The sequence below is a fragment of the Curtobacterium pusillum genome (assembly GCF_007673235.1).
GTDB classification, from domain to species: domain Bacteria; phylum Actinomycetota; class Actinomycetes; order Actinomycetales; family Microbacteriaceae; genus Curtobacterium; species Curtobacterium pusillum_C.
Genome location: NZ_VDZH01000001.1, coordinates 45,162 through 102,832 on the forward strand (window position 1 = coordinate 45,162; position 57,671 = coordinate 102,832).

Here is a 57,671-nt window from a genome sequence, read left to right on the forward strand (position 1 = left end):
CTTTCCCATCGCACGCGCAGTAGGAAGCCGATCCGCGCGTTGGAGGCAGGAAGATCCCGCCTCCAATGCGCGGAACGACCTCCTACGCGCGGAACGGGCACACGGGTGCGACGCACCCAGGTCCGGACGGGAGGCGCGGGGCGGGCTGGCACCGCGCCTCCCGTCCGCCTGTGGGCTCGTCGCGACGTTCTTTCCCATCGCACGCGCAGTAGGAAGCCGATCCGCGCGTTGGAGGCAGGAAGATCCCGCCTCCTATGCGCGGAACGACCTCCTACGCGCGGAACGGCCCACCCGCCGGCGGGTCAGAGGGACTCGCGGAACTCCGTCACCAGGTGCCGGACCACCGCGCGGAGGTCCCCGCCGTTCTCCTGCGCCACCTTGAGCTGCCGCTGGTACGACGCGCCCCGCTCGATCATCGTGTCGAGGTGGTGCAGCTCCTGCTGGCAACCGAGGCGCTCGGCGATCGGGTCGAGCCGTCCGATCAGGTCGTGCACCTCGTCGGTCACGAGCCGTTCGTCGCCGGCGGCGTTCGTGATGATCTCCGCCTCCATGCCGTAGCGGGCGGCGCGCCACTTGTTCTCCCGGACGAACCAGGGCTGCATGGTCGGCAGGGCCTCGCCGGCGTCGAGCCGGTCCGACAACGCCGTGACGAGACACTGGACGAGGGCGGTGACGGCCCCGACCTCGTGCAGGGTCGAGATGCCGTCGGACACGCGGTTCTCGAGCGTGCCCCAGCCCGGCGACGGGCGGATGTCCCAGCGGAGGTCCTTGAAGCCCTCGATGACACCGGTGCGGGCGAGGTCGTCGACGACCTCCTCGAAGTTCGCCCACGCGCCGAGCTGCGGCGGCAGGCCACCCGTGGGGAGCTGCTGGAACATCAGGGCTCGGTTCGACGCGTAGCCCGTGTCGATGCCCGCCCAGAACGGGCTCGAGGCGGTGAACGCCTGCAGGTGCGGCACGTAGGGGAGCATCGCGCCGAGGATCGGGAGCGCCTTGTCGCGGTCGTCGATGCCGACGTGGACATGGACGCCCCAGATGAGCATCTGCCGTCCCCACCAGCGGGTCCGGTCGATGAGGGTCGTGTAGTGCTCGCTGTCCGGCGTGATCTCCTGCTGGTCCCAGACGGCGAAGGGGTGGGTGCCGGCGCACATGACCTGCGCGTCCAGCGGTTCGGCTGCGTCGATGACCTCGCCGATGATCCCGGACAGCTCGCTCGTCGCGTCCTGCACCCGCGAGTGCACGCCGGTGACGACCTCCACGGTGTTGGTGAGGAGCTCCTCGGTCACCCGGTCGCGGTCGCCGAGGCGCTGCTGCACGGCGGAGATGACCGCGGGGGCGCGCGGGGTGAGGTCGCCGGTGTCCCGGTCGACCAGGGGGAGCTCCCACTCGACGCCGATGGTCGACGGGCGGGACTCGGTGAAGCGGATGTCCATGCTGAACATCCTGCCCGGAACCTTGTCGGACACGCACAAGGAACGGCGGCTCCGGTCGTGCGGATCCGATTCACAGTAGTTCCACACCGGGCGTACCGTAGAAGCGCTCAACAGGGAAGAGGTACGCATGCAGTTGGTCGTGCGCGGTACGTCCGCACCGCTCGTCGGAGAACTCGACATCCCGGTCTCGAAGTACCACGCGCACCGCGCGCTGGTGCTCGCGTCGCTGGCGAAGGGGACGAGCATCGTCTCCGGGATCAGTGCCACCCGGCAGGTCGAGTGGACCGTGGGCACGCTCCGTGCGCTCGGCGTCGACGTCAAGCGCCGTGGCAACGAGTACCAAGTCACCGGCCTCGGCGGGCGCTACGAAGCGACCGACGTCGTCGACCACGGATCCCGGGGTGCCGACGGCATCCTGAACATGGGGTCCTCCGGCACCACCCTGTACTTCATGACGGGACTGGCGTCCCTGGCCGACAAGCCGATGACGCTCTCGGGCATGAAGTACTTCCAGCGCCGCCCGATCAAGGCGCTGCTCACCTCGCTCCAGCAGATGGGCGTCGAGCTCGAGGCGACGAACGACTGCCCGCCGGTCACCGTCCAGCCGAAGCGTCCGCGCGGTGGCGACGTCTCGATCGCCGGCACCCTGTCGCAGTGGATCTCCGGACTGCTCCTCGTGGCGCCGTTCGCCGAGCAGGAGACCCGCATCCACATCACCGGCGGGCGGCTCAACGAGCAGCCCTACGTCGAGTTGACCGTCCGGATGATGCGCCAGTTCGGGCTCGCCGTCGAGGTGTCCGACGACTGGCTCGAGTACCGGATCCCCGCGAACCAGCAGGCCACGCCGCACGACTACGTCATCCCGCCGGACATCGGCTCGGCCGCGTTCGGGATCGCCGCCGCGGGCATCCGCGAGTCGAACCTGCTGCTCCGGGGCATGACGGCCTTCACCACCGCCGAGACCGACCACCCGGAGAGCGAGTTCCTCGACCTCGCCACGGCCATGGGCGTCCCGATGCGGATCGACGAGGAGACCGGCTTCGTGCGCATCGAGCACGACGGCTCACCTCTGAAGCCCCTCGACATCGACTGCCAGCCGATCCCGGACCTGCTCCCGATCCTGTCCACCATGGCCACCTTCGCCGAGGGCACGACCCGCCTCTGGAACGTGGCGCACATCCGGCTGAAGGAGTCCGACCGCGTGGCGGCGATGCTCCAGCTGAACCGGATGGGCGGCCGGGCCGAGCAGGGCGCCGACGAACTGCGCGTGACGGGCGTCGGTGCGGGCGAGCTGCACGGCTCCCCGATGTCGTCGTTCAACGACCACCGCGTGCTGATGTCCCTCGCCGTCGCCGCGTCGAAGGCCGAGGGCACGTCGGCACTGACCTACCCGCGGGCGTACCGGATCTCGTACCCGACCTTCCTCGAGGCGATGAACTCCGTCGGCCTCGACATGGAGGTCGGCGACGGCCTCGCCGCACAGATCGCCCGCGACGACCGGGCCGACGCCGCCGAGGCAGCCGCGGACCGCCCGGAGCTTGCGGCGCAGCGCACCGACCTCGGCGATTCCGACGAGACCGATTCCCACGAGACGACGAACCGGATGCCCGAACTGACCGGCGTGGACGCCGACCCGCTCGTCCTGAGCGAGAAGGTCCGCTCCCTGTCGCAGACCGACCCCGACGGCCTCGCGGTCATCGAGGTCGGCGGTCCGGAGCCGGTCAACACGACGTGGAAGGAACTGCAGGACGAGGCCGACAAGGTCTCCGCGCTGCTCCTCGAACTCGGCGTCCGCACGGGTGAGTCCGTCGCGATGCAGCTGCCGAACTGGCGCGAGTTCGTCTCGATCACCCTCGGCGCGATCCAGATCGGTGCCGTCGCGACGCCGATCATGCCGGTGTTCGGTCCGCGCGAGACGACCATGACCCTCGCCCGTTCCCGTGCCCGGGTCGTGTTCCTGCCGAACCTGTTCCGGAAGCGTCGTCCGGCGCTCGAGATGCTCGACGTCATCGACGAGGCGAAGGCGCAGAAGCGTCGGCTGTCGGTCGAGCACGTCGTGGTCCTGCGCTCCGAGGCACGCGGCCAGGGGGACACCCCGACGAACCAGCCGCCGCTGCCGTCGGACGCGATGGACCGTGTGAGCGCGAGCGAGTGGAACTGGCGCTACTTCGACACCGCGCTCGAGTCCGTGCAGGTCGACCTCGACCAGATCGCCGCGCACGCCCCCGGTCCGGACGACGTCTGCCAGCTCCTGTTCACGAGCGGCACCACGGGGGAGCCGAAGGGCGTGCAGCACCCGCACCGCACCCTCGGGCTCGCGACCGCGATGCACGTGGCGCAGTCCGGCCTGACGAGCGAGGACCGGATCTACATCCCGTCGCCGCTCGCCCACCAGACCGGCTTCCTGTACGGCATGCTCCTGGCGTTCCGCCTCGGCGCCCCGCAGGTCATCCAGCCCGTCTGGGACGGCACCGTCGCCCTCGAGCAGGCGTTCGGCGCCGCGGGAGCCACGTTCGTGCAGTGCGCGACGCCGTTCCTCACCGACCTCGTCGACCTCGTCGAGGCGGGGGCACCGGCTCCGGAGAGCCTGCGCATCTTCGTCCCGACCGGTGCCGCGGTGCCCCGCGCGCTCGCACAGCGGGCGAGCACGGTCCTCGGCAGCGCCATCCTCGGCGCGTTCGGCACGAGCGAGACCTGCCTCGGTGCCCTGTCGAGCCCGGGCGACGACCCCGCGGACGCCTACGGGCACGACGGCCGGGCGCTGCCCGGGATCACGATCCGCATCGTCGACGACGAGGGCCACGAGCTCCCGGCGGACACCGAGGGCAACTTCGAGCTGTTCTCGCCGACCATGTTCGACGGGTACCTCGACCGCCCCGACCTGACGGACGACGTCTTCACCGAGGACGGCTGGTACCGCACCGGCGACCTGGCGAAGGTGTCCGAGAAGGGCTTCCTCTCGATCACCGGCCGCATCAAGGACGTCATCAACCGCGGTGGCGAGAAGATCCCGGTGGTGGAGATCGAGAACCTGCTCTACCAGCACCCGCTCGTCACCGACGTCGCGATCGTCGCGATGCCGGACGTCCGCCTGGGTGAACGTGCCTGCGCGTTCATCGTCCCGGCCGCCGGGTCGGAACGGCTCGACTTCGCGGGGATGCAGCGCGCGCTCGACAAGGCCGGCGTGAGCAAGTACTACTGGCCGGAGCGGCTCGAGTACATCGACGAACTGCCGCGCAACGCCGTCGGCAAGGTCCAGAAGAACGTCCTGCGCGAGCAGGCAGCCGCGCTCGTCGCGACGAAGGAGAACTGAACGATGACGATGGTCATGGAGCCCCAGACCGAAGCCGCCTTCCAGCAGCTCAAGGCCGAGGTGACCGAGTGGGTCCGCGGCCGCGGCGAGGAGTGGGCCGAGGAGATCGAGCGCACCGGCCAGGTGTCGCCCGAGCTCTTCCAGGAGCTCAAGGACAAGGGCTGGCTCAGCCTTGCCGCCCCGGCGGAGCTCGGCGGGCGGGGCATCCCGTTCTCGCGGTACCTCGAGATCATGGAGATCGTCTCCCGCTCGCACGCGTCGATCCGGATGCTCGTGCACGTCATCAACGGCACGTGGCGCGCCATGGAGCCGTACGCGACGCCGGAGCAGCTCGAGCAGGTCGTCAAGCCGAGCGTCGCCGGCGACAAGCTCGTCGCGTTCACGCTGACCGAGGCCACTGCCGGCACCGGCGCGGACATCCGCACCACCGTTCGTCGCGAGGGCGACACCTACGTGATGAACGGTGAGAAGCACCTCATCACGTTCGGCGTCAAGGCCGACTACTGGCTCATCGCCGCGCGCCTCGAGGGCACCACGGGCCAGGACGGCACGGTCGCGTTCCTCATGCCGAACACCGGGCTCCCCGGCGCCGAGGTGATCGACGACTCCGACACCATGGGCATCCGCGGCACCGACCACGCGATCCTCCGCTTCACCGACGTGCCCGTGCCCGCCAGCGCGCTGCTCGGTGCCGAGGGCCAGGGGCTCGAGGTCGCCCTCGGCGGCTTCCTCCTGCCGAGCCGGGTGTCCGTCGCGATGAGCGCCGTCGGCCTCGCCGAACGCGCGAACGAGCTCGCCGTCGAGTACGCGAACAAGCGCGAGACGTTCGGCAAGCAGCTCTCCAGCCGGCAGGCGATCCAGTTCTACCTGGCCGAGAACTACGCCGACATCGCCGCCGCCCGCGCCCTGGTGCTCGAGGCTGCGCGCGCCTACGAAGAAGGCCGTCCGGACGCCGGCACGCTGTCCAGCGCCTCGAAGATGGTCGCGGTCGACATGCTGGCCCGCGTCACCGACAAGGCCCTGCAGGTGCACGGCGGCCAGGGCTACTGGAAGCGCAACGCGATCGAGCGCGTCTACCGCGACGCGCGCGCGCAGCGCTTCGAGGAGGGCACCAACGAGATCCAGAAGCTGGTCGTCGGCCGCGCCGTCGTGACCGGCCAGGCCGGGTTCTAGACCGCAACCCACCAGCGGACTGGAGGCGCGGTGCGGGCCCGCCCCGCGCCTCCCGTCCGTCTCCACGCACGCACGCAAAGGACTGAAGTGACCGATTCCACCACCGCACCCATCGCACTCATCACGGGAGCCTCGCGCGGCATCGGCCGCCTGCTCGCGCAGAAGCTCGGCCAGCGCGGCGTGACCGTCGTCGTGACGTACAAGGGCAACGCCGACCTGGCCGAGGAGTCGCTCGCCGACGTCAAGGCCGCCGGCGGCGACGGGATCACGGCGCAGGTCGACATCGAGCAGCCGGAGTCGATCGACGCGCTGTTCGACCTGGTGCGAGACACCTACGGTCGCCTCGACTACTTCGTCGCGAACGCGGCGGCCAGCGCCTTCAAGCCCGTCGCGGACCTGAAGCTGCACCACCTCGACCGCAGCTACGCCACGAACGCCCGCTCGTTCGTGCTCGGTGCGCAGCGCGCCGCGCAGCTCATGGACGAGGGCGGCCGCATCGTGGTGGTCACCTCGTACGGGTCGCTCCGCGCCTTCCCGACGTACGCCGCGCTCGGCGCCGCGAAGGCCATGAGCGAGTCCTACATGAAGTACATGGCGGTCGAGTTCGGGCCGCGGCAGATCACCGTGAACGCGGTCAACGGCGGGCTCATCGACACCGACTCGCTCGAGTACTTCTACACGAAGGTCCCCGGCCAGGCGCCCATCGAGTCCGTGTTCGAGAAGCTCCCGCTGCAACGCCCCGGCACCGCCGACGACATGGCCGACGCGGTCGACTTCCTGCTCTCCGACAAGGCCGGCTACATCACCGGCCAGGTGCTGTCGGTCGACGGCGGCCTGACCGTGATCGCGCCGCCGTTCTGGGCGGACACGACGTCGCCGCTGCGCGACGCGGTCCTGCCGCCTGCAGCCGACGCGGCGTCCGACACGGCAGAGTAGGCGCATGAGCACCGTCGCCATGCCCGACCTCGCCGTCGTCTCCTCGCCGTGGACGCTCGGCCCCCTGCACCTGTCGAACCGGGTGGTCATGGGGTCGATGCACACCGGGCTCGAGGTGCACGACGACGGCGGTGCCGGCATGGCGGCGTTCTACCGTGAGCGCGCCGCTGGTGGTGCCGCGTGCATCATCACCGGGGGCATCGCGGTGAACGACGAGGCCCGTGGTGGCCCGGACTTCGCGGTGTTCGGCGTCGGGGGAGCGGACGAGCGGTTCCGCACGGCGGTCGACGCCGTGCACGAGGAGGGCTCGACGATCCTCGCGCAGCTGTTCCACGCCGGTCGGTACGCCCTCGCATCGGGCATGGTCGACCGGCACGGGGAGCCCCAGCGGGTCCTGGCGCCGTCGGCGCTGCCGTGGGCGGCCGCCCGCGGCGTCGTGCCCGCGGAGATGACCGCCGACGACATCGAGCGGACCATCGAGGACTTCGCCGCCGCCGCCCGGAGCGCCCGCGACATCGGGTTCGACGGCGTCGAGATCATGGCGTCCGAGGGCTACCTCATCAACCAGTTCCAGTCGCCGCTGACGAACCTGCGCGACGACGAGTGGGGCGGTGACGCGGAGCGCCGACGCCGGTTCACCGTGGAGGTCGTGCGGGCCGTGCGCGCCGCGGTGCCGGACCTCGCCGTGACGATCCGACTCTCCGGGGCCGACCTGATGCCCGGGTCCTCCACCGACGCGGACGTCGACGCCCTCGTCCACGATCTGCTGCCGCTCGGTCTCGACGGGATCTCGGTCGGGATCGGCTGGCACGAGTCCCGGACGCCGACCGTGCAGGCCGCCGTGCCGCACGGTGCGTGGTTGTCCTACGCTTCGCGCATCGCCGGCGTCGTGCGCGACTCGGCACACCCGGACGTGAAGGTCATCGCGTCGAACCGGATGACCGACCTCCGGGACGGCGAGACGGTGCTGCAGGACGGGCTCCTCGACGCCGTCGCCCTCGCCCGCCCGTTCCTCGCCGACCCGGCGATCGTGAACCGGTCGCTCGCCGGCGCGTTCGACCTCGTCAACACCTGCATCGGCTGCAACCAGGCCTGCCTCGACCGGTCGATCATCGGCCAGCCGGTGTCGTGCCTGGTCAACCCGCGTGCCGCCCGCGAGGTCGCGTTCCCAGCACGGCCCACGGCGTCGCCGAAGCGGGTCGACGTCGTCGGCGGCGGGCCGGCCGGACTCGCAGCCGCGGTCGACGCCGCACGGCGCGGGCACACCGTGACGCTGTGGGAGGCCTCCGACGAGCTCGGCGGCCAGTTCGGCCTCGCCGCGCTCGTGCCCGGCAAGGAGGACTACGCCGCCACCGTCCGGTCCGCTCGAGCCGAGCTCGACCAGCGCGGTGCGACGATCAACCTCGGCCGTCCCGCGACCGCCGACGACCTGACCGGCAGCGACGCCGTGGTACTCGCGCCCGGGGTCGTCCCACGTGCCGTCGACATCCCGGGAGCCGCGCTGCCCCACGTCCGGTCATACGAGCGGGCCCTGCGGGAGGGTGTCCCCGCCGGCACCGTCGCGATCATCGGCGGCGGGGGCATCGGTGTCGACACCGCTGCCTTCCTCGTCGAGTCGCCCGACGAGGCCCACCGTGCCACCGAGTTCGCCGCCCGCTGGGACCTCGACGTGTCCGAGGCCGTCGTCGGGGACGTGCCACAGCGCCTCCCCGCGGCGACCCGCACGCTCCGCCCCGGCACCGACGTCACCGTGCTCCGCCGTTCCGGCAAGTTCGGGCAGGGCGTCGGGATCACCTCGCGGTGGGTCGCGATCGGGCGGCTGCGGGACGCCGGCGTGCACATGGTCGGGGGCGTGCAGGAGTACCTCCGCATCGAACCCGGCGTGCTCTGGATCCGCGACGAGGTCGGCGAGGAGCACGCGATCCCGGCGGACAACGTCGTGGTCTGCGCCGGGCAGGAACGCGCGATCGACACCGAGGGTGACGCGCCTGACGGACTCGTCACGCGCCTCCAGGACGCCGGTGTGCCCTTCGCCGTCGTCGGCGGCGCGCGCGACGCACGGAGCGTGGACGCGGTCCGCGCGACGTCCGAAGCGCTCGAAGCCGTCCGGCGACTCGCCCCCTAGCGCGTCGACTCGCATCCCGGCCGGGAATCTGTAAGAATGAACGGTCGAATCGCGCCTGCTCGACCCTCTATCCAGCTGTGCGCGACTCATTCCGAGCTTCCACCGTGTGTGCCCCCACGCCCGCGGTTCCGGTTCAACCACAACAACACGCAACAGGAGTAATTGTGGCTGTCAAGATCCGTCTCAAGCGCCTCGGCAAGATCCGTGCGCCGTACTACCGCATCGTCGTCGCCGACTCGCGCACCAAGCGCGACGGTCGTGTGATCGAGGAGATCGGTCAGTACCACCCGACCGAGGAGCCCTCGGTCATCAAGATCGAGTCCGAGCGTGCGCTCTACTGGCTCGGCGTCGGCGCGCAGCCGACCGAGCAGGTCGCCGCGCTGCTGAAGCTCACCGGTGACTGGGCCAAGTTCAAGGGCGAGAAGGACACCGCGTCCAAGGTCAAGGTCGCCGAGCCGAAGCAGCCGTTCACGGTCGACGCTTCCAAGAAGGCCGTCCTCAAGCCGAAGTCGGAGAAGAAGGCCCCGGCCGCTGCTCCGGAGACGGCTGACGAGACCGCAGAGACGACCGAGGCGTAATTCCTTGCTCGAATCCGCGCTGACGCACCTCGTCAAGGGGATCGTCGATCACCCTGACGACGTGCGCGTCGCCAGTTCCACCTCCGCGCGGGGCGAGGTCCTCGAGGTGCGCGTGCACCCCGAGGACCTCGGCCGCGTGATCGGTCGCGCCGGACGGACCGCAAAGGCGCTGCGCACCCTCGTCACGGCTCTGGCCGATGGCAAGCGGGTGCGTGTCGACGTGGTCGACACCGATTCCTAGGGAGACGACCCAGCTCCGGGTGGGTCGAATCACGAAGGCGCACGGGCTCAAGGGCGGCATCAAGCTCGAGCTCTACACCGACGACCCGGACCGTCGGTTCACGCGCGGAGCGGTCTTCACGCTCCAGGTCCCCGACGACTCGCCGTGGGCCGGCAAGACCATCGCGCTCGACGAGCTGCGCTGGTACAACGGCCACCCGGTCGCCTTCTTCGAGGGCATCGGGGACCGCACGGCTGCTGAGACCCTCGCCCGTGCGATCCTCTGGGTCGAGCAGGACGCCGACGCCGAGACCGGCGAGGACGACGCCTGGTACGACCACCAGTTGGTCGGCCTGAAGGTCCTCCGCGACGGCGTCGAGGTCGGCACCGTCGCCCGGGTCGACCACCTGCCGGCGCAGGACCTGCTCGCGATCGACACGCCCGACCGTGGCGAGGTCCTCGTGCCGTTCGTCTCGGCGATCGTCCCCGCGGTCGACATCGCCGCGGGCACCGTCACCGTGACGCCGCCGACCGGCCTCTTCGAGGACCCGGAGGACACGTCGCGTCCCGAGACCGTGACGGACTAGCGCGCGTGCGCATCGACATCGTCACGATCTTTCCGGAGTTCTTCTCCGTGCTCGACGTGTCCCTGCTCGGCAAGGCCCGCACCGACGGGCTGCTCGACGTGCACGTGCACGACCTCCGCTCGTGGACGACCGACCGGCACCGGACCGTGGACGACACCCCGTACGGCGGGGGAGCGGGCATGGTCATGAAGCCCGAGCCGTGGGCGCAGGCGCTCGAGTCGATCCTGCGGCCCGACGGGTCGTCGACGCTCGTCGTCCCCACCCCGGCCGGTACCCCGTTCAAGCAGTCGCTCGCACGGTCGCTGGCCGTCGAACCCCACCTGGTGTTCGCCTGCGGGCGCTACGAGGGCATCGACGCCCGCGTGTTCGAGTGGGCGGCGTCGCGCTGCTCGGTCGTCGAACTGTCGCTCGGGGACTACGTGCTGAACGGTGGCGAGGTCGCGGCGATGGCCGTGATCGAGGCCGTCGGACGCCTCGTGCCCGGCGTCGTCGGCAACCCGGAGTCACTCGTCGAGGAGTCCCACGAGGACGGCCTGCTCGAGTACCCGTCGTACACCAAGCCCGCGTCCTGGCGGGACATCGACGTGCCGGAGGTCCTGCTCAGCGGGCACCACGGCCGCGTCGCCGCGTGGCGGCACGAGCAGCAGGTGGAGCGGACGCGGCGCGTCCGGCCGGACCTGCTGCCGCCGTCCGCGTAGCGGGGGCCTTTGGCGCCGTTCTGCGCGTAGGAGGCTGTTTCGCGCGTAGGAGGTCGTTTCTTTCGACTCCCTACGCGCGTTTCCGCTTTCCAGGTCACGTGCAATGGGCCGGACCGCTCGACGGACTGGAGGCGCGGGGCGGGCCCGCACCGCGCCTCCAGTCCGTCAGTCGCTCGAGCCGGCGCGCTGGGCGCGACGCAGGGTGAGCACCTCCGGACCGGCCTCCGTCACCGCGACGGTGTGCTCGACGTGCGCCGCACGCGAGCCGTCGACGCTCTTGAGCGTCCAGCCGTCCTCGTCCTGGTAGAGCTCGTCGGTGCCCTGCATGAGCCACGGCTCGATCGCGACGACGAGCCCCTTCTGGAGCTTGAGGCCGCGGCCGGGCCGGCCGTCGTTCGGGACGTGCGGATCGCCGTGCATCGTCCGGCCCACGCCGTGCCCACCGAACTGCAGGTTCACGTCGTAGCCGGCGTCCTTCGCGACGCGGCCGATCGCGTACGACACGTCCCCGAGCTTGTTGCCGGTCCGGAACTGCGCGATGCCGGCGGCGAGTCCGCGCTCGACGGTCTCGATGAGGCGCTGGTCGTCCTCCCGCGGCGTGCCGACCTGGACCGTGACGGCGGAGTCCGCGACCCAACCGTCGACGCTCGCGGCGAAGTCCAGGCTCACCAGGTCACCGTCGACGAGCGTCCGGTCGTGGGGCAGGCCGTGCAACGCGGCGTCGTTGACCGACGTGCAGAGGTTCCTGCCGAACGGCGACCTGCCGAACGACGGGTGGTAGTCGACGTAGCAGCTGACGGCACCACGGTCGGCGATCATCCGCGCGGCCACCCGGTCGAGGTCGAGCAGGTTCACACCGACGTCGACCGTCTCGAGGAGCTCGTCGAGGACGTCGGCCACGAACCGCCCGGCCACGCGGAGGCCGTCCAGTTCAGCGGGGGTGCGGAGTTCGATCATGCGTCCATCCTCGCGTGTTTTCCGGTGTGCGTTTTGCGCGGCTGGTCTGCTGTGGCAAGATGGGTAGCCGTGCCCTGGCTGGGCTCTGCCACGGGGGAGTCGCCGACACCGGGCACACCACCCTTCTTACCGAATTCGATCCGCGGCGACCCGTGTGCGTCCGCAGAGAGTGACCCAATCATGAGCCAGCTCCTCGACCACGTCGACGCAGCATCGCTGCGCACCGACGTCCCGGACTTCCGTCCCGGCGACACCATCAAGGTGCACGTCAACATCATCGAAGGCACGCGCTCGCGTGTCCAGGTGTTCCAGGGCGTCGTCATCGGCCGCCAGGGCCACGGCCTCGGCGAGACCTTCAAGGTCCGCAAGGTGAGCTTCCAGGTCGGCGTCGAGCGCTGGTTCCCGGTGCACTCGCCGATCATCGACCACATCGAGATCGTCACCAAGGGTGACGTGCGTCGCGCGAAGCTCTACTACCTCCGCGAACTCCGTGGCAAGGCGGCCCGCCGCAAGATCAAGGAGAAGCGCGACTCCTGATCGCCTTCACAGTGAGCGTCCGCGAGCCGGACGCCGCTGCTCGCCCCTCGCCGATGTACGGTTGTGCATCGACGGGGGGCTTTCCTTTGTGCTGGCTCCCTCCCGGTCGTGGCGTGCGGACCCGGGTGTGCGAACGAGAGTGGAAATGACGGACACGACTGACGAAACCGGGCGCCGGCCCCGTGTCGAGAAGAAGCGGAACGGCGTCCTCACGTTCATCCGGGACCTCGTCATCATCTTCATCGCGGCGCTGCTCGTCTCGTTCCTCGTCAAGACGTTCCTGATCCGCTCGTTCTACATCCCGTCGGCGTCGATGGAGAACACGCTGCAGATCAACGACCGGGTGATCGTCAACGAGCTCGTCCCGGGGATGGTGGCACTCAAGCGTGGCGACGTCGTCGTGTTCAAGGATCCGGGCGGCTGGCTCACCGGGTCGGAAGTGCCGAACGTCACGCCGGACACGCAGCCCGCGAAGTCGATCGACTGGCTCCTCACCCAGGTCGGGCTCGGCACCGGGGACAGCGACGACCACCTCATCAAGCGTGTGATCGGTCTGCCCGGCGACAAGGTGTCGTGCTGCAACGACCTCGGACAGATGTCCGTCAACGGTGTGCCCATCAAGGAGCCCTACCTGAAGCTGCCGACGGGGGAGACCCGCGCATCCGGGACCGACTTCTCGGTGACCGTGCCGAAGGGCACGATCTGGGTGATGGGTGACAACCGGTACGACTCGAAGGACTCCCGCTACAACGGCGACACCCCGTCGAAGGGCTTCGTCCCGATGTCCGACGTCACCGGCCGGGCGTTCGTGATCTCCTGGCCGACGAGCCGGTGGACCTGGCTCGACGACTACCCCGACGTGTTCGCCGGCGTGGAGGAGCGGGACGAGTGACCGCGATCCGTCCGTCGCTCCGGGTCGAGAAGAAGCTCCTGGGTGCCGGACGCGTGACCGTGATCGGCATGGACGAGGTCGGTCGCGGTGCGATCGCCGGTCCCGTGGCCGTCGGGGTCGCTGCCGTCACGATCGACATCGGTCGGGTGCCTGAGGGACTCGCGGACTCGAAGCTGCTCAGCGCCGCACGGCGTGAGGCGCTCGACCCGGTCGTCCGACAGTGGACCCGGACCGCTGTCGGGATGGCGTCCGCCGACGTCGTCGACCAGCAGGGCATCGTCCCGGCCCTCGGTCAGGCCGGGGCCGCCGCCATCAGCACGCTCGTCGACGACGGGCTTTCGCTCGACGGGGCCGTCGTCGTGCTCGACGGGTCGTTCGACTGGCTCACCCGGGCCGTGCCGGCGTCCCTGCGGCTGCCGTCCGACCCGCTCGAGGTCGTCGTGCGGGTCAAGGCCGACCGGGACTGTGCATCGGTGGCTGCTGCGTCGGTGGTGGCGAAGGTCGCTCGGGACGCCCTGATGACGGCGGCGCACGACGAGGCGCCGCACTACGCGTGGGCGTCGAACAAGGGCTACGGGTCGACCGCGCACTACGACGCCATCCGATCGGTCGGTGCCCACGCGCTGCACCGGAAGAGCTGGCTGCACCAGGCGTCGAGTATGTCGCTGGACGGGTTCGAGGAACTGGACGCGCTGGCGGGCTGACGCGGGTGGTCCCTCGTGGGTCCTCGCGCGTCGGGCCGTGTGTCCGGTCGGGTGTTGTGCCGTGGGTGCTCCGGTCGCCGTAGACTGGGGGAGCGATGGATGACGACGAATTCGACGACTACGACCGCGAGGTCGAACTTGCCCTGTACCGCGAGTACCGCGACGTCGTGTCGCAGTTCCGGTACGTGGTCGAGACCGAGCGGCGTTTCTACCTGGCGAACGAGGTCGAACTCGCCCGCCGGGACACCGAGCACGACTTCTACTTCGAATTGACGATGAGCGACGTCTGGGTGTGGGACGTCTACCGTTCCGACCGGTTCGTGAAATCCGTCCGGGTACTCACGTTCAAGGACGTGAACGTCGAGGAACTCACGTCGCGTGAACTCGAGCTCCCGAAGGAACTCGCACTCGACGAGTGATCTTCAACTTGTAATGCAATTGCTGAGAAACACCGCGGCAATTCGACTCCGGTGATTTCTTCGCGCTAATGTGATGGGGAATTCACGTCCCCGATTGCAGGAGCGCGCCATGGCACAGAAGGTCACAGTCCAGCTCGTCGACGACCTCGACGACTCGCCCATCACCCCGGGTTCGGGTCGTACCCTCGAATTCGCATTCGACGGATCGTCGTACGAGATCGACCTGACGGACGACAACGTCGACAAGTTCCGCGAAGCGATCTCCGACTACGTCGCCGCTGCGCGCAAGGTCTCCGGTCGTCGTACCGGCGGTTCCGCTCCGAAGGCGGCCCCGAAGCGCGGAAACTCCGAAGAACTCGCGAAGATCCGCGAGTGGGCGAAGGAGAACGGGTACGAGGTCTCGACCCGCGGCCGTATCTCCACCCAGGTGCAGGAAGCGTACGCAGCCGCGCACTGATAGCGATCGCACAGAACCCGGACGACCTCGGTCGTCCGGGTTCTTGCTTTGTCCTCCACAGTCGCGCGTTCGCCATCGTTCTCCACTGATCGTCCGAGGAGTCGCTCGGGCGACGGCGTTCTCCGCGATGGTCGACGCGGAGGCAACGACATGGAGCAAACACCGCTGCGGAACAGCAGTCTCGGACGATTCGGTGAAGACCGGGCCGCGGAATGGTTGGAAGACCACGGATTCCGTCTGGTCGAACGCAATTGGCGCTGCGCGCGGGGCGAGGTCGACATCATCGCGTGGCAGTCGTGCACGCTCGTGTTCATCGAGGTCAAGACACGCGCTGGCAACTCGACCGGGCACCCGTTCGAGGCGATCACGGCATCGAAGGTCAGCCGGTTGCGGCGACTGGTACCCGCGTGGTTCGAGGACCACCCGGACGTGTCCGCCCGGGCGATCCGGATCGACGCGCTCGCGGTGCACGTCGACGGCGACCGGGTCGGGATCGAACACGTCGCCGGTGTGCTGTGACGACCGGGATCGGACGGGCTTCGGCCATCGCGCTCATCGGGGTGGCCGGCCGTCGGATCGAGGTCGAGGCGCACCTGACCAGCCAGCTGCCCGCGTTCAGCATCATCGGCCTGCCGGACACGTCCTTGGGCGAGGCGCGTGAGCGTGTCCGAGCGGCTGCGGCCAACGCGGGGTGCCCCTTGCCGGCCCGGCGGATCACCGTCAACCTGACGCCGGCCGCGATCCCGAAGCGCGGGTCCGGGTTCGACCTCGCGATCGCGATGGCCGTGCTGGCCGGGGCCGGGATCGCTCCCGCGGTGTCCGAGCGGGTCGTGTACATCGGCGAGCTGGGGCTGGACGGGCGGGTGCGCCCGGTCGTCGGGGTCATCCCGATGCTCCTCGCCGCCCGCGACGCCGGGGTGGCTCGGGTCGTCCTCCCGGTCGGCAACCTCGCCGAGGCACAGGTCGTCGGGGGCGTGGAGGTCCGCGGGGTGGACTCGCTCCGCGCCGCGGCGATCGACGCCGGTGCGCTCCTGCCCGCCGTCGACGTCGAGCCGGTCCTGCCGATCGCGGCACCGGCGGATCCCCGTCCCACCGCGGAACTGGCGGACGTGATCGGGAACCCGATCGGTGTGCGTGCGGTCATCGCCGCTGCAGTCGGCGGACACCACGCCCTGCTGCTCGGGCCACCCGGGGCCGGCAAGACGATGCTCGCCGAGCGACTGCCCGGCCTGCTGCCCGACCTCGACGGTGCGGCAGCGCTCGAGGTCGCCTCGGTCCGTTCCGTCGCGGGACACGGCTCGGCGTCCTGGACCGAGCGACCGCCGTGGGAAGCTCCGCACCACTCGGCGTCGGCGGTCGCGCTCATCGGAGGGGGATCAGGCATCCTCCGACCCGGGGCGGTCTCCCGCGCCACCCGCGGCGTGCTCTTCCTGGACGAGGCGCCCGAGTTCCCCCGTGCGGTGCTCGACGCGCTCCGGCAGCCGCTCGAGTCCGGTCGGATCACCGTGCACCGGGCTGCCGGGGCCGCCGAGTTCCCCGCGCGGTGCCAGGTGCTGCTGGCCGCGAACCCGTGCCCGTGCGGCAACGCGGGCGACAGCCGCCAGCCCTGCGAGTGCAGCCCCGCGACGGTCCGGCGGTACCTCGGGCGGATCTCCGGGCCGCTGCTCGACCGGCTGGACATCCGCGTCCGCGTGCCCCGGGTGACGACGGGCAGCATCCGAGCCGGCGACGGTGCGACACCGACGACCGCCGAGACCCGCCGCGTCGTCGCGGACGCCCGCAGCCGGATGGCCGAGCGGCTCCGCGGGACCGACTGGTCGCGGAACGCCGAGGTCGCCGGGACGTGGCTCCGGGCCGAGGGACGGGCCGAGCCGGGCGCGACCGCACCGCTCGACAAGGCGCTCGACCTCGGCACCCTGACGATGCGCGGCTGGGACCGGACGATGCGGTTGGCGTGGACCCTCGCGGACCTGCAGGGCGTGGAACGGCCGGCGAGTCGCCAGGTGCTCGACGCCCTCGCGCTCCGGAGTGCCCTGTGACCACCAGCGGCGACCTGCTCGGCGCGGTGTGGTCTGCGCTCGGCGTCGGCGCGGGCGAGGTCGATCTCGTCGAGACCGCCTCGCGGATCGCGTGGTCGACGATCGCGGAACCGGGAGACGCCGTGGCCGGGGAGCTCGTCACCGGGCTCGGACCGGAACGTGCGCTCGGAGCGGTGCTCGAGGCGGCTGACGCCGGCGACGTCGGCGACCTGCTCGGTCGCTGTGTCGAGTCGGGGGTCGCGGGCTCCGAGGACACCGTCGCGTTCGGAGCCGTGCTCATCGCCGCGGTCGAGCGGTGGACGCCACGGCTCGGCCGCACGGACGTCGGGGACGTGCTCACGGCCGCCCGGACAGTCGGGGCCACCCTCATCGTCCCGGGCACGTCGGCATGGCCGTGCGCCGTCGACGACCTCGGCCCGCACGCACCCCTCGTCCTCTGGACCCGGTCGGCCGCGGCCACACCGCGACCGGGTCTCGCCGTCGTCGGATCGCGCGCGAACACGGTCGCCGGTGCGGAGGCCGCGGCCGAGATCGCCTCGACGGCTGCGGACGCCGGGTGCTCGATCATCAGTGGCGGCGCGTACGGCATCGACGCCGTCGCGCACCGGGTGGCCATCGCCGCCGGAGCACCGACCACCGCGGTCCTCGCGGGTGGCATCGACCAGCTCTACCCGGCCGGCAACGTCGAACTGCTCCGGAACGTCGCGCGGCAGGGCACGCTGCTCGCCGAGTCCCCGCCGGGCACCCGACCGACGCGGTGGCGGTTCCTGGCCCGGAACCGTCTCATCGCCGCCCTCGCCGACGTCACGGTCGTCGTCGAGGCCGGTGCGCGGTCCGGCGCGCTGAACACCGCGCACCACGCCGCCCAGCTCGGGCGGCCGGTGTTCGCGGTGCCGGGGGCGTTCTCGTCCTCGGCGTCGGTCGGGTGCCACCGGCTCGTGGCACAGGGGAGGGCGCAGCTCGTCGTCCACCCGAGGGACCCCGTCGACGCGGCGCTGGCGTCGAGCGGGCCGCTCACGGCCGACCAGCCGGACGAGCCGCTCGCGGGTGCCCGTCAGGACCCCGAGGTGCTCCGCGTGCTCGATGCCCTGGGGCGACGGGCGATGCCGGAGCACGAGGTCGCCGGGCGGTCCGGGATGTCCGTCGCCGCGGTCGCCGACGCGCTGGCGCTCGCACAGCTGCAGGGGCTCGTCGTGCACGGGTCCGGCGGGTGGGCGCGGGCCTGACGGTGGCCGGACCTACCCTGGTGCCGTGGCGGACCGGACGGACGACGAACTCGCGGGGATCGTGGACGTGTTCCTCGACCACTCCCGGCATGCCCGCGGGCTCAGCGAGCAGACCGTCCGTGCGTACGCGAACGACCTCGGGCAGCTCGTGGCCTTCGCCTCCGGGCGTGGGGTCGACCGCGTCGGCGGACTCGGGCTCGAGCTGCTGCGCGACTGGCTGTGGGACGCCGACCACCGTGGGCTCGCGAGGTCGACGATCGCCCGACGGTCGTCGTCCGTGCGGGCCTTCACCCGGTGGGCGAGCGAGTCCGGCGTGCTCGCCGTCGACCCGGGTGCGCGGCTCCGGGCGCCGAAGGGGGCTGCACACCTTCCCCGGGTGGTGTCGTCCGACCAGGTGCGCATCATCCTCGACGGGCTGGCGGCACGTGCGGCGACCGACGACCCCGCGGCGTTGCGGGACGTGGCGGTCGTGGAGCTCCTCTACGCCGCGGCCATCCGGGTGAGCGAACTGGTCGGCATCGACGTGCTCGATCTCGACCGCGAGCGTCTGACCGTCCGTGTCCTCGGCAAGGGTGGCCGTGAGCGGGTCGTGCCGTTCGGTGTGCCGGCCCGCGACGCCGTGGAGACCTGGCTCGAACGTGGTCGACCGGTCCTCGCCGCGCGGTCCGACCTCGTGGACCCCGGTGCGCTGTTCCTCGGCGACCGGGGCGCGCGTCTCGGGGTGCGCGGTGCCTACCGGATCGTCGCGCGCGTGCTGCAGGATCTGCCCGGCGAGGGCCCGAGCGGGCCGCACACCTTCCGGCACACCGCCGCGACGCACCTGCTCGACGGGGGAGCAGACCTCCGTGCGGTACAGGAACTGCTCGGGCACGCGAGCCTCGGCACGACGCAGATCTACACGCACGTGTCGTCCGCTCGGCTCCGTGAGGTCTACCGGACGGCGCACCCCCGGGCGTGACCGTCGCCACCCGGTACTGCCGCGCCCGTCACCCGGCCCAGGCGTCCTCGGGCAGGAGCACCGGCCACTCGGCGGCGGGCAGGAACCGTGTCGGGTCGACGTAGCGGTCGTCGAGCCGAGCGCCGAGGTGCAGGCACGGGTCCGATGCCGGGCAGTGTCCGACCGCGACGTGCCCCACGGTGTCGCCCTGCGTGACGGTGTCCCCGGCGGTGACGGCCGGCGTCACGGAGTCGAGCGTGCTGCGGAGTCCTCCGCCGTGGTCGATCGTCACCACGCTCCGACCGGCGACCGGGCCGGCGAAGGTCACGGCGCCGTCGTCGACCGCGACCGCCGCGGCACCGATCACCGCGGAGACGTCGAGCCCGCGGTGCCCCGCTGCGTAGTCGTCGGGCGGCGCCTCCCACGGTCGGCTCACCACCCGGGTCCCGGTCGGCCAGACCCACGGTGCACGCGACTCCGCAGCGGCGACCCCGGCCCCGCGGACGGCCTCGCGCCCGTGTGTCGGAGTCGCGGCACCGGCCGTCAGCTCCGCGCCGAGGGGCACCGCGCCGACCGACACCGCGCCGACCGCAACCGCGACCGCGACCGCGACCGCACAGACGAGCATGCGGGGGTTCGTGCGCGGGTGACGAGGCCGTGAGCCGAAGTACATGGCCCCACCGTCCCGTCTTCCGACGTGTGCCGGGGCGGAGGTACGTCGATCTGTGGGCGGTGGGTCGCGCCTCCAGGCCTGTGGAGGACGGATGGCGCGGGATGGTGCGACAACGTCGATGTCGCACGACGTCGACCTTGTCGCAGCCGCGCGTCCGCAACCGTTGCGTCTGCAAGGTGCGACGACGCGGATGTCGCACGACGTCGGTGTTGTCGTACCGAGTCGGTCCCGCCCCGCCCCGCCCCGCCCCGCCCCGCCCCACACCCACCCCGATTGCGCCCCCGCGCCCATCGGGGAGTACAGTCGGGGCCGCTCCGGAACACGCAACGCCGCTCGGACGGCGAACCAGCCGACCGCCGGGGCACCGTGCAGCATCCCGCACGGCGGCAGAACCCAGGAGCATCGTGTCCAACACGACCACCGGGCACGGCACCGACCGTGCGTTCAAGGGGAAGGTCACCGCGTTCGCCATCGCAGCAGCGGTGGGCGGCTTCCTCTTCGGCTTCGACTCGTCCGTCATCAACGGGGCGGTCGTCGCCATCCGCGACGAGTTCAGCCTGTCCGAGTCCGCGAGCGGCTTCGCGGTCGCGTCCGCGCTGATCGGCTGCGCGTTCGGCGCGTACTTCGCCGGTCGCCTCGCGGACCGCTGGGGTCGCACGCGGATCATGTTCTGGGCCGCGGTCCTCTTCCTGGTCTCGTCGATCGGGAGCGCGTTCGCCTTCGCTACCTGGGACTTCGTGATCTGGCGTCTCGTCGGTGGTCTGGGCATCGGGACCGCCTCGGTCATCGCGCCGGCGTACATCTCCGAGGTGTCGCCGAAGGCCATCCGCGGCCGTCTGGCATCGTTCCAGCAGCTGGCGATCACGCTCGGTATCTTCGCCGCGCTCCTGTCCGACCAGGTGTTCGCGGTCACGGCCGGCGGCGCCTCCGAGGTCGTCCTCGGCCTGCCGGCATGGCGCTGGATGTTCCTCGTCGGCGTGATCCCGTCGATCGTCTACGGCATCCTCGCGATCACGCTGCCCGAATCGCCGCGGTACCTGCTCGCCAAGGGCCGGACGGACGATGCCCGTGAGGTCATGACGAAGATCGTGCCCCGCGACACGGTGAACACGAGCCTCGAGGAGATCCAGGACGGCATCAAGAAGGAGGCCAGCGAGAAGAAGGGCTCGATCCGGGGCAACCGCTTCGGTCTGCAGCCCATCGTCTGGGTCGGCATCATCCTCGCCGTGCTGCAGCAGTTCGTCGGCATCAACGTGATCTTCTACTACTCGACGACGCTCTGGCAGGCCGTCGGGTTCAAGGAGGACCAGTCCTTCCTCATCTCCACCATCACCTCGGTGGTGAATGTCGCGGTCACCTTCATCGCGATCTTCACGGTGGACAAGCTCGGCCGGAAGCCGCTGCTGATCGCCGGTTCGTCGGGCATGTTCGTGTCGCTGCTCATGGTCGCGATCGCGTTCTCGCAGGCGACGATCGTGAACGGCGAGCCGAACCTCCCCGGCGCGTGGGGCATCATCGCGCTGATCTTCGCGAACCTGTTCGTCGTGTCGTTCGGTGCCACGTGGGGTCCGCTCATGTGGGTGCTCCTCGGCGAGATGTTCCCGAACCGCATCCGTGCGACCGCGCTCGGCGTCGGCTCCGCCGCGAACTGGATCGCGAACTTCCTCGTCACGATCACGTTCCCGGTCCTGTCCGGCTTCAACCTCACCGTGACCTACGGCATCTACGCCCTGTTCGCCCTGCTCTCGCTGTTCTTCGTCCTCGCGAAGATCCCCGAGACGAAGGGGCGTTCGCTCGAGGAGATGGGCATCAGCGCCGAGGGCGACACCGTGAGTGCCAAGGCCTGACGCACAGCGACCACCGTCCTGGAGGCGCGGTGCGGGTCCGTCCCGCACCGCGCCTCCAGTCTGTTAGCATCTATCCAGCAGCGCGCTGTGCGCGCTGACTTCGCGCGTCCACAGTGCTCACGATCACGCAGTGATCCAGAGCACGTCACGCGGCCACCGGTCCCACTCTCGTGAGTGGGCGGCCGCGCGGGCAGGGCGCCAGGGGTCACGACCACCGGGTCGCGACCGACACAACCGCAACAGGTGCGCAGTCATGCTGCGCGCCGAGAACACACAAGGAGGACGGCATGGCCGTCGTCACCATCCGCCAGCTGCTCGACAGCGGCGTCCACTTCGGACACCAGACCCGTCGGTGGAACCCGAAGGTGAAGCGCTTCATCCTCGCCGAGCGCTCGGGCATCCACATCATCGACCTGCAGCAGTCGCTGGCCTTCATCGACCGCGCGTACGACTTCGTCAAGGAGACGGTCGCGCACGGTGGCACGATCCTCTTCGTGGGCACCAAGAAGCAGGCGCAGGGCTCCATCGCCGAGCAGGCGACCCGCGTCGGCCAGCCGTACGTCAACCAGCGTTGGCTCGGCGGTCTGCTCACGAACTTCCAGACGGTCTCCAAGCGCCTCGCGCGCATGAAGGAGCTCGAGGAGATCGACTTCGACGACACGACGAAGGGCTTCACCAAGAAGGAGCTCCTCATCAAGAAGCGCGAGCTGGACAAGCTCCACAAGACCCTCGGTGGTATCCGCAACCTCACGCGGACCCCGAGCGCGCTCTGGATCGTCGACACCAAGAAGGAGCACCTCGCGGTCGACGAAGCGCAGAAGCTCGGTATCCCGATCATCGGCATCCTCGACACCAACTGCGACCCCGACGAGATCACGTACCCGATCCCGGGCAACGACGACGCGATCCGCTCCGTCGGTCTCCTCACCCGCATCGTCGCCGACGCCGCGGCCGAGGGCCTGAAGACCCGCCACAACGGTGGCGACGACGAGGCTGCCGCCGAGCCCCTCGCCGAGTGGGAGCAGGAGCTCCTCGGTGGCGAGGCCGCCGCCACGACCGAGGCGCCCGCCGCTCCGGTTGAGGAGAACGACGCCGACGCGCAGGTCGCCGCCAAGGAGATCGGTGAGCCGATCGCCGACGAGGCGAAGAACGCAGAGCCCACGGCCGAGGCCGAGGCCGCTGCGGAGACCACCCCCGCCGAGTGACCACCGGGGGCGTCGGGCCGAACGGCTCGGCGCCCCTTTTCTCTCTCTTTCGAACACACAGTCCAGAAAGGACTCCAGTCAATGGCCAACTACAGCCTTGCTGACGTGAAGAAGCTCCGTGAGGACCTCGGGGCCGGCATGATGGACGCCAAGAACGCCCTGGTCGAGGCCGACGGCGACTACGACAAGGCCGTCGAGCTCCTCCGCATCAAGGGTGCCAAGGCCGTCGCCAAGCGCGACGACCGTGCCACCTCCGAGGGCGTCGTCGTCGCCGTCGCCGAGAACGGCGCCGCCACGGTCGTCGAGCTCGCGAGCGAGACCGACTTCGTCGCGAAGAACGAGAAGTTCACCACCCTCGCGGACAAGGTCGTCGCCGCGGTCGCCGCTGCCGGTGCCGCCGACGTCGCTGCCGGCAACGCCGCGCCGCTCGACGGCAAGACCGTCGCCGAGGTCATCGACGAGAACGCCGCTGCGCTCGGCGAGAAGCTCGAACTCCGCACGGTCACCCGTGTCGAGGGCGACGCCTTCGAGATCTACCTGCACAAGACCAGCCAGGACCTCCCGCCGCAGATCGCCGTCGTCATCGCGTACGCCGGTGACAACGCTGCCGAGGCCCGCTCCATCGCGCAGCACGTCGCGTTCGCGAACCCGACGTACCTCACGCGCGACGAGATCCCGGCCGAGGCCATCGAGAAGGAGCGCGCGACCGTCGAGGCGATCACGCGCGAGGAGGGCAAGCCCGAGGCCGCCCTGCCGAAGATCGTCGAGGGCCGCCTCAACGCCTACCGCAAGCAGGTCGCGCTCCTCGAGCAGGACTACGCGAAGGACAACAAGCTGTCCGTCGCGAAGGCCGCCGAGAACGCCGGCATCACCATCCAGGGCTTCGCCCGCGTCAAGGTCGGCGCGTAGCGAACCCGTGACGGGGTCAGGAACCGATCGGTTCCTGGCCCCGTTTTCGCGCGCACCGCGCGTGTACATTTCCCCAAGACGACGAAGGGTGCACACAGATGACCGACGAGAAGACCGGACGACGCCGCGTACTGCTGAAGCTGTCGGGGGAGGCGTTCGGTGCCGGGACCCTCGGGGTGAACCCGGACGTGATCGGCGCTATCGCCAAGGAGATCGCCACCGCAGCACAGGACGTCGAGATCGCGATCGTGGTCGGTGGCGGGAACTTCTTCCGCGGCGCCGAGCTCTCGCAGCGCGGCATGGACCGTGGCCGGGCTGACTACATGGGGATGCTCGGCACCGTCATGAACGCCCTCGCCCTGCAGGACTTCCTCGAGCAGGCCGGTGCCGCGACCCGCGTGCAGTCCGCCATCTCGATGACGCAGGTCGCCGAGCCGTACATCCCGCGGCGCGCCGAGCGGCACCTCGAGAAGGGCCGGGTCGTCATCTTCGGTGCCGGCGCCGGGCTGCCCTACTTCTCGACCGACACGGTCGCGGCACAGCGTGCGCTCGAGATCAAGGCGGACGAGGTCCTCGTCGCCAAGAACGGCGTCGACGGCGTGTACACGGCGGACCCGAAGAAGGACGCCAGCGCCGAGAAGCTGCACCACGTGACCTACCAGGACGCGCTCCTGAAGGGCCTCAAGGTCGTCGACGCGACCGCGTTCTCGCTCTGCATGGACAACGGCATGCCGATGCACGTCTTCGGCATGGAGGGCGACGGGAACGTCGCAGCCGCCATCCGGGGCGAACGCATCGGCACGGTGGTCAGCAACTGACCTCCGCCGCTGACTAGACTCGACGCCAGTACCGAAGGAGAACCACCGTGATCAGTGATGTCCTGACCGAAGCCACCGAGAAGATGGCGAAGGCCGTGGAGGTCGCCAAGGACGACTTCTCGACCGTCCGAACCGGCCGGATCAACGCCGCGCTCTTCCAGAAGATCCCGGTCGAGTACTACGGCACGCCGACGCCGCTCGCGCAGCTCGCGTCGCTGCAGACACCCGAGGCGCGCACGCTCATCGTGACGCCGTACGACAAGTCGGCGCTCAAGGAGATCGAGCGCGCGATCGCGACGTTCCCGAACCTCGGGGCGAGCCCCTCGAACGACGGCGAGATCGTCCGCGTGACGATCCCCGAGCTCACGCAGGACCGCCGCAAGGAGTTCGTGAAGCTCGTGCGCGGCAAGGGCGAAGACCACAAGGTCGTCATCCGCAACATCCGCCGACGCGCCAAGGACGACCTCGACGCGCTGAAGGGTGAGATCTCCGACGACGAGATCTTGCGCGGTGACAAGGACCTCGAGGCCCTGACGAAGAAGCACGTCGATCAGATCGACGACGCGCTGAAGAAGAAGGAAGCCGAACTCCTCGAGGTCTGATGCCCCGTCCAGACCAGGGCGGCGATGACCGCCCCACAGATCAGAAGCGTTCCGCCAAGGGGCTGCGCCAGGACTTCGACGCACGGGCACGAGCTGCCCGGACGGACTTCGAGGCGCAGCTCCGGCAGCGGAAGGCCGACTTCGGCGCCCGCAACGAGGCGCTGACCGCGCGCACCGGCCGGAACCTGCCGGCAGCGATCGGCATCGCCCTCGCGTTCGCGGTGGTCATGCTGGGCTCCTTGCTCATCTGGACGCCGTCGTTCATGGTCGTCGCGGCGTTCCTGCTCGGCGTCGGCGTGTACGAGCTGGCGAGCGCGATGCGTTTCGCCGGTCGGGACGTCCCGCGGATCCCGAGCGTGCTCGTGGCCGTCGGTGTCGTGCCTGCCGCGTACCTCGGCGGGCAGATCCCGGCGCTGTTCACGCTCCTCGGTGGCATCGTCTTCATCAGTCTCTGGCGTCTGGTCGAGGTGGCCCTCGCCCGGACGAAGCCGCCGGCGGCCAACGTCGTCCGTGACCTCACCAACGGACTGTTCGTCCAGGCGTACATCACGCTGCTGGGCGCCTGCGTCGTGCTGCTCTCCGCCCAGCCGGACGGCAAGCTCTGGGTGATCGCGTTCATCCTCGTGGTGGTGGCCGTCGACACCGGCGCGTACGCGACGGGGTTGAACCTCGGCAAGCACCCGATGGCACCGCGGATCAGCCCGAAGAAGACGTGGGAGGGCTTCGCCGGCTCCGTCGCGGCGAGCATCCTCGTCGGGATCATCGTCAGCTGGCTGATGCTCGGACTGCCGTGGTGGATGGGCATCATCCTCGGTGTCCTCATCTCCGGTTCCGCCACCCTGGGGGACCTCACCGAGTCGATGATCAAGCGCGACCTCGGCATCAAGGACATCTCGTCGTTCCTCCCCGGGCACGGCGGGCTCCTCGACCGGATCGACAGCATCCTGCCGTCGGCCGCCGTCGCGTACGTCCTGTACCTCGTCGTCAACCACTGACCGCGCGTCCAGGTCACACCAGGGTCCGGTCCTGGCAGAATGTCGCCGTGGCCACCACCTTCCCGAACGCAGACCGCTCCGCCCTCGGATACGACGTCGACGAGGTCGAGCGTTTCCTCGAGGACGCTCGTCGTGCCTACACGGCGAACGACAGTGCTCCCGCGATCGAGGCAGCGAAGATCCGTGCCACGGCGTTCTCGATGCGCAAGGGCGGCTACTCGACCGCGCACGTCGACGCCGCGCTGGAGCGCCTCGAGGACGCCTTCGCTGCCCGAGAGCGCGAGCGTGAGATCGCCGACATCGGACAGAAGGCCTGGTACGCCGAGGCCCGCGCGAAGGCATCCGACGTGGTCGAGCGACTCGAACGTCCGGACGGCCAGCGGTTCAGACGGGTCAGTGTCCTCGGCACCGGCTACCACCCGAAGGACGTCGACGCCTTCGCCAAGCGGCTCGGGGGCTACTTCCGCGAGGGCAAGCCCCTCAGCCTCACCGAGGTGCGTTCGATCGTGTTCCGGCCGAAGCACGGGGGCTACCGCGAAGGCCAGGTCGACGCGCTGCTCGACGCCGTCGTCGAGGTCATGCTCGCCGTCCGCTGACGACGCGCTCGCACGGGTGCTTCGCTTTCCGTGATGATTCCGTTACCCTGGTCGTACTCATGGGCAGGCACACGGCAGACCTCAGCTCCGACCGCGATACCCGCGAGCACCTCGGCCTCTCGGCCGCCGGTGAGCGCCGCGCGGCACTGAACCGAACCCGCACGGCGGAGAACTCGGTCCTCACGGCGAACCCGACGGCGGTGACGGCATCGGTGCCGACCGCTCCCGGCAGTGCTCCGAAGTCGGTCGCAGCGAACCGCGTGTCGGACACCGAAGCCGCACAGGCATCCGTGGCGCGGGCGGTCCCTTCGACGCCCGCCGACCCCCGCATCGTCAAGCAGCGCCGCGCCCGAGCGATCGCCGCGCCAGCGAAGCCCAGCAGCGCTCGCGGTGTGAACTCGTTCATGCGGAAGCGTGCGACGATCCCCGCACTGTCGTTCTTCGCGGTCTCCGGCATCGTCGTCGGCTCGCTCTTCAACCCGCTGCAGCCCGACGTCGCGCAGGCCGCGGTCTCCGCACCCGTGCTGGTGAAGGCACCCGTCGCGCCGCAGGAGTACACCACGCACGGCACCTACGCCGCGTTCGACGTCTCGCGTGACGAGTACGGCGTGACCGTCCCCAAGCCCAAGGTCACCGAGGCGCCCAAGACCGACACGACCGACGACGCCACGGACGCCGACGCCACGACGAGCGTCAGCGCCTCGAACACGCTCGCAGCCGTCGCGGCCACGCCCGACCCGGGCAGCGCCCAGGCGATCGCGCTCCAGATGGTCACCGCCCGTGGTTGGGGCACCGACCAGTACAACTGCCTGGTGTCGCTCTGGAACAAGGAATCGGGCTGGCGCGTGAACGCGTACAACCCGAGCGGGGCGTACGGCATCCCGCAGGCGCTCCCCGGCAGCAAGATGGGGACCGTCGGCGCCGACTGGCAGACCAACCCGGCCACGCAGATCACGTGGGGCCTGAACTACATCTCCGGCGTGTACGGCACCCCGTGTGGCGCGTGGGGACACAGCCAGTCCTTCAACTGGTACTGATCGGCAGTTCCGGTGCCGCGCAGCAACCGGCCGCGGCGACCCCGCGGTCGTGACCTCGAGCACGAGGACGAACCGTCCGGCCTCGACCGGTTGATGAGCTCCTGGAAGCGCACCGAGGTCCGCCGGGGCCGTGAGTACCTCGTGCAACCGGTGTCGGCGACGTCGGCGCAGAAGGAGTACGTCTGCCCCGGCTGTGGCGGCACCGTGCTCCCCGGGACCGCCCACGTCGTCGTGTGGCGGGCCGACGGCGTCCTCGGCGACGAAGCCGACCTGGCGTCCCGTCGCCACTGGCACAACCACTGCTGGAGCATCGCGTGACCCACGACACCGCCGCCGAGATCCGCTCGAACACGGAACTGCCTGCCCGACGTACCGACGTCGAGCTCGTCACGGACGACCACCTCACCTTGGTCGGCGAGCTGGCCGAACCCCTCGATCGTCCCGCGCGCGGCACGATCGTGACGCTGCACCCGCTCCCGACGGCGCACGGGTTCATGGACTCGCACGTCCTGAAGAAGGCCGCGGCTCGCCTGCCGGCCCTGGCGGACATCGCCGTGCTGCGCTTCAACTTCCGGTCGGTGACGTCGCCCCGCGGGACCTCCGACGGCGTCTTCGGTGACGGTGTCTCCGAGGGGTTCGACCTCCGGGCCGCCGTGACGGACGTCGTCGACCGCGGCCTCCCGACACCGTGGCTCGTCGGGTGGTCCTTCGGCACCGAGGTGATCCTCAAGCACGCGCTGGAACACGTCGAGGCGGGCCGGGTCGCCGGAGTCGTCCTGCTGTCGCCGCCGCTGCACCGCACGTCCGACGACGAGCTCGCGCGCTGGGCCGACGTCGACGTGCCGGTGGTCGCGCTGATCCCCGAGCACGACGACTTCCTGCGGCCGGACGAGGCGGCACGGCGGTTCGTCCTCGCGCCGAACGTCCGGGTCGTCCCGGTCGAGGGTGCGAAGCACCTGTGGGTTGGGGAGCGCTACGTGCGGATCGTGCTCGACGCGATCGCCGACCTCGTCGTGCCGGGCAGCGCGCCGCTCCCGACGCACGTGCCCGCCTAGCGGTCGGTCGTGTCCTGGCGGTCGTCGTCGGCCGCGCCGTCGGTGTCGATCGCCGGTGCGTTCCCGAGCAGGCCGGTCGCGTGGGTGAGCACGCCCCGGAGGTTCTCGAGGTAACCGGCGACCGCATCACGCTCGGTGCGGATGGCAGCGAGACGGTCCTCGGACTCGGCGATGATGCCGGCGGTGCGTTCCTCGGCGTCGGCGACCATCTTGTGCACGCGGTCCTGCGCGTCCGCGACGATCGTCCGGGCGTGCTCTTGCGCGTCCGAGGTGCTCGACCGTTCGAGGTCGTCGGCTTCCTGCTGGAGACGTTCGGCGCGCTCCCGGGCCTCGGAGGCCCGGCGGGTCGCCTCGGCCAGCTGCAGGTTCGCCTCGTCGAGGTACTTCTGCGTCTCGGTGACGGTGTCGTGGTGCTTCTGCAGGTAGTCCTGCTCCGCGTCGTCGCGACGGGCGGCGAGCTCCGACTCGAGCGTGGTGCGGGCCTCGTCGCGCTCCCGGGCGATCTCGGCGCGGACCTCGTCGCGCTCCTTCGTCAGGTCGGCACGCGCGGTGTCGATCTCCTGGCGGAGGGCGGTGCGCTCGGCCTCGAGGGTGTCGAGCTCCGCGGTGCGTCGATCGGCGATCTCGGTGTCGACCTCGGCGTGCTCGCGCTCCCGGCGGGCGGCGAGCTCGTTCTCGTGCTCGCGAGCAGCGCGCTCGGCGACCGCGGTGGCTTCGGCGCGCTCGCGGTCGATGCGTGCGGCGTGCTCGTCGAGCTCGCGGGCGATGCGGTCGGCGGTCTCCTGCACCAGGCGGGCGTTCTCGGTCCGGGTCTGCTCCTCGTCCACCCGGAGCTGGGCACGGGCTGCCTCGGTCTCCTGCTGCAGGGCCGTGCGGGCACCGGCGAGCTCACGCTCCCACTCGGCACGTGCGGCGGCGAGCTCCTCGTCGAGGACACGGCGGCGGTCGGCGAGCTCGGTGTCGATCTCGGAACGGCGGCGTTCGACCTCGGAGGCGAGGTCGGCGCGCCCGGTCTCGAGTTCGAGCGCGTGCGCCTGCTGCTGTTCGTCCCGCTCGCGGTGCCAGGCCGCGCGGCCCTCGGTCACCTCGCGCTCGAGTGCGTCGCGTCGCGTCGTCTCCTCGTGGTCGAGGTCCTCGACGCGGCGGGCGTGGTCGGCCTCGAAGACGCTCCGACGGTGCTCGGTCTCGCGGTCCAGGTCGGCAGCGGCCTGTCGGGCGCCGGCGGACTCGCGCTGGGCGATCTCGCGCAACTCGGCGACCTCGTGCTCGACCTGGGCGCGGAGGGCGTTGGTCTCGCGGATCGCGATGGAGCGGACCTCGGCGGCCTCGGTCACGGCGGCACCGCGGATCGCGGCGGCCTCGTTGCGGGCGTCCTGCGTGAGGAGCCCGGCCTCGGCGCGGGCGCGCTCGACGGTGTCGGCGGACTCGGCGCGGGCACGGGTCAGCTCGTTCGTGGAACGGGTCCGTGCGTCCTCGAGGGTGTCGCGGGCCTCTTCCTGCGCCTCGCGCAGGGTGCGGTCGGCCTCGGCGCGGCTCGACGCTCGGAGTCGCTGGGCGTCGATGTCCGCCTGGCTGATCAGCCGGGTGGACTGTTCCTCGGCGACGCGGAGCGTGGACTCGAGGCGGGTGCCGAGACCGCTGTACGTGGGGGTGCCCGCCTCGTCGAGCTCGCCCTGGAGCTCGGAGACCCGCGACTGCAGGAGTCGGATCTCCTTCGCGGCGTCCGCCCGGTCGTTGTTCGACTTGATGAGCTCGCGGCGTAGGTCGTTCAGCGAACGGTCCACGTCTTCGCGGCGGTACCCGCGCAGCTCGGTCCCGAACTCTGCCTCGTCGTTCGCCACGTGTTCGCTCCTGGGTGCTCGGCGGAGGGCACAGGGAAGGCCCGGCCACGATTGTAGTGGCGCGTCGAGACCGTCGGCTGTGACCGCGGACAGCGGCGGGGGATGCGCCGTCCAGGCTCGCTCGCTATCCTGGAGCGCTGATTCGCGCGCCGTCACCCCACCCCGGCGCGGTAGGGAGAAGATCCGTGCGATTCGTCCTGGCGATCGTCAGTTTCGTCATCGGTCTGGTGCTCGTCGCGCTCGCGGTCGGCCAGCGGACCGTGTTCGAGCCACCGTCGTCGCTCGTCGCGTCGTCGTCCTCGAAGAGCTCCGCGCCGGTGACGGTGATCCCGGGCTCGACCCTCAACGCGAACCCCGGCTACCAGCGCATCAACGTCGCTGGCTCCGGCAAGGTGTTCGCGGCCTACGGCAAGACCTCCGACGTCGACGCCTGGGTGGGCGACGCGAAGCACACGACCATGCGGTTCGACGCCGACCAGGCGAAGCTCGTCGGCCGGACGACCGGCAGCGAGACCACGGTCCCGGACCCCGCCGGCAGCGACCTCTGGTACCAGGAGTACGACGGCGCCGGGCAGTTCACGGTGCGGCTGCCGAAGGACGTCTCCGTGATCATCGTCGGCGACGGCACGGCCGCGGCCCCGAGCGACGTCTCGGTCACCTGGCCGCGGGACACCGCCACCCCGAGCGTCGGGCCGTTGCTCGTCGCCGGTGGCGTCTTCCTCGTCGGTGGCCTCGTGCTGCTCGTCTGGGCGTTCGTCCACCAGCGCCGAGGCCGCGGTCCGCGTCGCCGCAGCGGCGGTTCGCGTCCGCCGCGTGTGCGTGCGTCCCGTCGGGCCGCCGCCGCCGGCGCGCAGGTCCCCGCCCGTGGTCGGCGAGGTCGGCGCGCGTTCGTGGCGATCCCGGTCCTCCTTGTCGGTGCCCTCGGCCTCGCCGGGTGCTCGGCCGACTACTGGCCCCAGGGCGGTTCCGCAGCGAGCCCGACCCCCACGGCGACGGCGACCGGTGCGGCTGCCCAGACCGAGCCGACCGCCGCGACCAAGCAGCAGATCAGCCGCATCGTCGAACGGGTGGCCGCGGTCGCGAAGCAGGCCGACGCGACACGCGACGGCCGGCTCGCGGGGGAGCGGTTCACCGGCGCCGCGCTCGACCTCCGCAAGGCCAACTACACGATCCGCGCGAAGGACGCCGACGTCGACGCCCCGCCGGCGATCTCCGCCGACCAGGTCTGCGTGGCGCTGCCCCAGCAGACCGACTCGTGGCCGCGCACCGTGTTCGCGGTCGTCGCCGAGGACTGCGACGCCAAGTCCGCGCCCCAGGCCCTCACGCTCGTGCAGGACTCCGCGCGTGACGACTACAAGGTCGCGTACGACGTCTCGCTCGAGGCCGCGGCGAAGATCCCGAGCCTAGCGCCCACCTCGATCGGTGCCGCCCTGCTCGCGCCGAACACGAAGCTCCTGTCGGTCGCGCCGGACCAGATCGGCACGGCGTACGGCGACATCCTGTCGAAGGACAAGGACAGCTCGTACGCGTCGCTGTTCCAGGCGGACGGCGACGGCCTCCGGTCGACGATCGGCAAGGCCTACAAGGACAAGAAGTCCGCGTCCCTGCCCGACACGGCCAAGATCGAGTACTCGTCCGAGGTGCCGGAGGACAGCGCTGTGGCGATCGCCACGGACGGCGCGGGAGCGCTGGTCTCCGCCGAGCTGAACGAGGTCGAGAAGGTCACGCCGACGGCCGCGGGCGCCGAGGTGAACACCGAGGGTGCGGTCAAGGCGCTCTCCGGTGTCGACTCCAGCACGAGGGGCATCAGCGCCACCTACGGCGTGCAGCTGCTCTTCTACGTGCCCCCCGTGGGCACCGATGACAAAGTGGTCCTGCTCGGGTTCACGCAGGGCCTGACAGCAGCGAGTGAGGTGCAATGACCAACGTCCCCCCGACCCCGTCCGGTCTCCGCGGAGCCGTCGACCTGTCGTCCCTCGTCGACCGCGCGCAGCGGCCGCCCCAGCCCCCGGCACCCGCCGGCGGACCGGCGGGCATTCCCGCCGCCGGCGGCCCCGGCAGTGAGACCGGCGCCGACCTGACCGTCCCGTCGCTCGTCCTCGACGTCACGGACCAGTCCTTCCAGGACGTCCTGCAGCTCTCCACGATCGTCCCGGTGATCGTGGACATCTGGGCGGAGTGGTGTGGGCCGTGCAAGCAGCTCTCGCCGATCCTCGAGCAGCTCACCGCCGAGTACGACGGCCGCGTGCTGCTCGCCAAGGTGGACGCGGACACCAACCCCCAGCTCGTGCAGGCCTTCCAGGCGCAGTCGATCCCGACCGTGGCCGCGCTCATCGGCGGACGCCCGCTCGGGCTGTTCGTCGGCGCACTGCCCGAGGCGCAGGTCCGCGACGTGTACGAGCAGGTGCTCGCCGCCGCGGCCGAGAACGGCGTCTCCGGCCGTGTCACGGTCGACGGAGCGGCCCCGGCCGACGCCGTGGAGCAGGGCGAACCCGAGCCGGAGCCCTTGCCGCCGCACCACCAGGCCGCGTACGACGCGATCGAGCAGGGCGACTACGCGACCGCGATCCAGGAGTACAAGACCGCCATCGCGCAGGACCCGCACGACCAGATGGCCGTCGCGGGGCTCGCGCAGGTGTCGCTCCTCGACCGACTGAACGGGCACACCGCGGACGAGATCCGTGCCGCGGCCGCCGCCGACCCGTCGGACGTCGCGGCGCAGCTGGCCGTCGCCGACCTGGACATCTCCGGCGGCCACGTCGACGACGCCTTCGGGCGCCTGCTGGACCTCGTGCCGACGGTGTTCGGCGACGCGCGCGAACCGCTGCGCGTCCGCCTGGTCGAGTACTTCGAGCTCATCGGCACCGAGGACCCGCGCGTGGTCGCGGCCCGGCGTCGCCTGGCGAGCGCCCTGTACTGAGCGCACCGCCAGAACGGACTGGAGGCGCGGTGCCAGCTGGCACCGCGCCTCCAGTCCGTCTTCTGGGTACGTCTACCGCGTCTACCGCGCCAGCTTCAGCCAGACGGCGCCGAGCGGCGGCACCACCAGGTGCGCCGACGCGGGGCGTCCGGCCCACGGGGTGTCCTCCGCGGTGACGACGCCGAGGTTGCCGACGCCGGACCCGCCGTACTCCGCGGCGTCGGTGTTGAGGACCTCGTGCCAGGCGCCCGCCGTGGGCAACCCGAAGCGTCGCTCCACCGGGACCCCGGAGAAGTTCACGAAGACGGCCAGCCGGTCGTCGCCGTCCTTGCGGAGGAACCCGAGCGTGGAATGCGGTGCGTCCCCGCCCTCGATCCACTCGAAGCCGTCGGCGGTGGCGTCGTGGGTCCAGAGCGCCGGGGTCTCGCGGTACACCCGGTTGAGCGACGCGACGAGGTCCTGCACGCCCCGGTGTCCCGGGTCGTCGAGCAGCCACCAGTCCAAGCCGCGGGCCTCGGACCACTCGGTGGGCTGGGCGAACTCCTGGCCCATGAACAGCAGTTGCTTGCCGGGGTGCGCCCACATGAAGGCCAGGTAGGCACGCACGTTCGCGAGCTTCTGCCACTCGTCGCCGGGCATCTTGCCGTACAGGGAGCCCTTGCCGTGCACGACCTCGTCGTGGCTGATCGGCAGGGTGAACTGCTCGCTGAACGCGTAGACGAACGAGAACGTGATCTCGTCGTGGTGGTAGCTGCGGTACACGGGTTCGCGCTCGATGTACTGGAGCGAGTCGTGCATCCAGCCCATGTTCCACTTCTGGCCGAAGCCGAGCCCGCCGGCGCTCGTGGGCTGGGTGACCCCCGGCCACGAGGTGCTCTCCTCCGCGATCATCACGATGCCGGGGTAGCGCTTGTACGCGGTGGCGTTGGTCTCCTGCAGGAACGAGATCGCCTCGAGGTTCTCCCGCCCGCCGTGGATGTTCGGCAGCCAGTCGGTGCGCGAGTAGTCGAGGTACAGCATCGAGGCGACGGCGTCGACCCGCAGCCCGTCGATGTGGAACTCCTCGAGCCAGTAGAGCGCGTTGGCGACGAGGAAGTTGCGCACCTGCGGCTGCCCGAAGTCGAACACGTACGTGCCCCAGTCGAGCTGTTCCCCACGGCGGGGGTCCGGGTGCTCGAACAGCGCGTACCCGTCGAACTTGCCGAGTGCCCACTCGTCCTTCGGGAAGTGCCCGGGGACCCAGTCCATGATCACGCCGATGCCCGCCGAGTGCAGACGGTCGATGAGGTACCGGAGGTCGTCCGGGGAGCCGAACCGCGCGGTCGGAGCGTAGTAGCCGGTGACCTGGTAGCCCCACGACCCGCCGAATGGGTGCTCGGACAGCGGGAGGAACTCCACGTGGGTGAACCCGAGGTGCTGCACGTGGCCGATGAGCTGGTCGGCGGCGTCGCGGTACGACAGCCCTGGTCGCCACGAGCCGAGGTGGACCTCGTAGACGCTCATCGGGCGGTCGTGCGTGGTCGTCTTCGCCCGGTGCTCCATCCACTGCGCGTCGCCCTCGGACCACGTGTAGTCGGACGAGGTGATCACGGACGCCGTCAGGGGCGGGACCTCGGTGCGGCGGGCGAACGGGTCGGCTCGTTCCACCCAGCCGGAGTCGGTGAGCAGCTGGAACTTGTAGCGCTGTCCCTCGAGCGCGCCGGGCCAGAACAGCTCCCACACGCCGAGATCGGTCAGGCGGCGCATCGCGGTGGTGCGGCCCTCCCAGCCCTCGAAGTCGCCGATGACGCGCGCGGCCGTCGCCCGGGGTGCCCACACCGTGAACGAGACGCCGTCGACGCCGTCCACGGTCGTGACGTGTGCTCCGAGGTGGTGCCACAGCTGCTCGTCACGGCCCTCGCCGAAGAGGTGCAGGTCGAGCTCGCCGATCGTCGGGGCGAACCGGTACGCGTCGTCGGTCGTCCAGGTCGCGTCGTCGGTGTCGGTGGACTCGTCGTAGTCGTAGTCCGCCTCGACCCGGTAGCGACCGAGTCCGCCCGCGACGGCTCCGGCCCACAGGCCGTCGCCCTCGTGCGTCAGCTCGATGTCATCGCCGTCGGGGCGGACGATCCGGACGGCGTCCGCGAGGTGGCGGACCACCCGGACGCTCGTGCCGCCGTCGACGGGGTGCGGGCCGAGGACGTCGTGCGGCTGCGACCAGCGGGCCTCGGCGACCTGCTGGCGGAGCCAGTCCTCGAGCGGAGCGGGACGCGGCTCGGCAGCAGCATCGGGAGCGGCCGTCGACGGGGCTCCGGGTGTCGGCGCCGCCGTCGGTGCTGACGGTGCTGCGGGTGCGCCGCTGCCCACGGCCTCGGCCGCGATGTGCCGCGGGTGCGCTGCGTCGGAGGCATGGCCGGCCAGCGTCGCGGACTCCGCGACTCCGCGGTCGGGAGCCTCGTGCGGTGCGGCGGGCGCCCCGGGCAGGTCCTCGCCGGGGGCGGAGACGCGCGGTTCGTACCGCTGCGTCGGAGGCGTCGTCGGCCGGGCCTCGTACGGCTCCGGAGCCACCGGTGCGTCCGCCCGTTCGGCGGCGACGTGGTGCGCGGGGTGCGTCGGACGCGGCGTGTCGGACGGCATGCGGCGCGGGAGGACCGGCGGCGGGGGCGGCGGGACCGCCGGCCCGCCGGGGGAGTCGCCCCGGGCCTTCCGTGCGTCGTCCTCGGGGTGGGTGTCGGTCATCGGTGGGGTCCCTCCACGACGAGCAGGTGCACGGGTTCCTGGAACGCGTCCAGGCGGACGTAGTTCGACGATCCCCAGACCCAGCGCTGGCCGGTCACGACGTCGCGGACGTCGAACGCCTGCTCGGAGTCGAGACCGAGCGCGGCGAGGTCGAGGTGGACCGTGGTCTCACGGGCCGAGTGGGGGTCGACGTTCGCGACGACGATCACGGTGTCGTCGCGGCCCGACCGGATGAACCGGCCGGGAAGGTGCTTCGAGTAGACGACGATCGCCGGGTCCTCGGCGTCGTGCACGTGCAGGTTCCGGAGCTGGCGGAGCGCGGGGTGCGCCTGCCGGAACCGGTTCAGCATCGTGACGTACGGCGCGAGGCTCGCTCCCTCGGCCTCGGCCAGGGCGAAGTCGCGGGGCTTGTACTCGTACTTCTCGTTGTCGATGTTCTCTTCCGAGCCGGGACGGGCGACGTCCTCGAAGAGCTCGTACCCGGAGTACATGCCCCACGTCGGCGCGCCCGTGGCGGCGAGCGCCGCTCGGATCTTGTAGCCGGCGCGACCACCGAACTGCAGGTACTCGGTGAGGATGTCCGGCGTGTTCACGAACAGGTTCGGGCGCAGGTACGCGCTCGTCTCGTGGGAGAGCTCGTCGAAGTACTCGGCGATCTCGTCCTTGGAGTTGCGCCACGTGAAGTACGAGTACGACTGCTGGAAGCCGACCTCGGCGAGCGCCCGCATCATCGCCGGGCGCGTGAACGCCTCGGCGAGGAACACCGTGTCCGGGTGTTCGTCGCGGACCTCGCGGATGACGCGCTCCCAGAACCAGAGCGGCTTGGTGTGCGGGTTGTCGACGCGGAAGATCCGGATGCCGAAGGCGATCCAGTGGCGCAGGACCCGGAGGACCTCGGTGACCAGGCCCTCGGGGTCGGAGTCGAACTGGATCGGGTAGATGTCCTGGTAGCGCTTCGGCGGGTTCTCGGCAGTGGCGATCGAACCGTCGGCGCGCTGGGTGAACCAGTCCGGGTGCTCGGCGACCCACGGGTGGTCGGGAGAGCACTGCAACGCGAAGTCGAGGGCGACCTCCATCCCGGTGTTCTTCGCCGTCTCGACGAAGTCGCGGAAGTCGTCCTCGGTGCCGAGGTCGGGGTGGATCGCGTCGTGTCCGCCCTCCGGCCCACCGATGGCCCAGGGGCTGCCCGGGTCGTGCGGCCCGGGGGTCAGGGTGTTGTTCGGCCCCTTGCGTGCGGTCGTCCCGATGGGGTGGATCGGCGGCAGGTAGACGACGTCGAAGCCCATGCGGGCGACCCCGGGCAGGCGGCGGGCCGCGGTGCGGAAGTCGCCGCTCTTCCAGGAGCCGTCGGCGTTCTTCTTCGCGCCCTCGCTGCGGGGGAAGAACTCGTACCAGGCGCCGACGCCCGCGCGGGTCCGCTCGACGTCGAGCAGCTGCGTCGGGGAGTGGGTGCGGAGGGAGGTCAGCGGCGCCTCTTCGACCTCGGCGGTGATGCGCGGGTCGTCGACCGCGGCGAGGCGCTCGGCCGGGTCGAGGTCGGTGTCGCGGATGCGTTCGGCGGCGCGGGTGGCCGCGGGGGAGTCGGTCTCCGCTGCCAGGCGATCGAGCAGCACGGCGCCGTCGAGCAGGGTCGCCTCGGTGTCGACGCCGGCGGCGATCTTCAGCCGCGCGCCGTGCAGCCAGCTCGCCCAGTCGTCGGCGTAGGACTCGACGTGCCACGTCCACACACCGGTGTGGTCGACCTGCACCGTCGCCTCGTAGCGGTCGGTGCCGGCGGCGACCAACAGCAGCGGCACGGTCCTGGTGCCCCCGTCCGGTCGTTCGAGGACGAGGTCGGCGCCGATGACACCGTGTCCTTCGCGGAAGACGGTGGCGCCGAACGTGATCACCTCGCCGTCGAACGCCTTGCCGGGGAATCCGTTCGGCGTCGTGGGGGCGAGTTCGGTGATCGGGATGCGCCCGATCTTCGGTCGGCGGGGTCGGTCTGCGGTGGCCACGGAGCCGACGCTACCCGGCGAGGGCCTCCGCGTTCCCCGGAACGTGCCGTCTGTGGAGAGCCGGGCGCGCCGTGGAGTTGTGGAGGGACGGACTGGAGGCGCGTGGCGGCGCCGCCACGCGCCTCCAGTCCGCCCGTCTCGCTGCCCGCGCGTTCTTGCCCATCGCAGTCGCAGTGGAAAGCGGAATCGCGCGGAGGAGGCAGGAAGGAACGCCCTCCTACGAGCGGAACGGCCTCCTAGGCGCGGAACGGCCCCCGACGCGCGGAACGGCCGGACCGTCAGGCGATCTCGAAGACGTGGATCCCCGGGCCGTACGCCGTGAAGACCTGCCCGGCCGGCCGGAGCCGCTCGTGGTCCCGGTGCTTCTCGCTCGACCACGCGAGGCGGTACCCGACCAGGTCCTCGCGCACGGGCAAGGTGATGTCGCGCGTGCGCCCGCTGCCGTGCACGACCACCAGGACCCGGTCGAACGGCTCGTGCTCTGGCGTCGACTCGGCGAAGTACTGCAGGGCGCGGTGGATGGGCTGGTCCCAGCCCTCGAGCGTCATCGGCTGCCCGTCCGGCCCGTACCAGGACATCCGCGAGGCTCCAGGTGTCTCCTGCCCCTCGACCCCGAAGCGCGTCGGCCGGAGCGCGGGGTGCGCCGCCCGGAGCCGCGCCAACGACGCGACGGCCGACGTCATGGCCTCGGCGTCCTCGTCGTCGGACCAGTCGACCGGGGTGAGGTCGTCCGACACCACGTACGCGTTGTTGTTCCCGTGCTGCGTGCGGCTGCGCTCATCACCGGCGGTCAACATGGGGACACCGGCGGAGAGCATGAGGGTCGCGGCGAGGTTCCGCATCGACCGCCCGCGGGCCGCGCGGACCCCCCGGTCGGCGGTGTCGCCCTCGATCCCGTGGTTGAACGAGCGGTTGTCGTTCGAGCCGTCGCGGTTCTCCTCGCCGTTCGCCTCGTTGTGCTTGCCGTCGTACGACACCAGGTCGAGCAGGGTGAAGCCGTCGTGGGCGGTGACGAAGTTGATGCCGGCGAGCGGTCCGCGTGCCGTGTCGAAGAGACTCCTCGATCCCGTCAACGCATCAGCCAGCCGGCCGATGCCGTGCGCCGGGGCACCGTTCCGGCGTTCCTCGGCGATGTCGGTGAGCCAGAACTGCCGCACGGTGTTCCGGAAGCCGTCGTTCCACTCGCTCGTGCGGGTGCCGAACGATCCGGTCTTCCAGCCGTCGGGTCCGACGTCCCACGGCTCGGCGATGATGAGCGTGTCCCGCAGGTCCGGGTGGTTCCGGATCCGGTCGAGCAGCGGGTGCGCCGGGTCGAACACGTGGTCGGCATCCCGGCCGAGCGCTGCCATGAGGTCGAAGCGGAAGCCGTCGACCTGCACGTCCCGTGCCCAGTACCGCAGGCTGTCGACGATCAGGTCGGCCGTGGCCTCGACCGAGGTGTCGAGCGTGTTCCCGCAGCCGGTCGTGTCGTAGTAGGCCGCCGGCTCGCCGTCCGGAAGGCTCGCCCACCGGTACCGGTTCGCCCCGTCGATGCCCCGCAGCGAGCTCGTGGGGCCGCCGAGTCCTTCCTCGGCGGTGTGGTTGTAGACGACGTCGAGCACGACCTGGATCCCGGCAGCGTGCAGCAGCCGGACCATGCCCTTGAACTCGCGGAGCACCGCCGACGCGCCCTCGGCACGCGCGCCGGGGGAGGCGTGGGCGGTGTGCGGCGCGAAGAAGCCGAGGGTGTTGTAGCCCCAGGCGTTCTCGCGTCCGGCGTCCCGCAGCCACCGCTCGGTGTCGAACGCGTGCACCGGCAGGAGCTCGAGCGTGGTCACACCGATCCGGTGCAGGTGCGCGATGGTGCTCTCGTGCGCGATGCCGGCGTACGTGCCGCGGAGGTGCTCGGGGACGGCGGGGTTCGCGGCCGTCAGGGTCCGGACGTTCGCCTCGTACACGACGGTCCGGTCGAGCGGCGTCGTCGGCTTGACCACCCCGCCCCAGTCGAACGCGTCGTCGACCACCACGCCCGTCCACCGCGAGTCCGCACCACGGACGATCCCGCGGGCGTACGGGTCGAGCAGCGGACGGGTGGGATCGAACGCGTGCCGCGGGCCGGCCGGTCCGTCGACGAGCAGGTGGTAGGTGTCGCCCGCCTCGACACCGGGGACCTCGCCGCTCCAGACGTCGCCGGACTGCGTCAACGGGACGGTCCCGCGGCCGTCGACCACGACCGACACGGCCGTCGCCGAGGCGGAGCGGACCGAGAACCGCGGGACACCGGCCCCCAGGGTGAACCCCTGGGTCTCGTCGATCGCGGTCTCGTGCATGCCCACCAGGGTACGAGGACCCGCGGGTATCCTGGAAATGCTCGTTCAGGGGGTGCAGATGCCGGTCTACCTCGACCACGCCGCGACGACGCCGATCCTGCCGGAGGCGCTCGCCGCGTTCACCGCTGCGCTCGGCACCGTCGGCAACCCGTCGTCGATCCACAGCGCCGGGCAGCAGGCGAAGATGCTGCTCGAGGACGGCCGTGCCGCGGTCGCCGCCTCGCTCGACGCCGACCCGGTCGAGGTCGTGTTCACCTCGGGCGGCACAGAGAGCATCAACCTCGCGGTCAAGGGCATGTTCTGGGCGCGGCAGCAGGACCGGCCGCGGCCCCGCATCGTCGTGCCCGGCGGCGAGCACCACGCGACCGTCGACACGGTCGAGTGGCTCGAGCGCCACGAGGGCGCGGTCGTCGACGTGGTCCCGTTGGACGCGCAGGGTCGCGTGGACCTCGCCGGCCTGGAGGCACGACTCGCCGACGCCTCGGACGTCGCCCTGGTCACGTTCCTGTGGGCGAACAACGAGGTGGGCACCATCCAGCCCGTGTCACGGATCGTCGAGCTCGCGCACGCCGCGGGCGTGCCCGTGCACAGCGACGCGGTCGCCGCCTACGGGCAGGTGCCGGTGTCGTTCGCGGCCTCCGGCCTCGACGCAATGAGCGTGTCCGCGCACAAGATCGGTGGTCCGGTGGGCATCGGCGCGCTCGTCCTCGGGCGGAAGGCCACGGTCGAGCCGCTCATCCACGGCGGGGGTCAGCAGCGCCAGGTGCGGAGCGGCACGCAGGACGCCCCGGCCGCTGCGTCGTTCGGTGTCGCGGCGGCGATGCCCCACGCGGACGTCCGGGCGCTGCGGGACCGACTCGTCGCCGGGGTCCGGGCCGCCGTGCCCTCGGCGGTGCTCATGGGGGACCCGGTCGACCGGCTGCCGGGCAACGCGCACTTCACGTTCCCGGGGTGCGAGGGCGACTCGCTGCTGTTCCTGCTCGACGCCGCCGGGGTGGCCGTGTCGACCGGTTCGGCGTGCCAGGCCGGCGTGCCCGAGGCCTCGCACGTCCTGCTCGCGATGGGGCTGTCCGAGCAGGACGCCCGCGGAGCACTCCGGATCACGCTCGGGCACACCACGACCGACGCCGACGTCGACGCGTTCCTGGCTGCGCTGCCGGACGCGGTGGCGCGGGCGGGGGCCGCGGGGATGGCGTCGCGTGAACCGATCCTCGGACGCTAGGCCGCGCGCTGTGTCCCTCCGCGTGTCCGCCGCCGTGCTGCTGGCCGTGCTCGTCGGGACGACGGTGGCCGGCTGCGTCGCCGCCGGCCCGCGCGACGGCTTCCTCACGCTGTCGGGGTCGGATGCGACCGAGCCGCCGACGTGCACGGTCGCTGCGCCGGTGAGCGTCGAGACGCTGGACGGCACGGATCTGCAGTCGTGCCTGCCGTTGGGCCAGGAACTCGTGTTCCCGGACGGGTACCGGGAGATGCTCGGCGAGACGTCGGGCAGTTCCGCCAGCGCTCCCGGTGCGGGGTTCGTGTACAACTGGGTCTCCGTCGGACGATGGGGCCTCGTGGCTGCCCGGGCGTCGGACGACTGCTCGGACGTGCAGGAGTGGGGGCACCCGGAGGCGCTCCGACGTGTCCACGAGGCGTTCGGCGCCGACTGGGCGTGCGACGACGCGACCGCGTCTGCCCGGTGACCGGCGTGGCGGAGGCGAGCCGCGCCTCCAGGCGGTCAGCCATGTGGAACGCACGCCGGTAGGATCGGTGACCATGGTCGAACTGGACTTCACCGAGCAGATCTCCGCCCTCCGCGAGACCTTCGGCAACATCCGCTCGGTGGTCGACGTCGACCGCCTGCAGCGCGAGATCGCCGACCTCAGCGAGCAGGCCGGGGCCCAGGACCTCTGGGACGACGTCGAGCACGCGCAGCAGGTGACGAGCGCGCTCTCCCACCGGCAGTCGGAGCTGAAGAAGGTCAACGACACCGAGCGGCGCATCGACGACCTCGAGGTGCTGGTCGAGATGGCGAACGAGGCCGACGACCAGGAGTCCGCCGACGAGGCCGCCGCTGAGCTCAAGGCGATCCAGAAGACCATGGGCGACCTCGAGGTGCAGACGCTCCTCGACGGCGAGTACGACGACCGTCCCGCGGTCATCACGATCCGTGCTGGTGCCGGTGGCGTCGACGCCGCGGACTTCGCCGAGATGCTGCTGCGCATGTACCTCCGCTACGCCGAGCAGCACGGCTACAAGACGACCGTGATGGACACCTCCTACGCGGAAGAAGCGGGCATCAAGTCCGCCACGTTCGAGGTCGACGCGCCGCACGCGTTCGGCACCCTGTCAGTCGAGGCCGGCACCCACCGACTCGTCCGGATGTCGCCGTTCGGTGCAGCGGGCAAGCGCCAGACGTCGTTCGCCGCGGTCGAGGTCATCCCGCTCATGCCGGAGACCGCCGTCATCGACATCCCGGAGAACGACATCCGCGTCGACGTCTTCCGTTCCTCCGGCCCCGGCGGCCAGTCGGTCAACACGACGGACTCCGCGGTCCGCCTGACCCACATCCCGACCGGCACCGTCGTCTCGATGCAGAACGAGAAGTCGCAGATCCAGAACCGTGCCGCCGCCATGCGCGTGCTGCAGTCGCGACTCCTGCTCCTGAAGAAGGAAGAGGAGAACGCGAAGAAGAAGGAGCTCGCCGGCAACATCACGGCGAGCTGGGGCGACCAGATCCGTTCCTACGTCCTTGCGCCGTACCAGATGGTGAAGGACCTCCGGACCGAGCACGAGGTGAACAACCCCTCAGCCGTGTTCGACGGTGACCTCGACGGGTTCATCAACGCGGGCATCCGCTGGCGCAAGCAGTCGGTCGATTCCTGAGCCGCGCGCCTCGGTTGATTTCCTGGCGGGGCGACCTACCCTGATCCGGTCATGATCAAATTCGACCAGGTCACCAAGGTGTACTCGGGCAACCCGAGTCCCGCGCTCGACGCCATCTCCCTCGAGATCCTCAAGGGGGAGTTCGTCTTCCTCGTGGGCGCGTCCGGGTCCGGCAAGTCCAGCTTCCTCCGCCTCGTGCTGAAGGAGGAGAAGCCGTCGCGCGGGCAGATCCACGTGCTCGGACAGCGTCTGGGCGCCCTGTCGTCGCGCAAGGTCCCGTACTTCCGCCGCAACCTCGGCGTGGTCTTCCAGGACTTCCGGCTCCTCCCGAACAAGAACGTCTTCGACAACGTCGCGTTCTCGCTGCAGGTGATCGGCAAGAGCAAGGGCTTCATCAGCGAGGCCGTCACCGACGTGCTCAAGCTCGTGGGCCTGGCCGGCAAGGCGACCCGCATGCCGCACGAGCTCTCCGGTGGTGAACAGCAGCGTGTCGCGATCGCCCGCGCGGTGGTCAACAAGCCGGCGATCCTGCTCGCCGACGAGCCGACCGGAAACCTCGACCCGACGACCTCGGCCGGCATCATGGCGCTCCTCGAACGCATCAACCAGGGAGGCACCACCGTGCTCATGGCGACCCACGACGCCAGCATCGTGAACCAGATGCAGCGCCGCGTCATCGAGCTCTCGAACGGGACCATCCTGCGCGACGAGCAGTCGGGTGGTTACCAGACCCAGGCGGTGCCGATCCAGCGCGGTGGTGGCGTCTCGAACACCACCGGCATCCAGACCATCCCGGGGATCATCCGATGAGGCTCGGGCTCGTCATGTCCGAGGTCGGCTCGGGCCTGCGGCGCAACGCGTCCATGGTGGTGTCCGTCGTCCTCGTGACCTTCATCTCGCTGACCTTCGTCGGCACCGCGATCCTGCTCCAGATGCAGATCAACCAGATGAAGGGGTACTGGTACGACCGGGCGCAGGTCGCGGTGTACCTCTGCACCGACACCGACACCACCGGCAACTGCACCGGCGCCAAGGCCACCGACGACCAGCGGCAGCAGGTGCAGGCGCAGCTCGATTCCTCGACCCTCAAGCCGTACATCGAGAAGACGTACTACGAGGACCAGGACCAGGCGTACGACCGCTTCAAGCAGCAGTTCAAGGACTCTCCCGCCACGGAGTTCGTCAAGCCCGAGTACCTCAACGAGACCTTCTGGGTGAACCTGAAGAACCCGTCCCAGGCGGACGTGCTCGTCGAGAGCCTGTCGAAGGTCGCCGGCGTGCAGAGCGTCGTGGACCAGCGCGGGTACCTGCAACCGATCTTCAACCTGCTCAACGCGTCGTCGTACACGGCGATCGGCATCGCGTCGCTGATGCTCATCGCGGCCGTGCTGCTCATCGCGACGACGATCCGCCTGTCGGCCTTCAGCCGAAGGCGGGAGCTCGGCATCATGCGCCTCGTCGGGGCGTCGAACCGGTTCATCCAGACACCGTTCGTGCTCGAGGGGGTGATCGCCGCGGCCATCGGGGCGGTCCTCGCGGGCGGGGCGATCGTCGCCGTGGTGTGGTTCTTCGTCCGGAACTACCTGGCGCAGCGGTTCTCCGGCACGGCGTTCATCGGGATGGGGGACGCGGCGGTCGTGGTCCCGGCGGTGATCGTCATCGGCATCGTCCTGGCGGGGCTGTCCGCCTTCGTGGCGATCCGCCGGTACCTCAAGGTCTGACGCGCGGCCGCGTCGGCCCGCGCGGTCGTGTTCGCTCGGCACGGTCTGATGCCTGGTCGCGTGTGCGGCGCGCCGGGAAGGTGCGCCGTACGCCGTGCGTTCGGTAGTCTGTAGGGCTGCGCATCCGCAGCGACCGCCCGGGAGGAGACACGCATGGCGAAGGAACGCGGCGAGAAGATCGTGGCGACGAACCGTCGCGCGCGTCACGACTACCTGATCGAGGACACGTACGAGGCCGGCATGGTCCTGTCCGGCACCGAGGTGAAGTCCCTCCGTGAGGGGCGCGCGTCGCTCGTCGACGGGTACGCCTTCATCGACGGCGGCGAAGCCTGGCTCGACGCCGTGCACATCCCCGAGTACACCGAGGGCACGTGGAACAACCATGCGCCGCGGCGGAAGCGGAAGCTGCTCCTCCACAAGCAGCAGATCGTGAAGATCTCGCACAAGACGGCCCAGGGTGGCTACACGCTCGTGCCGCTGCAGATCTACTTCCACGACGGCCGGGCCAAGGTGGAGATCGCGGTCGCGAAGGGCAAGCGTGAGTTCGACAAGCGCCAGGCCCTGCGCGAGAAGACCGACAAGCGCGAGGCCGAGCGGGCCATGCGCACCCGGAACCGCGTCGGCGAGTAGCGCTGATCGGTCTCGGTCGGTAGACTGAGGGACTGCTCCGAACGGGGCATTGGCAACTCAACAGCGTGACAGCGGCTCGCACGTCCGGCCCGCATGGGGATGATCGGTTTCGACATTGCCTGTGTGCCGACGGGAAGCGGGCCGAGGACCCACGGTTATCTCGTTAACGATCCGTGGAAACCAACAAGTGCCAATTCCAAGCGCACTGACTTCGCTCTCGCTGCGTAAGCAGCCCAGCACATGAAGTCCGTCGGCCAGGTGATCGTCTTCTAACCTGAGTTCCGGCGTCATCCAGAGGACTTGCTGCACGGTTGCGCCTCAGGGCCGTGCGGGACTTGCACTGAGACTGGGCCCGTCGTCCTAGAAGCCGGTAGCAAAGGACGGGGCCGAGCAGAACGAACCATCCGGATACGCCCGTAGAAGACGTCGAATTGCAGCGATGGACGGGGGTTCGATTCCCCCCATCTCCACCATTCGCCGAACGCCGAGCCGCTGTCACGCTGACGCCACACCGAACGCCCCGACGCCGTCCCTGGATGGTCTCGGGGCGTTCGCTGTTCCGCCACCCGCGCGGACTACGATCCGGGTCAGGTGCGGGAACTCGCCCGCGCTGATCCCGAACGAGAGGTCCACGCGTGGTGCAGGAGATCGCGATCCGAGTCCGTCTGCGAGAGCAGGAGCGAGTGGTGCTCGCCGACTACGAGCGGGCGGTCGCCTCAGTCGCGACGGTCGCTGCGTTGGCCGCATGGCTCCCGACGCCGGACGCCCGGTTGGTCATCCGCGGGCGCGGGGCCGAGCCGGTGCGTCTCGAGACGGTGACCTACGGGTCCGTGATCGAGATGCTCGTCGTGCTCGACCAGCGGTCACCGGCGGTGGAGCGGGGAGCCGCTGCCATCGCGGCGCTCGTCGAGTCGGTGCGGCACGAGCACGTCGAGGACGACGTCGCCGGGGTCGCCGGCGAGCTCGACCGACTGGACCGGTCGGCGCCCCGCGGGCGGTCGGTGGTGGAGCGGACGCTGCGGGCGTTCCTCGAGGGCGCGCGGGCGGACGTCCTCGCCAGGAAGACCACGACCCGGGTGCGGGCGGCGCAGGCGCTCCTGCGTCTCGCCGAGGATGGGGCATCGCTCGTCGTCGAGCGGGTGGACGATGCACTCGCGCCGGTGGTCGAGGAGCACGCGGTCGACGTCCTCACCGACACGGGCAGCGCGGTCGTCGTCGAGCCCGTGGACGGCATCGGGTCGCCGGAGCAGGAGCCCGAGCCGGAGCCGGAGCCCGAGCCGGAGAAGGCGTCGAAGAAGGCTGGCAAGAAGAAGTCCGACAAGAAGAAGTCGTCCGACAAGAAGAAGAGCAAGAAGGACGACGGCAAGAAGAAGGCGAAGAAGGACGACGGCGGGAAGAAGGCGAAGAAGAAGTAGCCTGAGTGCTTGTACAGCACATTTGTTTCCATTGTGTTAAACAATCCGGCGAAAGTGCTGTCACGGTGCCAGAGTCGATGAGCGCGGCCCCCGTTCGCGGGACTGCGCTCATCGACAGGAGCAACAGTGGCTACAACGACACAGGCGCTGCCGGACTCCGGCCTCAAGCGCAACGTCGGCTTCATCGGGCTCATCTGGGCCTCGACGGGGTCGATCATCGGCTCCGGCTGGCTCTTCGGCTCGCAGGAAGCCCTGAAGACCGCTGGACCCGCCGCGATCATCTCGTGGCTCATCGGCGGCGTGGCGATCCTCGTCCTCGCCCTCGTGCACGCCGAACTCGGCGGCATGTTCCCGATCGCGGGTGGAACAGCGCGGTTCCCCCACATCGCGTTCGGTGGCGTCGCCGGAGCCTCGTTCGGGTGGTTCTCGTGGCTGCAGTCCGTGACGGTCGCCCCGATCGAGGTCGAGGCGATGATCAAGTACGCCCAGCACTGGGAGTTCGCACACCCGTGGTTGCACACGACGACCGTCGACGGTGAGACGCAGCAACTGCTGACTGGCGCGGGGATCGCCGTCGCGGTGGTCCTCATGGCCGTGGTCACGGTGATCAACATGCTCAGCGTGAAGATCCTCGCGAACACGAACTCCGCGGCGACGTGGTGGAAGGTCGCGATCCCCCTGCTCGTCATCATCGTGCTGGCGTTCAGCGGGTTCCACGGCTCGAACTTCACGGCGGCCGACGGCTTCATGCCCGAGGGTGCGAAGGGCATCCTCGCCGCGGTGTCCACGTCGGGCATCATCTTCGCGTTCCTCGGGTTCGAGCAGGCCGACCAGCTCGCCGGTGAGGCCAAGAACCCGAAGCGCGACATCCCGCGGGCGGTCATCGGGTCGGTGCTCATCGGACTCGTGATCTACCTGCTGCTCCAGGTCGTCTTCCTCGGCGTGCTGCGCTCCGACGCGGTCCAGGGCTCCTGGGCGACCGCGGACTTCACGAAGTACACCGGTCCGTTCGCCGACATCGCGATGGCGGCCGGCATCACCTGGCTGGCCGTGATCATCTTCATCGACGCGATCATCTCGCCCGCCGGCACCGGTCTGATCTACGTGACGGCGACGAGCCGGATCTCGTACGGGCTGAGCCGCAACGGCTACTTCCCGAAGGCGTTCGAGTGGACGACGAAGCAGGGCGTGCCCTGGGTCGGCCTCATCGTCGCGTTCGTCGTCGGGTGCGCGTGCTTCGCCCCGTTCCCGTCGTGGCAGGGACTCGTCAGCCTCATCACGAGTGCGTCGGTGCTGATGTACGCGGGTGCTCCGCTGGCACTCGGTGCCTTCCGGAAGCGCATCCCGGAGATCGAGCGGCCCTACCGGATGCCGGCCGCGACGGTGCTGTCGCCGATCGCGTTCGTCGTCGCGAACCTCATCATCCTCTGGACCGGGTGGGACACCGACTGGAAGCTCGGTGTCGCGATCCTCATCGGTGCCGTGGTGATCATCCTGAACAACGTGTTCCGCGGCGCTTCGAGCGTCCGGCCGCGCTGGGACTGGAAGGCGGCGCAGTGGCTGCTGCCCTACCTGATCGGCATGGGCCTCATCGTGTTCCTCAGCGACTTCGGCCCGCTGACGCACCCGGTGTTCCCGCTGTGGATCGACATCGTGGTGGTCGCGGTGTTCTCACTGGTGATCTACTACTGGGCGATCAACTCCGCCTCGGACCGCGAGGAGATCCTCCGCACCGCCGAGGACGTCCGTGACGTCGAGGAGAGCGGCGTCGTCGAGCCGGTGCACCACTAGAGCCGAACGACTAGAAGTCGAACAGGTTCTGCCGGATGCCTCCGGCGCCGTACTCCCGTCGCAGGAGCCCGCGGCGCCGGAGCACCGGCACGAGGTCGCCGAACATCCGGTAGACCTGCGCCGGGTGCAGGTCGCCCGAGAAGATGATGCCGTCGTTGTCCGCGTCCGCGCCGAGCTCCTCGATGAAGTCGGCGAACTCGTCGGCGGTCCCCACGAACCCTTCGCGCGCTGACACCCGACCCTTGCGCGCCTTGCGTTCCAGCAGTGAACGCAGCGGCGCGTCCGGAGTGTCACCGACGAGGCCGCGGATCGTGCCGGCGGACACGTGGTCGCCGAACGTCCCGGCGGGGATCGGTGCGTCGAGGTCGAGCGTCAGCAGGTCGGTTTCGGAGTCGCTCGACCACGCGATCGCCGCGGTGCGCAGGTCGTCGTCGGACGGGTGCGTCGACGCCGACACGATCCGCTCGGCCTCCTCGGGGGAGGACACGATCTCGGGCTTCAGGACGAACAGGATCCGGAGGTCCGCGGCGGACCGGCCGGCGAGGGCAGCGGCCGAGACCACCCGCTCGCGGTAGTCCCGCACGGCAGCGGCGGACAGCGGCGCAAGCGCGAGCTGCACGTCCGAGTGGGTCCCGGCGAACGCCAGCCCGCGCCCGGAGCCACCGGGGGAGACGACCACCGGATCGGAGTCGAGCGGGAGCGCGTTGAGCGGCCCGTCCGCGGTGAAGTACTCGCCCTCGTGGTGGAACGCGTCGAGCGCGTCCCCGTTCGCGAAGCTCCAGTCCGAGGGATCGCCGACGTACCCGTCCGAACCCCAGGAGCGCCAGAGCCGACGCAGCAGCCCGATCCACTCCTCGGCACGGTCGTACGCCTGGTCGTGGGGCAGCGGCGACAGCCCCGCGTGCCGCGCGCTCCCGGTGTCCGTGACCACGTTGATGCCGAGGCGCGACCCGGACAGGTGCGCCAGGGTGGCGAACTGCCGAGCAGCGAGGTACGGCGGCGTGAACCCGGCGTTCACGGTCGGGGCGATGCCGATGTGCGACGTGGCGGCGAACAGGTACGGCGCCAACAGGAGCGGGTCGTGCTTGGGCCCGCCGTACGCCTGCCGGATGCGCAGGTCGAGCGTCGACGGGTTGCCGAGCGAGATGGCGTCCTCGGCGATGACGAGGTCCATGCCCGCCTGCTCGAGGGCGCGGACGGACTGCTGGTACAGCTCGGGCTTCGTCCAGTCGTGTCCCCAGTCCCAGTCGGACCGGCCCCACGCCTGCGGGCCGAACCCGCGTGAGAAGAAGTACCCGAAGTGCTGCAGTTCGGCCATTGCCTAGAGTTCCTCCGCGATCACGTGGTTGCCGGGGACGGCGTGTTCCAGGGAGGCGAGCTCCGAGTCGGAGCCGACCCGTGCCTCCAGGCCGACAGCGCCGACGGCGCCGACAGCGCCGACACCCGCACCGCGCAACGCGGCGAATCCGCGCGACAGGTCGCGAACCAGGTCCGCGACGTCCTCGATCCCCACCGACAGCCGGATCAGGCCGTCGTCGATGCCCTGGTCGGCGCGCTCCTGGGGCGTCTTGCCGGCGTGCGTGGTCGTGGCGGGGTGCAGGATCAGCGAGCGGACGTCACCGAGGTGGGTCATCCGGCTGAACAGCTGGACGCTGTCGATGAAGGTGCGCGCGGCGGCTTCGCCGCCATCGAGCGTGAACGCGAAGACGGAGCCGGCACCGCGCGGCAGGTAGCGCTGGGCGAGGTCGTGGAACGGACTGGAGGCGAGACCCGCGTAGTCGACGCTCGTCACCTCCGGCTGCTGCTCCAGGAAGGACGCGACGGCCAGCGCGTTCGCGCTGTGGCGTTCGACGCGCAACGACAGCGTCTCGATGCCCTGGCGGAGCAGGAAGGAGTTGAACGGCGATGGCGTCGGGCCGATGCGGGAGGCGACGACGTCGCGCGCGAAGACGATGAACGCCCGGATGCCGTAGCGGTCGACGTAGCTCTCGCCGCCGAGCGACCGTTCCGGGCTGGTCAGGTGCACCCAACGCTCGGGGGAGGCGGACCAGTCGAACGTGCCGCCGTCGACGACCACGCCGCCGAGGCCCGCGCCGTGCCCGGAGAGGAACTTCGACGCGGAGTGCACGACGATGTCGGCGCCGTGCTCGAACGGGCGGACGAGGTACGGCGTCGCCAGGGTGTTGTCGACGATGAGGGGCACACCCGCACGGTGCGCGGTGTCGGCGACGCCGGTGATGTCGAGGACGTCGTTCTTCGGGTTCGGGATCGTCTCGGCGAAGAACGCCTTCGTGTTCGGGCGGACCTGCCGAGCCCACTCGTCGAGGTCGCGCTGGTCGGCGACGAAGTCGACCTCGATGCCGAGACGGCCGAGGTTCTGCACGAGCAGCCCCTTCGTGCCCTCGTAGATGCTGCGCGCCGCGACGACGTGGTCGCCTGCCTGCAGCACCCCGAGGAACGCGATGGTCGCTGCCGCCTGCCCGCTGCCGACGAGGATCGACTCCACCCCGCGCTCGAGCAGGGCGATGCGACGCTCGACGTCCGCGTTCGTGGGGTTCCCGAGGCGGGTGTACGTGTAGCCGTCGTCCGTGCCGGCGAAGCGGTCCCGTGCCTGGTCGAAGTCCTCGAACAGGAAGCCCGAGGACATGTGGATCGCGGGGACCCTCGCACCGTGGCCCGCGTCGGGCTGGAACCCGCCGTGCACCTGCTCGGTCGCGAAACCGTGCGCCTCGTCCGTCATCGGTCTACCTCCTGCCGTGGTCGTCCCGGTACTCTCGCAGGCCTCGCCCGCCAGCCGCCGATTTGCGGCGTCCCGTTACGGTGGAGGCATGGTGGACGAAGACGCGACCCTGGTCATCCGTGACGTGCGACCGTGGGGAGGGGAGCGCGCCGACGTGGTCGTCGCCGGCTCCCGCATCGCCGCGGTCACACCGCCGGGCGCGGTGGCGCCGGGTTCCACCGCCGTCGCGGGCGCGACCGAGGTGCAGGGCCGCGGGCAGGTCGCCCTCCCCGGCCTGGTGAACACCCACGCCCACGTCGACAAGAGCTGGTGGGGCCACCCGTGGGAGTCGTACGGCGGCGAGGGCGGGACGCAGGGGCGCATCGCCCACGAACGGGCCCGTCGAGACGCCCTCGGCATCCCCGGCGAAGCCGTCGCCACCCGGGTCCTGCGCGAGTCCCTCCGTACCGGCACGACCCGGGTGCGGACCCACGTCGACGTCGACCTCGGGGTGGGGCTCCGCGGCATCGAGGCCGTCCGTGCAGCCGGTGCTGCCCTCGACGACGCGATCGAACTGTCGATCGTGGCGTTCCCGCAGGACGGCGTGCTCCGACGCCCGGGCGTGCTCGACCTGCTCCGGCAGGCGGCGCTCGCCGGTGCCGAGCACATCGGCGGCCTCGACCCGTCGCTCATCGACCGCGACCCCGTGGGACAGCTCGACGGCCTGTTCGACATCGCCGCCGACACCGGGTGCGGGATCGACGTCCACCTGCACGAGCCCGCCGACCTCGGGGCGTTCTCGTTCGACCTGATCCTGGACCGAGTCGAGCGGCTCGGCATCGCACCGGGCAAGGTCAACGTCGCGCACGGTTTCGCGATCGTCGACGTCGACCCGGTCCGGCGCCGCGACCTGCTCGCCCGGATGGCGGGCCTCGGCGTCACGATGACCACGGTCGCCCCGGTCCGCATGAAGCAGTTGCCGTTGCACGAGTTCGACGAGGCCGGCGTCCGGTTCGGCTTCGGCACGGACGGCATCCGGGACCTGTGGAGCCCCTACGGCGAAGGGGACGTGCTCGGCATCGCCTGGCAGTACGCCCGGGCCGGCGGGGTGGTGCGGGACGAGGACCTGGTGCGGGTGGTCGAGATCGCCTCGCGCGACGGCGCCCGGTTCGTCACCGACGAGGAGCACGACCTGGTGGCCGATGCCCGCGCCGACGTGGTGCTGGTCGACGCGGAGAACCCGATGGACGCGCTGGTGCGCCGCGTGCCGCGGTCGCTCGTGGTGGCCGGTGGCCGGATCTTCGACCCCGCGGAGCTGGCGCAGCACCCCTGGGAGTAGCGCGGCCGGCGGCGGGCGGTCGGTTCGCAGGCCGTTCGCGACACCGCGCTCGTCGATCGACGTGTGCGGTGTCGCATCATGCGCGTGTACACGGTGCGTGCGCATCGTTCGACACGACGCCGGTCGATCGACGCGCGTGGTGTCGGAAGGTGCGCACGCATCGGACTGGAGGCGCGTGGCGGCGCCGGCACGCGCCTCCAGTCCGGTGTCAGTCGGGTTGCGCGACCGTGGCGACCACCGCGGCCAGGCGTGCTGGCAGCCCCGGCGCGAGGCCGTCGGGCAGCGCGTCGAGGGTGAACCACCGGACGTCGTCGCTCTCGTCGCTGACGGTGGTCCGCCGAGCGGGATCGACCACGGCGACGAAGCCGACGTCCCAGTGCGCTGCGCAGGCGAAGCCCCCGTGCAGGTCGTGTCGGTCGAGGTCGGCGATGGAGGTGTCGAGCAGGTCGAGGTCGGCGATGCCGGACTCCTCGCGGGCCTCGCGGCGGGCTGCGTCGGCGAGGGACCGGTCACCGGGTTCGAGGTGGCCGCCGAACTGCACCCAGAACCGGCCCTTGCCGTGGAGGCACAGCATCACGCTGCCGAGGTCGGGCGAGAACACGAAGCACGACGCGGTGAGGTGTTCCGGGCCGCCCTCGCGTCGGAGTGCCGCGTCGCCGTGGGCCCGCACGAAGGACTCGAACCCGTCGCGGTGCGGAGCCTTCGTCGCGGCGAGGGCGGTGGTCACGGCGTCGAGGTGCACGGCGTCATCCTCGCAGGGCTCTCGCGTCGCTCACCGTGCCACGCGGGGGCGCGCCGGCTGCGGGGCAGTGCGACAAGTCCGATGTCGTACGACAGCGGAGTCGTCGTTCCGAGTCGGAACCCGCCCCCGCCCGCGCCCCCGCCCGCCCGCGTCAGAACAGCGCGCGCACGCCCGCCTCGACCGTCGCCCAGACCTCGAGCAGCGGCCCGCGCGCGAGCCACACCGCCACGGCGTTCACCGCGACGAACAGCACGAACCAGACGCCCGCCGGCACCCGCATCTCCGCCGCCGCGATGTGGAAGTCCGTCTGCACCCGTGCCCCGGTCACCAGCCACCGCGCGACCTGCACCACCGATCGCAGGCCGTCGACCACGAAGAACGCCCCGACGGCGGCGACGACCAGCACGGTGGTCTCCGACGGGCGCAGGGCGACCCAGAGCGCGAGCGCGTCGAAGCCGAGCACCACGAGGATCCCGAACCAGTTCCGGACGAACGCCAACGCCACGAGCCCGACGACGCCCAGGACGACGACGGGCAGCCACCGCGACCCGTGCAGCACCCCGGTGACGAGCAGCACGCCGGCCCAGAGCGGTGCGCTGTACCCGGCGTAGAGGTTGAGGACCCGGACGAGCCAGCGGATCCCGCCCGGCACCCGGCCGAGCTGCACCCAGGCCTCGCCGGACCCGTCCGCGTGCAGCTCGATGCGCTGGATCCGCCCGCCGAACGGCACGACGACGACCGCGTGGCCGACCTCGTGCGCGACGGTCGCGGCGATGCGGGCCACGCGTCCGACGAACGGCACGAAGGGCAGGAGAGCGCCGACGAGGAGCGCGACGAAGACGAGGGGCGGGGCTGCGGTGGTCAAGGCACCAGGATCGCAGCCCCGCCCAGGAGGAAGCCGAACGGACTCAGCCGACCAGGGCCGGCACCACCGCCACCGCGATCACGATGATCGTGGCGACGATGGCGAGCGCGGTGAGGACGGCGAGGAACACCGTCAGCCGGTTCATGCGCGTGTGCCTGGCTATTCGACCGTCACCGACTTGGCGAGGTTCCTCGGCTTGTCCACGTCGCAGCCGAGCTGGAGCGCGAGTTCGCGGGCGAGCATCTGCAGCGGGACGACGGCCTCGAGGGGACCCCACGGCGCGGTCGCGCGACCCCAGGCGAGGTCACCGGCGGCCCGGGGGGTGAGCGCCGGGATGTCCGAACCTTCGCCGCCGACCGTGATGACGAACCCGCCGCGGGCGCGGACCTCGGCGATGTTCGCCTGCAGCCGGTGCTCGCCGTGGTCGATCACGACGACGGGGGTGCCCTCGTCGACGAGGGCGAGCGGTCCGTGCTTGAGCTCGCCCGCCGGGTACGCCTCGGCCCACCGGTAGCTGAGCTCCTTGAGCTTCAGGGCACCCTCGGCTGCGTACGGCAGACCGGCACCACGGCCGAGGAACAGGAACCCGGTGGCGTCCTTGACGCTCGACACGAGCAGGGGGATGCGGTCGGCGGCGATCGCAGCGGCGTGGTCGATGCGTGCAGGAAGGTCGGTGAGTTCGGCGACGAGTGCTTCGGCCCGTGCCGTGTCGATCCGCCCGGAGGCCACGAGCGCGGAGATCACCGCGGCGACCCCGACGACGACCTGCGCCGTGAACGTCTTCGTCGCGGCGACTCCGATCTCGGGCCCGGCGTGGCAGTCCAGGACCGCGTCGGCGCGGCGCGCGAGCGAGGAGTGCACGTTGTTCGTGAGGGCGAGCACCGGGTGCCGGTCCTCGAACCGGTCGAGTGCGCGGAGCACGTCGGCGGTCTCACCCGACTGGCTGATCGCGACGACGAGGGTGCCGGATCCGAGCACGGCCTGGTCGGCCTCGCTCGCGACGACGATGTCGGTCGGGACGCCGCCGATGCCGCGGAGCGCCGTGGCGATCACCTGCCCGGCGTTGAGGGAGGTCCCGCACGCGACGATCGCGAGCCGGTGGAATCCCGGGAGGCCGAGGCCGACCCACATGCTGCCGTCGGCTGCCCGGCGGGCGACGCGGTCGAGGATCGAGGCGACCACGGCGGGCTGCTCCTCGATCTCCTTCGCCATGTGGTCCGGGTGGTCGCCCAGGTCGAGCGCGGTCGCGGCGAACGGCGACGGCGTCGGGAACGGCACCGGCACGGCGATGCCGTCGGACGACCAGGTCCAGGCCTCGCCGAGTTCGACGACGTCGCCGTCGCGGAGCGCCACGAACGTCTCGCACCACTCGGCGATCGCACCGATGTCGCTCGCCACGAAGTCACCCCTTGCTGAACGGGCGACGACGAGCGGGGAGCGCTGCGCCGCGACGACCATGCGGCCGTCCCGGGCGTCGAGCACGACGATCGCCCACGAGCCCTCGAGCTGCGCGGTCGCGATCTGGACGGCGAGCATGAGGTCCGGATCGACGGCGAGCGCTCGCTCGACGAGGTGCGAGATGACCTCGGAGTCGACGTCGGACGAGAACACGTGCCCCTGCGCCTCGAGGGTGGTGCGCAGCCGGTCGGCGTTCTCGACGATGCCGTTGTGCACGATGCTGATCCGACCGGTGCAGTCGGCGTGCGGGTGTGCGTTCGCCTCGCGGACCACCCCGTGGGTCGCCCACCGGGTGTGCCCGATGCCGACGCCGGTCAACGCGTCACCGGACCGCGCGGACACCAGCGTCCGGAGGTCACCGACGCGGGAGACGGAGCGGATCGTCGCGGTCCGACCGGAAGCGGTGCGGACCGCGATCCCGGCGGAGTCGTAGCCGCGGTACTCGAGTCGTTCGAGGCCGTCGAGCAGGTAGGGCGTCGCGTCGTCGGAGACGCGGGCCGCGATGATGCCGCACATCTGGGTTCCCTTCGGGTGGGGAGGAGCAGCGAGTGTGGAGGAGCAAGCAGTGGGGGCGTGCTGTGGGGGAGGTGCGGCACCGACCGCCGCCGGGTCTGCCGTGCGTCCGGTCCGCCGGCCCGGACCGCCGCCCGTCCTCGGATCAGGCGAGGACGGATGACGGCGTACGTGGGCCGACGGTTCGGGTACCGGACGGGGTACCACGGGCTGGCTCCGGGGGGAGCACGGCGGTCGGTGCAGGAGAAGCCTCACCCGGCGTCGGTGACACGGCAACGGTCCCGCCCCGCTCTTGCGGTTCCCCGCGTGCGGGCTGCGAGCACCTGCGGACGCGTGCGGTCTCCCGCAACCACGGAACGGACTGGAGGCGCGGTGCCAGCTGGCACCGCGCCTCCAGTCCGTCAAGGAGTCGCGTTCAGATCACGTGAGCAGCGCGACCAGGTGCGACCGCGAACGCGCCCCCACCTTCCGGTAGATCTGCGTCAGCCGCAGCTCCACCGTCCGCTGCGACATGAAGAGCGACGACGCGATCTCGCGGTTGCGGTACCCCTCCGTCACCTTCTGCACGACGGCGCGCTCCTCCGCGGTGAGCGAGGTGAGCACCGCCGAGGCGTCCGGCGCGCTCCGGGGCGTGCCCGGCATCGCCGCGGACAGGACCGGACCGGAGCGCAGCGACGTCGGCGAACCGAACGACGGCATCGCGACCGTCGCTGCGGGCGTGGCGAGCGGACGCCGGAGCCCCGCTGCCTCGTACGCTGCCGCGGCGGCGGCACCGAGGCGCGGACGGTCCGTCGGGCTCCCCACGGCGGCGAGCGCCGCGAGCGTCCGGGCCCGCTCGAACTGCGAGTCGTGCGGCTG

General features: G+C 70.8%; 51 protein-coding genes and 1 other RNA gene (1 of these 52 only partly in view). 39 read left to right on the plus strand and 13 right to left on the minus strand.

Annotation, left to right across the window (positions count from 1 at the left end; all coding sequences use genetic code 11):
• Positions 1–302: 302 nt before the first annotated feature.
• Complete coding sequence (locus tag FS532_RS00235) at positions 303–1,442, minus strand: glutamate--cysteine ligase (RefSeq protein WP_222121913.1); 1,140 nt, start codon at positions 1,440–1,442, stop codon at positions 303–305.
• A gap of 118 nt (positions 1,443–1,560) precedes the next feature.
• On the opposite strand from FS532_RS00235, the gene aroA reads away from it, so the two are divergent.
• The 8 genes from aroA (at position 1,561) to trmD (ending at position 11,062) form a co-directional block, all read left to right on the plus strand.
• A complete protein-coding gene (gene aroA / locus FS532_RS00240) occupies positions 1,561–4,746 on the plus strand; it encodes a 3-phosphoshikimate 1-carboxyvinyltransferase (protein WP_144749333.1) in 3,186 nt (1,061 codons plus the stop codon).
• 3 nt (positions 4,747–4,749) lie between these two features.
• Positions 4,750–5,919, plus strand: coding sequence for an acyl-CoA dehydrogenase family protein (locus tag FS532_RS00245; RefSeq protein ID WP_222121914.1), 1,170 nt, complete (start codon positions 4,750–4,752; stop codon positions 5,917–5,919).
• An 87-nt stretch (positions 5,920–6,006) separates the two neighbouring features.
• The gene (locus tag FS532_RS00250; protein ID WP_144749335.1) at positions 6,007–6,855 is read left to right on the plus strand and encodes an SDR family oxidoreductase; all 849 of its coding nucleotides are present in this window, start codon (positions 6,007–6,009) and stop codon (positions 6,853–6,855) included.
• A gap of 4 nt (positions 6,856–6,859) precedes the next feature.
• On the plus strand, positions 6,860–8,980 hold the full coding sequence (locus tag FS532_RS00255) for an oxidoreductase (protein ID WP_222121915.1): 2,121 nt from the start codon (positions 6,860–6,862) through the stop codon (positions 8,978–8,980).
• Between the two features lie 164 nt (positions 8,981–9,144).
• Positions 9,145–9,558, plus strand: coding sequence for a 30S ribosomal protein S16 (gene rpsP, locus FS532_RS00260; protein ID WP_144749337.1), 414 nt, complete (start codon positions 9,145–9,147; stop codon positions 9,556–9,558).
• Positions 9,559–9,562: 4 nt separating this feature from the next.
• Positions 9,563–9,799 carry an RNA-binding protein gene (locus tag FS532_RS00265; protein ID WP_022905822.1) on the plus strand — a complete coding sequence of 79 codons (237 nt, stop codon included), beginning with the start codon at positions 9,563–9,565 and terminating at the stop codon, positions 9,797–9,799.
• A complete protein-coding gene (gene rimM, locus FS532_RS00270; protein WP_144749339.1) occupies positions 9,756–10,364 on the plus strand; it encodes a ribosome maturation factor RimM in 609 nt (202 codons plus the stop codon). The genes FS532_RS00265 and rimM overlap by 44 nt, the downstream gene beginning before the upstream one ends.
• A gap of 5 nt (positions 10,365–10,369) precedes the next feature.
• Positions 10,370–11,062: a tRNA (guanosine(37)-N1)-methyltransferase TrmD gene (gene trmD, locus FS532_RS00275; RefSeq protein WP_144749341.1), complete on the plus strand. Its 693-nt coding sequence runs from the start codon at positions 10,370–10,372 to the stop codon at positions 11,060–11,062.
• A 165-nt stretch (positions 11,063–11,227) separates the two neighbouring features.
• Here the strand turns inward: trmD and map are convergent, their stop codons facing one another.
• On the minus strand, positions 11,228–12,019 hold the full coding sequence (gene map, locus FS532_RS00280; protein WP_144749343.1) for a type I methionyl aminopeptidase: 792 nt from the start codon (positions 12,017–12,019) through the stop codon (positions 11,228–11,230).
• Between the two features lie 180 nt (positions 12,020–12,199).
• On the opposite strand from map, the gene rplS reads away from it, so the two are divergent.
• From rplS to FS532_RS00325, 9 genes are all read left to right on the plus strand, one after another.
• Positions 12,200–12,556: a 50S ribosomal protein L19 gene (gene rplS / locus FS532_RS00285; RefSeq protein WP_022905818.1), complete on the plus strand. Its 357-nt coding sequence runs from the start codon at positions 12,200–12,202 to the stop codon at positions 12,554–12,556.
• Between the two features lie 145 nt (positions 12,557–12,701).
• Positions 12,702–13,448 (plus strand): signal peptidase I, encoded by a 747-nt coding sequence (gene lepB / locus FS532_RS00290; protein WP_144749345.1) that lies wholly within the window; start codon positions 12,702–12,704, stop codon positions 13,446–13,448.
• Positions 13,445–14,152: a ribonuclease HII gene (locus FS532_RS00295; RefSeq protein WP_144749347.1), complete on the plus strand. Its 708-nt coding sequence runs from the start codon at positions 13,445–13,447 to the stop codon at positions 14,150–14,152. Before lepB ends, FS532_RS00295 begins: the two co-directional genes overlap by 4 nt.
• Before the next feature lie 95 nt (positions 14,153–14,247).
• Complete coding sequence (locus FS532_RS00300; RefSeq protein WP_079236329.1) at positions 14,248–14,571, plus strand: DUF2469 family protein; 324 nt, start codon at positions 14,248–14,250, stop codon at positions 14,569–14,571.
• A 109-nt stretch (positions 14,572–14,680) separates the two neighbouring features.
• On the plus strand, positions 14,681–15,028 hold the full coding sequence (locus tag FS532_RS00305) for a histone-like nucleoid-structuring protein Lsr2 (RefSeq protein WP_144749349.1): 348 nt from the start codon (positions 14,681–14,683) through the stop codon (positions 15,026–15,028).
• A 150-nt stretch (positions 15,029–15,178) separates the two neighbouring features.
• Positions 15,179–15,547: a YraN family protein gene (locus FS532_RS00310; RefSeq protein WP_144749351.1), complete on the plus strand. Its 369-nt coding sequence runs from the start codon at positions 15,179–15,181 to the stop codon at positions 15,545–15,547.
• On the plus strand, positions 15,544–17,067 hold the full coding sequence (locus tag FS532_RS00315; protein WP_186321845.1) for a YifB family Mg chelatase-like AAA ATPase: 1,524 nt from the start codon (positions 15,544–15,546) through the stop codon (positions 17,065–17,067). Before FS532_RS00310 ends, FS532_RS00315 begins: the two co-directional genes overlap by 4 nt.
• Positions 17,064–18,293 (plus strand): DNA-processing protein DprA, encoded by a 1,230-nt coding sequence (gene dprA / locus FS532_RS00320; RefSeq protein WP_144749353.1) that lies wholly within the window; start codon positions 17,064–17,066, stop codon positions 18,291–18,293. Before FS532_RS00315 ends, dprA begins: the two co-directional genes overlap by 4 nt.
• A gap of 25 nt (positions 18,294–18,318) precedes the next feature.
• Positions 18,319–19,251, plus strand: a complete 933-nt coding sequence (locus FS532_RS00325; protein ID WP_144749355.1) for a tyrosine recombinase XerC — start codon at positions 18,319–18,321, stop codon at positions 19,249–19,251.
• 28 nt (positions 19,252–19,279) lie between these two features.
• Here FS532_RS00325 and FS532_RS18555 read toward each other — a convergent pair whose 3' ends face one another.
• Complete coding sequence (locus FS532_RS18555) at positions 19,280–19,858, minus strand: M23 family metallopeptidase (RefSeq protein ID WP_186321846.1); 579 nt, start codon at positions 19,856–19,858, stop codon at positions 19,280–19,282.
• A gap of 449 nt (positions 19,859–20,307) precedes the next feature.
• Between FS532_RS18555 and FS532_RS00335 the strand changes: the two genes are divergently transcribed.
• From FS532_RS00335 to FS532_RS00380, 10 genes are all read left to right on the plus strand, one after another.
• Positions 20,308–21,750, plus strand: coding sequence for a sugar porter family MFS transporter (locus FS532_RS00335; RefSeq protein WP_260852434.1), 1,443 nt, complete (start codon positions 20,308–20,310; stop codon positions 21,748–21,750).
• Between the two features lie 287 nt (positions 21,751–22,037).
• Positions 22,038–22,955: a 30S ribosomal protein S2 gene (gene rpsB / locus FS532_RS00340; RefSeq protein WP_144749359.1), complete on the plus strand. Its 918-nt coding sequence runs from the start codon at positions 22,038–22,040 to the stop codon at positions 22,953–22,955.
• Between the two features lie 81 nt (positions 22,956–23,036).
• The gene (gene tsf, locus FS532_RS00345; protein ID WP_144749361.1) at positions 23,037–23,864 is read left to right on the plus strand and encodes a translation elongation factor Ts; all 828 of its coding nucleotides are present in this window, start codon (positions 23,037–23,039) and stop codon (positions 23,862–23,864) included.
• A gap of 98 nt (positions 23,865–23,962) precedes the next feature.
• Positions 23,963–24,682: a UMP kinase gene (gene pyrH, locus FS532_RS00350; protein ID WP_144749363.1), complete on the plus strand. Its 720-nt coding sequence runs from the start codon at positions 23,963–23,965 to the stop codon at positions 24,680–24,682.
• Between the two features lie 47 nt (positions 24,683–24,729).
• Entirely contained in the window at positions 24,730–25,284 is a 555-nt protein-coding gene (gene frr, locus FS532_RS00355) for a ribosome recycling factor (protein WP_144749365.1), read from the plus strand.
• Positions 25,284–26,279 carry a phosphatidate cytidylyltransferase gene (locus FS532_RS00360; RefSeq protein WP_186321847.1) on the plus strand — a complete coding sequence of 332 codons (996 nt, stop codon included), beginning with the start codon at positions 25,284–25,286 and terminating at the stop codon, positions 26,277–26,279. Before frr ends, FS532_RS00360 begins: the two co-directional genes overlap by 1 nt.
• A gap of 47 nt (positions 26,280–26,326) precedes the next feature.
• Positions 26,327–26,875, plus strand: a complete 549-nt coding sequence (locus FS532_RS00365; protein WP_144749367.1) for a DivIVA domain-containing protein — start codon at positions 26,327–26,329, stop codon at positions 26,873–26,875.
• A gap of 59 nt (positions 26,876–26,934) precedes the next feature.
• Positions 26,935–27,912 (plus strand): lytic transglycosylase domain-containing protein, encoded by a 978-nt coding sequence (locus FS532_RS18955; RefSeq protein WP_260852440.1) that lies wholly within the window; start codon positions 26,935–26,937, stop codon positions 27,910–27,912.
• A gap of 12 nt (positions 27,913–27,924) precedes the next feature.
• Positions 27,925–28,230 (plus strand): hypothetical protein, encoded by a 306-nt coding sequence (locus tag FS532_RS00375; RefSeq protein ID WP_144749369.1) that lies wholly within the window; start codon positions 27,925–27,927, stop codon positions 28,228–28,230.
• On the plus strand, positions 28,227–28,967 hold the full coding sequence (locus tag FS532_RS00380; RefSeq protein WP_260852441.1) for an alpha/beta hydrolase: 741 nt from the start codon (positions 28,227–28,229) through the stop codon (positions 28,965–28,967). The genes FS532_RS00375 and FS532_RS00380 overlap by 4 nt, the downstream gene beginning before the upstream one ends.
• Here the strand turns inward: FS532_RS00380 and FS532_RS00385 are convergent.
• Positions 28,964–30,808: a hypothetical protein gene (locus FS532_RS00385; protein WP_144749371.1), complete on the minus strand. Its 1,845-nt coding sequence runs from the start codon at positions 30,806–30,808 to the stop codon at positions 28,964–28,966. The genes FS532_RS00380 and FS532_RS00385 overlap by 4 nt on opposite strands.
• A 185-nt stretch (positions 30,809–30,993) precedes the next feature.
• On the opposite strand from FS532_RS00385, the gene FS532_RS00390 reads away from it, so the two are divergent.
• On the plus strand, positions 30,994–32,730 hold the full coding sequence (locus tag FS532_RS00390) for a hypothetical protein (RefSeq protein WP_144749373.1): 1,737 nt from the start codon (positions 30,994–30,996) through the stop codon (positions 32,728–32,730).
• Entirely contained in the window at positions 32,727–33,728 is a 1,002-nt protein-coding gene (locus tag FS532_RS00395; RefSeq protein ID WP_144749375.1) for a tetratricopeptide repeat protein, read from the plus strand. Before FS532_RS00390 ends, FS532_RS00395 begins: the two co-directional genes overlap by 4 nt.
• A gap of 81 nt (positions 33,729–33,809) precedes the next feature.
• On the opposite strand, the gene glgB is transcribed toward FS532_RS00395, so the two are convergent.
• The 3 genes from glgB to FS532_RS00410 form a co-directional block, all read right to left on the minus strand.
• Positions 33,810–36,446, minus strand: coding sequence for a 1,4-alpha-glucan branching protein GlgB (gene glgB, locus FS532_RS00400; protein WP_260852442.1), 2,637 nt, complete (start codon positions 36,444–36,446; stop codon positions 33,810–33,812).
• On the minus strand, positions 36,443–38,443 hold the full coding sequence (locus FS532_RS00405) for an alpha-1,4-glucan--maltose-1-phosphate maltosyltransferase (RefSeq protein WP_186321848.1): 2,001 nt from the start codon (positions 38,441–38,443) through the stop codon (positions 36,443–36,445). Before FS532_RS00405 ends, glgB begins: the two co-directional genes overlap by 4 nt.
• A 278-nt stretch (positions 38,444–38,721) precedes the next feature.
• The gene (locus tag FS532_RS00410) at positions 38,722–40,752 is read right to left on the minus strand and encodes a glycogen debranching protein (protein ID WP_144749377.1); all 2,031 of its coding nucleotides are present in this window, start codon (positions 40,750–40,752) and stop codon (positions 38,722–38,724) included.
• A gap of 58 nt (positions 40,753–40,810) precedes the next feature.
• Here FS532_RS00410 and FS532_RS00415 point away from each other — a divergent pair, with 58 nt between their 5' ends.
• The 9 genes from FS532_RS00415 to FS532_RS00455 all read left to right on the plus strand — a co-directional run bounded on the left by FS532_RS00415 (position 40,811) and on the right by FS532_RS00455 (position 49,177).
• Positions 40,811–41,974: a cysteine desulfurase family protein gene (locus FS532_RS00415; protein ID WP_144750719.1), complete on the plus strand. Its 1,164-nt coding sequence runs from the start codon at positions 40,811–40,813 to the stop codon at positions 41,972–41,974.
• Between the two features lie 10 nt (positions 41,975–41,984).
• Complete coding sequence (locus FS532_RS00420; RefSeq protein WP_144749379.1) at positions 41,985–42,437, plus strand: hypothetical protein; 453 nt, start codon at positions 41,985–41,987, stop codon at positions 42,435–42,437.
• A gap of 73 nt (positions 42,438–42,510) precedes the next feature.
• The gene (gene prfB / locus FS532_RS00425; RefSeq protein WP_079236311.1) at positions 42,511–43,620 is read left to right on the plus strand and encodes a peptide chain release factor 2; all 1,110 of its coding nucleotides are present in this window, start codon (positions 42,511–42,513) and stop codon (positions 43,618–43,620) included.
• A gap of 51 nt (positions 43,621–43,671) precedes the next feature.
• The gene (gene ftsE / locus FS532_RS00430; RefSeq protein WP_079236310.1) at positions 43,672–44,430 is read left to right on the plus strand and encodes a cell division ATP-binding protein FtsE; all 759 of its coding nucleotides are present in this window, start codon (positions 43,672–43,674) and stop codon (positions 44,428–44,430) included.
• The gene (gene ftsX / locus FS532_RS00435) at positions 44,427–45,341 is read left to right on the plus strand and encodes a permease-like cell division protein FtsX (RefSeq protein ID WP_079236309.1); all 915 of its coding nucleotides are present in this window, start codon (positions 44,427–44,429) and stop codon (positions 45,339–45,341) included. The genes ftsE and ftsX overlap by 4 nt, the downstream gene beginning before the upstream one ends.
• Positions 45,342–45,494: 153 nt before the next feature.
• Entirely contained in the window at positions 45,495–45,971 is a 477-nt protein-coding gene (gene smpB, locus FS532_RS00440; RefSeq protein WP_022907777.1) for an SsrA-binding protein SmpB, read from the plus strand.
• Between the two features lie 95 nt (positions 45,972–46,066).
• Positions 46,067–46,444, plus strand: a transfer-messenger RNA (tmRNA) gene (gene ssrA, locus FS532_RS00445).
• 162 nt (positions 46,445–46,606) lie between these two features.
• Positions 46,607–47,386, plus strand: a complete 780-nt coding sequence (locus FS532_RS00450) for a hypothetical protein (RefSeq protein ID WP_144749381.1) — start codon at positions 46,607–46,609, stop codon at positions 47,384–47,386.
• A 126-nt stretch (positions 47,387–47,512) separates the two neighbouring features.
• Positions 47,513–49,177 (plus strand): APC family permease, encoded by a 1,665-nt coding sequence (locus tag FS532_RS00455; protein WP_222121916.1) that lies wholly within the window; start codon positions 47,513–47,515, stop codon positions 49,175–49,177.
• 10 nt (positions 49,178–49,187) lie between these two features.
• Here FS532_RS00455 and FS532_RS00460 read toward each other — a convergent pair whose 3' ends face one another.
• Both FS532_RS00460 and FS532_RS00465 read right to left on the minus strand, forming a co-directional pair.
• A complete protein-coding gene (locus tag FS532_RS00460; protein WP_144749383.1) occupies positions 49,188–50,495 on the minus strand; it encodes an LLM class flavin-dependent oxidoreductase in 1,308 nt (435 codons plus the stop codon).
• Positions 50,496–50,498: 3 nt separating this feature from the next.
• The gene (locus FS532_RS00465) at positions 50,499–51,917 is read right to left on the minus strand and encodes an O-acetylhomoserine aminocarboxypropyltransferase/cysteine synthase family protein (RefSeq protein ID WP_144749385.1); all 1,419 of its coding nucleotides are present in this window, start codon (positions 51,915–51,917) and stop codon (positions 50,499–50,501) included.
• An 88-nt stretch (positions 51,918–52,005) separates the two neighbouring features.
• Here FS532_RS00465 and FS532_RS00470 point away from each other — a divergent pair, with 88 nt between their 5' ends.
• Positions 52,006–53,235, plus strand: coding sequence for an amidohydrolase family protein (locus tag FS532_RS00470; RefSeq protein ID WP_144749387.1), 1,230 nt, complete (start codon positions 52,006–52,008; stop codon positions 53,233–53,235).
• A 208-nt stretch (positions 53,236–53,443) separates the two neighbouring features.
• Here FS532_RS00470 and FS532_RS00475 read toward each other — a convergent pair whose 3' ends face one another.
• The 4 genes from FS532_RS00475 to FS532_RS00490 all read right to left on the minus strand — a co-directional run.
• Complete coding sequence (locus FS532_RS00475; RefSeq protein ID WP_144749389.1) at positions 53,444–53,977, minus strand: NUDIX hydrolase; 534 nt, start codon at positions 53,975–53,977, stop codon at positions 53,444–53,446.
• A gap of 151 nt (positions 53,978–54,128) precedes the next feature.
• Complete coding sequence (locus FS532_RS00480; protein ID WP_144749391.1) at positions 54,129–54,842, minus strand: M50 family metallopeptidase; 714 nt, start codon at positions 54,840–54,842, stop codon at positions 54,129–54,131.
• Between the two features lie 159 nt (positions 54,843–55,001).
• Entirely contained in the window at positions 55,002–56,816 is a 1,815-nt protein-coding gene (gene glmS, locus FS532_RS00485; RefSeq protein WP_144749393.1) for a glutamine--fructose-6-phosphate transaminase (isomerizing), read from the minus strand.
• A 417-nt stretch (positions 56,817–57,233) separates the two neighbouring features.
• A protein-coding gene (locus tag FS532_RS00490; protein ID WP_144749395.1) for a helix-turn-helix transcriptional regulator crosses the window boundary here: on the minus strand, positions 57,234–57,671 show its 3' portion. The gene runs 2,259 nt beyond the window's last position; 438 of the gene's 2,697 nt are visible here — the last part of the coding sequence; the start codon falls outside the window, past its right edge — the gene reads right to left on this strand; it ends in the stop codon at positions 57,234–57,236.

Bases quoted from the DNA above. Each gene is read 5' to 3' on its own strand.
- FS532_RS00235 (WP_222121913.1), bottom strand. From the start codon at position 1,442: ATGTTCAGCATGGACATCCGCTTCACCGAGTCCCGCCCGTCGACCATC.
- aroA (WP_144749333.1), top strand. From the start codon at position 1,561: ATGCAGTTGGTCGTGCGCGGTACGTCCGCACCGCTCGTCGGAGAACTC.
- FS532_RS00245 (WP_222121914.1), top strand. From the start codon at position 4,750: ATGACGATGGTCATGGAGCCCCAGACCGAAGCCGCCTTCCAGCAGCTC.
- FS532_RS00255 (WP_222121915.1), top strand. From the start codon at position 6,860: ATGAGCACCGTCGCCATGCCCGACCTCGCCGTCGTCTCCTCGCCGTGG.
- rimM (WP_144749339.1), top strand. From the start codon at position 9,756: ATGGCAAGCGGGTGCGTGTCGACGTGGTCGACACCGATTCCTAGGGAG.
- map (WP_144749343.1), bottom strand. From the start codon at position 12,019: ATGATCGAACTCCGCACCCCCGCTGAACTGGACGGCCTCCGCGTGGCC.
- rplS (WP_022905818.1), top strand. From the start codon at position 12,200: ATGAGCCAGCTCCTCGACCACGTCGACGCAGCATCGCTGCGCACCGAC.
- lepB (WP_144749345.1), top strand. From the start codon at position 12,702: ATGACGGACACGACTGACGAAACCGGGCGCCGGCCCCGTGTCGAGAAG.
- FS532_RS00300 (WP_079236329.1), top strand. From the start codon at position 14,248: ATGGATGACGACGAATTCGACGACTACGACCGCGAGGTCGAACTTGCC.
- FS532_RS00305 (WP_144749349.1), top strand. From the start codon at position 14,681: ATGGCACAGAAGGTCACAGTCCAGCTCGTCGACGACCTCGACGACTCG.
- FS532_RS00310 (WP_144749351.1), top strand. From the start codon at position 15,179: ATGGAGCAAACACCGCTGCGGAACAGCAGTCTCGGACGATTCGGTGAA.
- FS532_RS18555 (WP_186321846.1), bottom strand. From the start codon at position 19,858: ATGCTCGTCTGTGCGGTCGCGGTCGCGGTCGCGGTTGCGGTCGGCGCG.
- rpsB (WP_144749359.1), top strand. From the start codon at position 22,038: ATGGCCGTCGTCACCATCCGCCAGCTGCTCGACAGCGGCGTCCACTTC.
- tsf (WP_144749361.1), top strand. From the start codon at position 23,037: ATGGCCAACTACAGCCTTGCTGACGTGAAGAAGCTCCGTGAGGACCTC.
- pyrH (WP_144749363.1), top strand. From the start codon at position 23,963: ATGACCGACGAGAAGACCGGACGACGCCGCGTACTGCTGAAGCTGTCG.
- FS532_RS00360 (WP_186321847.1), top strand. From the start codon at position 25,284: ATGCCCCGTCCAGACCAGGGCGGCGATGACCGCCCCACAGATCAGAAG.
- FS532_RS18955 (WP_260852440.1), top strand. From the start codon at position 26,935: ATGGGCAGGCACACGGCAGACCTCAGCTCCGACCGCGATACCCGCGAG.
- FS532_RS00395 (WP_144749375.1), top strand. From the start codon at position 32,727: ATGACCAACGTCCCCCCGACCCCGTCCGGTCTCCGCGGAGCCGTCGAC.
- glgB (WP_260852442.1), bottom strand. From the start codon at position 36,446: ATGACCGACACCCACCCCGAGGACGACGCACGGAAGGCCCGGGGCGAC.
- FS532_RS00410 (WP_144749377.1), bottom strand. From the start codon at position 40,752: ATGCACGAGACCGCGATCGACGAGACCCAGGGGTTCACCCTGGGGGCC.
- FS532_RS00415 (WP_144750719.1), top strand. From the start codon at position 40,811: ATGCCGGTCTACCTCGACCACGCCGCGACGACGCCGATCCTGCCGGAG.
- prfB (WP_079236311.1), top strand. From the start codon at position 42,511: ATGGTCGAACTGGACTTCACCGAGCAGATCTCCGCCCTCCGCGAGACC.
- ftsE (WP_079236310.1), top strand. From the start codon at position 43,672: ATGATCAAATTCGACCAGGTCACCAAGGTGTACTCGGGCAACCCGAGT.
- ftsX (WP_079236309.1), top strand. From the start codon at position 44,427: ATGAGGCTCGGGCTCGTCATGTCCGAGGTCGGCTCGGGCCTGCGGCGC.
- smpB (WP_022907777.1), top strand. From the start codon at position 45,495: ATGGCGAAGGAACGCGGCGAGAAGATCGTGGCGACGAACCGTCGCGCG.
- FS532_RS00460 (WP_144749383.1), bottom strand. From the start codon at position 50,495: ATGGCCGAACTGCAGCACTTCGGGTACTTCTTCTCACGCGGGTTCGGC.
- FS532_RS00465 (WP_144749385.1), bottom strand. From the start codon at position 51,917: ATGACGGACGAGGCGCACGGTTTCGCGACCGAGCAGGTGCACGGCGGG.
- FS532_RS00470 (WP_144749387.1), top strand. From the start codon at position 52,006: ATGGTGGACGAAGACGCGACCCTGGTCATCCGTGACGTGCGACCGTGG.
- glmS (WP_144749393.1), bottom strand. From the start codon at position 56,816: ATGTGCGGCATCATCGCGGCCCGCGTCTCCGACGACGCGACGCCCTAC.